General features: G+C 68.6%; 49 protein-coding genes (1 of these 49 only partly in view). 27 read left to right on the plus strand and 22 right to left on the minus strand.

Annotated elements, in window-relative coordinates; all coding sequences use genetic code 11:
* Both WS69_RS29355 and WS69_RS29365 read left to right on the plus strand, forming a co-directional pair.
* Positions 1-63, plus strand: the 3' portion of a protein-coding gene (locus WS69_RS29355) for a YbfB/YjiJ family MFS transporter (protein ID WP_059474146.1). Its footprint begins 1389 nt before the window's first position; only the last 63 of its 1452 coding nucleotides appear in the window; its start codon lies off the left edge, out of view; its stop codon occupies positions 61-63.
* Between the two features lie 530 nt (positions 64-593).
* Entirely contained in the window at positions 594-2132 is a 1539-nt protein-coding gene (locus tag WS69_RS29365) for a trypsin-like peptidase domain-containing protein (protein ID WP_059474148.1), read from the plus strand.
* Between the two features lie 106 nt (positions 2133-2238).
* Here the strand turns inward: WS69_RS29365 and WS69_RS29370 are convergent, their stop codons facing one another.
* Entirely contained in the window at positions 2239-2652 is a 414-nt protein-coding gene (locus WS69_RS29370; protein WP_059474149.1) for a hypothetical protein, read from the minus strand.
* Positions 2653-2661: 9 nt separating this feature from the next.
* Entirely contained in the window at positions 2662-3186 is a 525-nt protein-coding gene (locus WS69_RS29375; protein ID WP_059474150.1) for an RNA polymerase sigma factor, read from the minus strand.
* Positions 3187-3532: 346 nt separating this feature from the next.
* Between WS69_RS29375 and WS69_RS29380 the strand changes: the two genes are divergently transcribed.
* Positions 3533-4069, plus strand: a complete 537-nt coding sequence (locus WS69_RS29380; RefSeq protein ID WP_059474151.1) for an NUDIX domain-containing protein — start codon at positions 3533-3535, stop codon at positions 4067-4069.
* Between the two features lie 46 nt (positions 4070-4115).
* Here the strand turns inward: WS69_RS29380 and WS69_RS29385 are convergent, their stop codons facing one another.
* Entirely contained in the window at positions 4116-4451 is a 336-nt protein-coding gene (locus tag WS69_RS29385; protein WP_059474152.1) for a YbjQ family protein, read from the minus strand.
* Positions 4452-4664: 213 nt separating this feature from the next.
* On the opposite strand from WS69_RS29385, the gene WS69_RS29390 reads away from it, so the two are divergent.
* From WS69_RS29390 to WS69_RS29410, 5 genes are all read left to right on the plus strand, one after another.
* Positions 4665-5813: an iron-containing alcohol dehydrogenase gene (locus WS69_RS29390; RefSeq protein ID WP_059474153.1), complete on the plus strand. Its 1149-nt coding sequence runs from the start codon at positions 4665-4667 to the stop codon at positions 5811-5813.
* A gap of 110 nt (positions 5814-5923) precedes the next feature.
* The gene (locus WS69_RS29395; RefSeq protein ID WP_059474154.1) at positions 5924-6373 is read left to right on the plus strand and encodes an acyl-CoA thioesterase; all 450 of its coding nucleotides are present in this window, start codon (positions 5924-5926) and stop codon (positions 6371-6373) included.
* A gap of 4 nt (positions 6374-6377) precedes the next feature.
* Positions 6378-7313 (plus strand): branched-chain amino acid ABC transporter permease, encoded by a 936-nt coding sequence (locus tag WS69_RS29400; RefSeq protein ID WP_059474155.1) that lies wholly within the window; start codon positions 6378-6380, stop codon positions 7311-7313.
* Entirely contained in the window at positions 7306-9456 is a 2151-nt protein-coding gene (locus WS69_RS29405) for a branched-chain amino acid ABC transporter ATP-binding protein/permease (protein ID WP_059474156.1), read from the plus strand. Before WS69_RS29400 ends, WS69_RS29405 begins: the two co-directional genes overlap by 8 nt.
* Complete coding sequence (locus tag WS69_RS29410; protein WP_059474157.1) at positions 9453-10157, plus strand: ABC transporter ATP-binding protein; 705 nt, start codon at positions 9453-9455, stop codon at positions 10155-10157. Before WS69_RS29405 ends, WS69_RS29410 begins: the two co-directional genes overlap by 4 nt.
* A gap of 458 nt (positions 10158-10615) precedes the next feature.
* Here the strand turns inward: WS69_RS29410 and iolB are convergent, their stop codons facing one another.
* The 7 genes from iolB to WS69_RS29445 all read right to left on the minus strand — a co-directional run bounded on the left by iolB (position 10616) and on the right by WS69_RS29445 (position 19486).
* Positions 10616-11419, minus strand: a complete 804-nt coding sequence (iolB, locus tag WS69_RS29415) for a 5-deoxy-glucuronate isomerase (RefSeq protein WP_059474158.1) — start codon at positions 11417-11419, stop codon at positions 10616-10618.
* On the minus strand, positions 11420-12340 hold the full coding sequence (iolE, locus tag WS69_RS29420) for a myo-inosose-2 dehydratase (protein ID WP_059474159.1): 921 nt from the start codon (positions 12338-12340) through the stop codon (positions 11420-11422).
* Positions 12337-14355, minus strand: a complete 2019-nt coding sequence (iolD, locus tag WS69_RS29425; protein WP_059474207.1) for a 3D-(3,5/4)-trihydroxycyclohexane-1,2-dione acylhydrolase (decyclizing) — start codon at positions 14353-14355, stop codon at positions 12337-12339. Before iolD ends, iolE begins: the two co-directional genes overlap by 4 nt.
* A 10-nt stretch (positions 14356-14365) precedes the next feature.
* Positions 14366-16363, minus strand: coding sequence for a bifunctional 5-dehydro-2-deoxygluconokinase/5-dehydro-2-deoxyphosphogluconate aldolase (locus WS69_RS29430; protein WP_059474160.1), 1998 nt, complete (start codon positions 16361-16363; stop codon positions 14366-14368).
* Positions 16364-16376: 13 nt separating this feature from the next.
* Complete coding sequence (locus WS69_RS29435) at positions 16377-17177, minus strand: ATP-binding cassette domain-containing protein (protein ID WP_059474161.1); 801 nt, start codon at positions 17175-17177, stop codon at positions 16377-16379.
* Between the two features lie 12 nt (positions 17178-17189).
* Entirely contained in the window at positions 17190-18335 is a 1146-nt protein-coding gene (locus tag WS69_RS29440; RefSeq protein ID WP_059474162.1) for an ABC transporter permease, read from the minus strand.
* Between the two features lie 101 nt (positions 18336-18436).
* Complete coding sequence (locus tag WS69_RS29445) at positions 18437-19486, minus strand: sugar ABC transporter substrate-binding protein (RefSeq protein WP_059474163.1); 1050 nt, start codon at positions 19484-19486, stop codon at positions 18437-18439.
* Positions 19487-19722: 236 nt separating this feature from the next.
* Between WS69_RS29445 and WS69_RS29450 the strand changes: the two genes are divergently transcribed.
* From WS69_RS29450 to WS69_RS29490, 9 genes are all read left to right on the plus strand, one after another.
* Positions 19723-20604 carry a MurR/RpiR family transcriptional regulator gene (locus tag WS69_RS29450; protein ID WP_059474164.1) on the plus strand — a complete coding sequence of 294 codons (882 nt, stop codon included), beginning with the start codon at positions 19723-19725 and terminating at the stop codon, positions 20602-20604.
* A complete protein-coding gene (gene iolG, locus WS69_RS29455; RefSeq protein WP_059474165.1) occupies positions 20597-21616 on the plus strand; it encodes an inositol 2-dehydrogenase in 1020 nt (339 codons plus the stop codon). Before WS69_RS29450 ends, iolG begins: the two co-directional genes overlap by 8 nt.
* 12 nt (positions 21617-21628) lie before the next feature.
* Positions 21629-22666, plus strand: a complete 1038-nt coding sequence (locus tag WS69_RS29460) for a Gfo/Idh/MocA family oxidoreductase (RefSeq protein WP_059474166.1) — start codon at positions 21629-21631, stop codon at positions 22664-22666.
* A 138-nt stretch (positions 22667-22804) separates the two neighbouring features.
* Positions 22805-23035 (plus strand): sulfurtransferase TusA family protein, encoded by a 231-nt coding sequence (locus tag WS69_RS29465; protein ID WP_059474167.1) that lies wholly within the window; start codon positions 22805-22807, stop codon positions 23033-23035.
* A gap of 308 nt (positions 23036-23343) precedes the next feature.
* Positions 23344-23730 carry a hypothetical protein gene (locus tag WS69_RS29470; protein ID WP_059474168.1) on the plus strand — a complete coding sequence of 129 codons (387 nt, stop codon included), beginning with the start codon at positions 23344-23346 and terminating at the stop codon, positions 23728-23730.
* Between the two features lie 321 nt (positions 23731-24051).
* Complete coding sequence (locus WS69_RS29475) at positions 24052-24756, plus strand: response regulator transcription factor (protein WP_059474169.1); 705 nt, start codon at positions 24052-24054, stop codon at positions 24754-24756.
* Entirely contained in the window at positions 24753-26117 is a 1365-nt protein-coding gene (locus WS69_RS29480) for a FecR family protein (protein WP_059474170.1), read from the plus strand. Before WS69_RS29475 ends, WS69_RS29480 begins: the two co-directional genes overlap by 4 nt.
* 10 nt (positions 26118-26127) lie before the next feature.
* On the plus strand, positions 26128-28521 hold the full coding sequence (locus tag WS69_RS29485) for a CHASE2 domain-containing protein (RefSeq protein ID WP_059474171.1): 2394 nt from the start codon (positions 26128-26130) through the stop codon (positions 28519-28521).
* Positions 28522-28603: 82 nt separating this feature from the next.
* Positions 28604-29218 carry a DUF4136 domain-containing protein gene (locus tag WS69_RS29490; RefSeq protein ID WP_059474172.1) on the plus strand — a complete coding sequence of 205 codons (615 nt, stop codon included), beginning with the start codon at positions 28604-28606 and terminating at the stop codon, positions 29216-29218.
* 58 nt (positions 29219-29276) lie between these two features.
* On the opposite strand, the gene galU is transcribed toward WS69_RS29490, so the two are convergent.
* Positions 29277-30158, minus strand: coding sequence for a UTP--glucose-1-phosphate uridylyltransferase GalU (gene galU / locus WS69_RS29495; RefSeq protein ID WP_059474173.1), 882 nt, complete (start codon positions 30156-30158; stop codon positions 29277-29279).
* A gap of 86 nt (positions 30159-30244) precedes the next feature.
* A complete protein-coding gene (locus WS69_RS29500; RefSeq protein WP_059474174.1) occupies positions 30245-33112 on the minus strand; it encodes a valine--tRNA ligase in 2868 nt (955 codons plus the stop codon).
* A 139-nt stretch (positions 33113-33251) separates the two neighbouring features.
* On the opposite strand from WS69_RS29500, the gene WS69_RS29505 reads away from it, so the two are divergent.
* Genes WS69_RS29505 through WS69_RS35395 form a run of 3 tightly spaced genes read left to right on the plus strand, consistent with a single transcriptional unit; the run spans position 33252 to position 36529 of the window.
* The gene (locus tag WS69_RS29505; RefSeq protein WP_059474175.1) at positions 33252-35612 is read left to right on the plus strand and encodes a UvrD-helicase domain-containing protein; all 2361 of its coding nucleotides are present in this window, start codon (positions 33252-33254) and stop codon (positions 35610-35612) included.
* Positions 35609-36391: a 5'-methylthioadenosine/adenosylhomocysteine nucleosidase gene (locus WS69_RS29510; protein WP_059474176.1), complete on the plus strand. Its 783-nt coding sequence runs from the start codon at positions 35609-35611 to the stop codon at positions 36389-36391. Before WS69_RS29505 ends, WS69_RS29510 begins: the two co-directional genes overlap by 4 nt.
* A gap of 12 nt (positions 36392-36403) precedes the next feature.
* On the plus strand, positions 36404-36529 hold the full coding sequence (locus WS69_RS35395) for a hypothetical protein (RefSeq protein ID WP_257791883.1): 126 nt from the start codon (positions 36404-36406) through the stop codon (positions 36527-36529).
* A gap of 224 nt (positions 36530-36753) precedes the next feature.
* On the opposite strand, the gene WS69_RS29515 is transcribed toward WS69_RS35395, so the two are convergent.
* Positions 36754-38007: an MFS transporter gene (locus tag WS69_RS29515; RefSeq protein ID WP_059474177.1), complete on the minus strand. Its 1254-nt coding sequence runs from the start codon at positions 38005-38007 to the stop codon at positions 36754-36756.
* Positions 38008-38362: 355 nt separating this feature from the next.
* On the opposite strand from WS69_RS29515, the gene WS69_RS29520 reads away from it, so the two are divergent.
* Positions 38363-40039 (plus strand): methyl-accepting chemotaxis protein, encoded by a 1677-nt coding sequence (locus tag WS69_RS29520; RefSeq protein ID WP_059474178.1) that lies wholly within the window; start codon positions 38363-38365, stop codon positions 40037-40039.
* Positions 40040-40381: 342 nt separating this feature from the next.
* Here the strand turns inward: WS69_RS29520 and WS69_RS29530 are convergent, their stop codons facing one another.
* The 4 genes from WS69_RS29530 to WS69_RS29545 are packed head-to-tail and all read right to left on the minus strand — an operon-like array spanning position 40382 to position 45480.
* Entirely contained in the window at positions 40382-41263 is an 882-nt protein-coding gene (locus tag WS69_RS29530; protein ID WP_059474208.1) for an efflux RND transporter periplasmic adaptor subunit, read from the minus strand.
* Positions 41264-41276: 13 nt separating this feature from the next.
* Positions 41277-41480 carry a DUF1656 domain-containing protein gene (locus WS69_RS29535; RefSeq protein WP_004191885.1) on the minus strand — a complete coding sequence of 68 codons (204 nt, stop codon included), beginning with the start codon at positions 41478-41480 and terminating at the stop codon, positions 41277-41279.
* Positions 41477-43678: an FUSC family protein gene (locus tag WS69_RS29540; RefSeq protein ID WP_059474180.1), complete on the minus strand. Its 2202-nt coding sequence runs from the start codon at positions 43676-43678 to the stop codon at positions 41477-41479. The genes WS69_RS29535 and WS69_RS29540 overlap by 4 nt, the downstream gene beginning before the upstream one ends.
* A gap of 14 nt (positions 43679-43692) precedes the next feature.
* On the minus strand, positions 43693-45480 hold the full coding sequence (locus tag WS69_RS29545) for an efflux transporter outer membrane subunit (RefSeq protein ID WP_082716602.1): 1788 nt from the start codon (positions 45478-45480) through the stop codon (positions 43693-43695).
* A 158-nt stretch (positions 45481-45638) separates the two neighbouring features.
* Here WS69_RS29545 and WS69_RS29550 point away from each other — a divergent pair, with 158 nt between their 5' ends.
* A complete protein-coding gene (locus WS69_RS29550) occupies positions 45639-46580 on the plus strand; it encodes a LysR family transcriptional regulator (RefSeq protein WP_059474182.1) in 942 nt (313 codons plus the stop codon).
* Positions 46581-46708: 128 nt separating this feature from the next.
* Positions 46709-46882, plus strand: coding sequence for a hypothetical protein (locus WS69_RS34375; protein ID WP_197419332.1), 174 nt, complete (start codon positions 46709-46711; stop codon positions 46880-46882).
* Between the two features lie 42 nt (positions 46883-46924).
* Here the strand turns inward: WS69_RS34375 and WS69_RS29555 are convergent, their stop codons facing one another.
* Genes WS69_RS29555 through wrbA form a run of 4 tightly spaced genes read right to left on the minus strand, consistent with a single transcriptional unit; the run spans position 46925 to position 50341 of the window.
* Entirely contained in the window at positions 46925-47803 is an 879-nt protein-coding gene (locus WS69_RS29555; RefSeq protein WP_059474183.1) for a metallophosphoesterase, read from the minus strand.
* Between the two features lie 31 nt (positions 47804-47834).
* Positions 47835-49256, minus strand: a complete 1422-nt coding sequence (locus WS69_RS29560; RefSeq protein WP_059474184.1) for an FAD-binding oxidoreductase — start codon at positions 49254-49256, stop codon at positions 47835-47837.
* A gap of 33 nt (positions 49257-49289) precedes the next feature.
* Complete coding sequence (locus WS69_RS29565) at positions 49290-49736, minus strand: DUF2069 domain-containing protein (protein ID WP_059474185.1); 447 nt, start codon at positions 49734-49736, stop codon at positions 49290-49292.
* The gene (wrbA, locus tag WS69_RS29570) at positions 49733-50341 is read right to left on the minus strand and encodes an NAD(P)H:quinone oxidoreductase (RefSeq protein ID WP_059474186.1); all 609 of its coding nucleotides are present in this window, start codon (positions 50339-50341) and stop codon (positions 49733-49735) included. Before wrbA ends, WS69_RS29565 begins: the two co-directional genes overlap by 4 nt.
* Before the next feature lie 106 nt (positions 50342-50447).
* Here wrbA and WS69_RS29575 point away from each other — a divergent pair, with 106 nt between their 5' ends.
* On the plus strand, positions 50448-51761 hold the full coding sequence (locus WS69_RS29575; protein ID WP_059474187.1) for a YihY family inner membrane protein: 1314 nt from the start codon (positions 50448-50450) through the stop codon (positions 51759-51761).
* Positions 51762-52091: 330 nt separating this feature from the next.
* Here the strand turns inward: WS69_RS29575 and WS69_RS29580 are convergent, their stop codons facing one another.
* Positions 52092-52412 carry a DUF962 domain-containing protein gene (locus WS69_RS29580; protein ID WP_059474188.1) on the minus strand — a complete coding sequence of 107 codons (321 nt, stop codon included), beginning with the start codon at positions 52410-52412 and terminating at the stop codon, positions 52092-52094.
* 173 nt (positions 52413-52585) lie between these two features.
* On the opposite strand from WS69_RS29580, the gene WS69_RS29585 reads away from it, so the two are divergent.
* The 3 genes from WS69_RS29585 (at position 52586) to aroC (ending at position 56527) form a co-directional block, all read left to right on the plus strand.
* Positions 52586-53050, plus strand: coding sequence for a CBS domain-containing protein (locus WS69_RS29585; RefSeq protein WP_059474189.1), 465 nt, complete (start codon positions 52586-52588; stop codon positions 53048-53050).
* Positions 53051-53170: 120 nt separating this feature from the next.
* On the plus strand, positions 53171-55105 hold the full coding sequence (locus WS69_RS29590; RefSeq protein WP_059474190.1) for an MFS transporter: 1935 nt from the start codon (positions 53171-53173) through the stop codon (positions 55103-55105).
* A gap of 312 nt (positions 55106-55417) precedes the next feature.
* Positions 55418-56527 (plus strand): chorismate synthase, encoded by a 1110-nt coding sequence (gene aroC / locus WS69_RS29595; RefSeq protein ID WP_059474191.1) that lies wholly within the window; start codon positions 55418-55420, stop codon positions 56525-56527.
* The last annotated feature ends 102 nt before the right edge of the window (positions 56528-56629 follow it).

The following is a 56629-nucleotide window of genomic DNA, read 5'->3' on the forward strand; positions in this document are numbered from 1 at the left end:
GGGTTTGCGGCCGTCGCGTTGCACGCCACACGTGCGGCGAAACACGGCAGCGGCGTTGCTTGAGCGCTCGACCGGTAGCCGCCGGGCGAAGCGGTTGCGTGCGTTTCGAGCGTGTATGTCGAACCGATGCCGCCGGCACGCGTCGTGCTCCGCGCCCGGCGCGACGATGCTTCGTTCGCGCTGCTGTCGATTTTCTTTTTCGCATCGGGTGCGAGGTCGCCGACTCTCGCCGCCGCTTTCCCCCTTTCTTGTTCGGATCCAATTCACGGCGAATCCACGTTGCCGTTCGGCGCGCGTTCCGCATCGATCGGGCGAGCGCCGACCGAGCCGAATCGCCGCCGCGATTCACGTCATCCGGCGTGCACAGACTCGCGGCTCCTTTCGAATGTTCGCACGGCGCTCGCCGAGCATCCACGCATGCTCGGCGAGCGTCTGACGAGCGTTCGCCGCGAGTAGCGGCCCGTTGCAGATTTTATGGAAGCACGGACTCACGGCCGTCGGCTGCTATGCAATAATCGATCTATCAGTGCTTGCTAGTCCTTTGCGCGCCGCGCAACGGGCCCCTGGCGTAACGATTGCCTTGGAGGTGCACTGTGTATCGTCAAACGCTTGGCCGCACCTTGGTTCACGCTGCAGCGATCGGGGTGGTGCTTGCTGGCTATGCTTGCCTGCAGCCGACGGCGACCGCAGCAGGCACCCTGCCGCAGCCTGTGAAGGCGAAGCGAATCGCACAGACCGGTCCGGTAGGGCCGGTCGATTTCCCCACGCTCGTCGAGCGATACGGGCCCGCCGTCGTGAACGTCAGCGTGGCCGCGCCGGAGCCGCAAATGTCGGCATCCGGTCTCGAGGCCCTTGATCCCGACGATCCGTTCTCCGCGTACTTCAAGCTGGGCGTGCCGCAGCCGCCGACGTCGCAGGACAACCCGCCGCGCGCGATGGCGGGCGCCGGATCCGGTTTCATCGTCAGCGCCGACGGTCTCATCCTGACGACCGCCTACGTGGTCGGCCAGGCTTCCGAGGTGACGGTCCGGCTGATCGATCGACGCGAGTTCAAGGCGCGGGTGTTGGCGGTCGACGATCAGAGCGACGTCGCCGTCCTTCAGGTCGATGCGACGAGGCTGCCGACGGTGAGGCTCGGCGACTCGTCGCGGGTGCGCGTCGGCGAGCCGGTGCTGACGATCGGCACGCCCGACGGCTCGGCGAACACGGTGACGACGGGCATCGTCAGCGCGATGTCGCGCACGCTGCCGGACGGCGGCAGCTTCCCGTTCTTCCAGACCGACGTGACCGGCAATCTCGACAACTCGGGCGGCCCGGTATTCAACCGCGCGGGCGAGGTGATCGGCATCGACGTGCAGATCTATGCGGGCGGCGACCGTTATCCGAGCGTGACTTTTGCAATCCCGATCAATCTGGCGGCGAAGGTGCGCACGCAGGTGCTGGAGGCGCAACAGCAAACGCGGCAGCAAGCGCAGCAACAGGCGCAGCAGGTGCAGCGCACGGCGCCGCCGGGCGGGCTGGGCGTCGACGTGCAGGACGTCGGACCGGGGCTTGCGGCCGCGTTCGGTTTGCCGCGGTCGGCGGGCGCGCTCGTCAACGCGGTCGAGCCGGGATCGCCCGCCGCCGCGATCGGCCTGAAGCCGGGCGACGTGATCGTGCGGATCGGCGACAAGCCGATCGGCCGCTCGGCCGAGCTCGCCAGCGATGTAGCTGCGCTGCCGCCCGGGACGAACACGGCGCTCACGCTGCTTCGCAACCGGGCGCCGATGACGCTGATGCTCGGGCCGGGCGCGGCCGCAGCCGCAGGAACGTCGGCCGGGATGTCGTCGGGGAGTGCGAGCGTCGGTCGGAGCGGAGTCGGCGGCGCGGACCGCCTGGGTCTGACGATGCATCCGCTGACGGACGACGAGCGTCGTTCGACCGGGCTGCCGGTCGGCATGGTGGTCGACGCGGTGCGCGGGCCGGCGGCGAACGCAGGCATCCAGCCGGGCGATGTCGTGCTGGAGTTCAACGACACGCTGATCGAGACGCCGGACATGGTGCCGGCGTTGGAGGCGAAGGCCGGGAAGGTGGTGGCGGTGCTGATTCAGCGGGGCGGAGAGCGCAAGTTCGTGTCGGTCAAGCTGAGATGAGCCGCCGTGCGCGGACGGCTCGAGGTGCGGGGACCCGCGGAGGCGCGGCGAAGCGTTTCCAGGCCCCGGTGCCGTGCAACGGCCCCATGGCTCGCGATTTTCGTCGTTACGCCGGATGAGCTTGCGTCGCGGGCGCTTCGCGCATTGGCGCGTCCTGACCGTCGGCCCGGGAGACGGCTGCCACGATGCGGCTCATCAAATCGTGCAAATCCCCGATGTCGGCGAAGTCGGCGGCCGCCAGCAGCACCTCGAATCGGCCGTTCTCCAACAGAAGCGCGAGCGGGTAGGCCGAGAAAGCTTGCGCATAGGTCTTGAAGAACGTATCGCGATGATGGTATTCGACTGCCATGCCGAGTCGTTCCGCGAAATCCTTCCAGTCTTCGTTCAGTTTCATCCCGTCGTAGATCAGCGCGCACAAGCGGCATTCATAGGTGCCGGGCGAAAACGTTTTATGCATCAGATGCATGACGCTGTTGATGAAGCCGCTGTCGCCGTTGTAGACAAAAACGAGTTTTCGCATGAATCGCTCCTAGTGGGTGGAAAGATATTCGCGCATCAAGGCTCGCGCCCGATGCAAACGACTCTTGATCGAAGAAGGGCGTTCTCCTAGATCGTCGGCTATTTCCTTGATGCTCTTCTCCTCGAAATCGCGCAGGAGAATGATTTCGAGGTAATGCGGCGGGAGCGATTCGAATGCCCCGAGCAGATCCACTCGCATGGCGGCGCTGTCGACGTCGGTGCCGCGTTCCTCGAGGCCGCCGTCCGATTCGCCGACGAACCGGGACTGCGCATGATGCAGTCGATGGCATTCCCGCTTGACCGTCGTCGACAGCCACGCGGGCAGGGCATCCGGGGATCTGATCAGGCGAAGGTGCTGGACGAATGCGAGCAGCGCCGCCTGGACCGCGTCCTCCAGGTCACTGAAGCGGCAATGGGCCCTGGCGTAGCGTTTGACGTCCGTTCGGCAGACGGCCAGCAGCTGCGCCAATGCGCTGGCGTCGCCGGATCTGGCGGCTTCCATGAGGGTAGGGCGATCGGATATCGGCGTTTTCATCTGGGGATCATCGGAGCGACAAGATTATCGATTCTCAAAAGAGAAGAGCACCCGGCCGGCCATTTGGATTCGCGGCGCCGGCGTTTTTTTCGAAACCGAATCGGGCGCTTCGCGTGGTTGCTTGGGAAGATGCCGAAATGCACGCTGCCCCGTCGAAATAGCGCCCGACGGCCTTTGGTAATCAGGCGAAAGTATTTTGAATGGTAGCGCCGACGCGAACGGTGAGAACCCCGCCGGCCACGTCCCTCTCGGCCAAATTCGCTAGAATGAAACCTTCCAGACCCGAGCGGCTTGCCAGGCTCGGTCGCTCCAAGAATCGAGCCAGTTCCCGCATCTCTCCCCGACGATGACCATCGCAGACTACCAATTCTGTCCACGCTGCGCGCGCGCGCTCGCCGAGCGCGCCGATTCCGCCGAGGAGGGCGGCCGCGTGCGCCGCGCGTGTCCCGACGCAACCTGCGGCTATGTCCATTGGAACAACCCGATCCCCGTCGTCGCCGCGATCGTCGAGTACGAAGGCAAGATCCTCCTCGCGCGCAACGCCGCGTGGCCCGAAGGCGTGTTCGCGCTCATCACCGGCTTTCTCGAGCATGGCGAAACGCCCGAGGCGGGGATCGCCCGCGAAGTGCGCGAGGAGACGGCGCTCGACGCCGAATCGGTGAAGCTCGTCGGCGTCTACGAATTCATCCGCAAGAACGAATTGATCATCGCGTATCACGTCCGCGCGAACGGGACCATTCGCCTCTCGCCGGAACTGCTCGAATACCGGCTCGTCGAACCGCCGAAGCTGCGCCCGTGGCGCGCCGGCACGGGCCAGGCGCTCGCCGACTGGATGCGCGCGCGCAGCCTCGACTTCGAATTCGTCGACTTCCCCGGTCAGTAGGGAACGAAGCAGCGGGCCGCGCGGGCGCGGCCCGCCGGCGGCGGCGTTAGCCGGCGCGCGCCGCCTGCACCGCGGTGCCGTAGCACAGCACTTCGGTCACGCCCGATGCGATCTCGGTCGCGTCGTAGCGCATGCCGATGATCGCATTGCCGCCCATCTGCCTCGCCTGTTCGACCATCCGCTCGTAAGCATCCTGCCGCGCCCGCTCGCACAGCGACGTGTAGAGCGAGATGTTGCCGCCGAACAGCGTTTGAATCGATGCGCCGAACGTGCCGACGATCGACCGCGAACGCACGACGACGCCGCGCGCGACGCCGAGCGAGCGTTCGATCCGGTAGCCCGGAATGTCGAACGCGGTCGTGATGAGCTGCGGATCTGCCATGATGTTTCCTCGTCAATGTGAAAATACCCGTGCGCCGCGCCGCTTGGAATTTGCCGCAATCTGTGCTTTTCTGTGCGGCACGCCCGCTGCGCCGCGCCCGGCGTCGCATGTTCGCCCGGACGGCGGCCGCTTGTCCAGCGTCGGGCGGCGTGTCGGCCCCGCGTTCGCGCGCCGCCTGACGATTCGAACGAGCACGATCGGAGGAGACTTCCCGTGGCCTACATCTATTACCTGACGCACATCCATCTCGGCGACGACGCGCTCGCGATGCTCTCGGCCGAATGCGCACGGAGCGGCATCACGCGCCCGCTCGTCGTGACCGACAAGGGCGTCGCGGCGGCGGGGCTCGTCGATCGCACGCTCGACGCGCTCGGGTTCGGCGCGCTGCCGGTATTCGACGACACGCCGTCGAATCCGACCGAGGCGGCCGTGCTCGCCGCCGCGCAGCGCTATCGCGACGACGGTTGCGACGGGCTCGTCGCGATCGGCGGCGGCTCGGCGATCGATCTCGCGAAGGGCGTCGCGATCGCGGCGACGCATCCGCTGCCGCTCACGCAATACGCGACGATCGAAGGCGGCAGCGACAGGATCACCGCGGCCGTCGCGCCGCTCGTCGCGGTGCCGACGACGTCGGGCACGGGCAGCGAGGTCGCGCGCGGCGCGATCCTGATCCTGAACGACGGCCGCAAGCTCGGCTTTCACTCGTGGCATCTGTTGCCGAAGGCGGCGATCTGCGATCCGTCGCTGACACTCGGCCTGCCGCCCGGGCTCACGGCCGCGACCGGCATGGACGCGATCGCGCACTGCATCGAGACGTTCCTCGCGCCGGCGTTCAATCCGCCCGCCGACGGCATCGCGCTCGACGGCCTCGAACGCGCATGGGCGCACATCGCGCGCGCGACGCACGACGGCGGCGACCGCGCCGCGCGTCTCGCGATGATGAGCGCGTCGATGCAAGGCGCGCTGGCGTTCCAGAAGGGGCTCGGCTGCGTGCATTCGCTGTCGCATCCGCTGGGCGGCGTGAAGGTGAACGGCAGGACGTCGCTGCATCACGGTACGCTGAACGCGGTCGTGCTGCCCGCCGTGCTGCGCTTCAACGAGCGCGCGCCGACCGTCGTCGCCGAGCGCCGCTATGCGCGGATGCGCCGCGTGATGAACCTGCCCGACGGCGCGGACCTGCCGCAGGCGCTGCACGACATGACCGCGCGCCTCGGCCTGCCGACGGGGCTGAGGCAGATGGGCGTCGACGAAAGCGCGTTCGATCACGTGATCGAGGGCGCGCTCGTCGATCACTGCCACAAGACGAATCCGCGCGTCGCGTCGGCCGACGATTACCGGCGCATGCTCGTCGAATCGCTCTGACGGCGCGGCGCGGTTCGTCGCGCAACGCATCGCCGGCATTCGACCATGCAGCCCACATCCAGAAAGCATCCAACAAGCATCCAGCAACCGCCTTTTCGCCTCGCGCCGACATGTCCGCCGCCAAACCCGTTCCGCTGCCGCGCAGCGCCTATCGCCACTTCCTGCCGATCACGACGCGCTGGATGGACAACGATGTCTATGGGCACGTCAACAACGTCGTCTACTACAGCTACTTCGACACGGTCGTCAACGAATACCTGATCCGCCGCGGCGTGCTCGACGTCGAGCACGGCGAGACGATCGGCCTCGTCGTCGAGACGCAGTGCAACTACTTCGCGCCGCTCGTGTTTCCGCAGCGCGTCGAAGCGGGGCTGCGGGTCGCGCGGCTCGGCGCGTCGAGCGTGCGCTACGGGATCGGCCTCTTCGCGGACGGCGGGACGTCGGCCGCCGCGCAAGGCCATTTCGTGCACGTGTACGTCGATCGCGCGACGCGCCGTCCGGTGCCGCTGCCCGAACCGCTGCGCGCCGCGCTCGAGTCGCTCGCCGTGGAGGCGGCCTGACGCGGTGCAGTCGATCGTCATCAATCTGCTGAACGGCCTGAGCTACGGGCTGTTGCTGTTCATGCTGTGCGCGGGGCTCACGCTGATCTTCAGCATGCTGGGCGTGCTGAATTTCGCGCATGCGAGCTTTTACATGCTGGGCGCCTACGTCGGCTTGGCGATCGCCGCGCACACGAATTTCTGGTTCGCGCTCGCCGTCGCGCCGCTCGTCGTCGGCGCGTTCGGCGCGCTGTGCGAGCGCACGCTGCTGCGGCGCGTGAGGGCGAGCGGCCATCTCGACGAATTGCTGCTGACGTTCGGGCTCGCGTATCTGATCGCCGAAGGCGTGAAGCTCGCGTGGGGGCTCGCGCCGCTCGCCGCGCCCGTGCCGGCCGCGCTCGACGGCGCCGCGTTCACCGTCTACGGCGCCGCGTTTTCGCGGTATCGCGTGTTCATGATGGCCGTGTCGGTCGCGATGCTCGGCGTGTCGTGGGCGGGGCTGCGCGTGTCGCAAACGGGGCTCGTCGTGCGCGCGGCGCTCACGCATCGCGCGGCCGTCGAGGCGCTCGGCCACGACGTGCCGCGCGTGATGACGCTCGTGTTCGCCGCGGGCACTGCGCTCGCCGCGCTGGCTGGCGTGATCGGCGCGCCGCTCACGGTGATCGAGCCTGCGATGGCGGAGACGCTCGGCTCGGTCGTGTTCGCGGTGATCGTGATCGGCGGGCTCGGCTCGCTCGCGGGCGCGCTCGCCGCATCGCTCGTCGTCGGCTGCGCGCAGACGTTCGCGACGGCGAGCAGCGCGTCGCTCGGCGCGGCCGCCGAGTGGGCCGGCATCGCGCTGCCCGACGCGTGGCGCGCGCTGACGGTCGCGCAGCTCGCGCCGCTGATTCCGTATCTGCTGCTCGTCGCGGTGCTCGCTTGCCGCGCGCGCGGCCTGTTCGGCGAGCGCGCCGATGTCTAGCGCGACCGTGCGAAGCCGCCTGTCGCATGCGTGGCCGTGGTTCGCGCTGATCGCGCTCCTCGCCGTGCCCGCGCTCGCGTGGCCGTGCGGCTGGATGCTCGGCTATCTCGCGCAGACGGCCGCGCTGATCGTGCTCGCGCTGTCGTACAACCTGCTGCTCGGCACGACCGGGCTGCTGTCGTTCGGGCACGCAGCGTTCGCGGGGCTCGGCGCGTTCGCCGCCGCGCACGTGTTCAACCGCTATGGCTTGCCGCTGCCGCTCGTGCCGCTCGCGGGCGGCGTCGCGGGCGCGGGCTTCGGCGCGCTGTTCGGCTTCATCGCGACGCGGCGCGCGGGCACCGCGTTCGCGATGATCACGCTCGGGCTTGGCGAACTCGTCGCCGCGGCCGCGTGGAGCGTGCCCGACTGGTTCGGCGGCGCGGGAGGCGTGTCGATCGACCGGGCGAGCGGCCCCGCGCTCGGCGCGTGGCATTTCGCGCGGCCGATGCACGCGTATGCGCTGATCGCGCTCTGGTGCATCGGCGCGGCGGCCACGATGCGCGCGCTCGCGCGCACGCCGTTCGCGCGGCTCGCGAACGCGGTCCGCGACAACCCGGCGCGCGTCGCCACGCTCGGCACCGATCCGCGTCGCGTGCGCTACGCGATGGCGGTCGCGGCGGCGTTTTTTGCAGGCGTATCGGGTGCGCTCACGCTGATCGATGTCGAGGTCGCAACGTCGGAGAGCGTCGGGATGCTGCGCTCGGGCGCCGTGCTGTTCGCGACCGTGATCGGCGGCGCGACGGGGTTCTTCGGGCCCGTCGTCGGCGCGGCGCTGCTGACGTTCTTCAGCGTGTTCGTCGCGAGCGTGTCGCGGGCGTGGCTGCTGTATCTGGGCGTGTTGTTCGTCGCCGTCGTGCTGGCGGCGCCGGGCGGCGTGAGCGGCGGGTGGCGCGCGCGGCGCGATGCGCGGCGGCAGGGCGGCGCGCGCGTCGACTGGCGGCGCGAACTGCTCGGCGCGGGCGCGGCGATCGCGCTGGGCGTCGCGATCGTGTTCGTCGTCGAGCTCGCGTATGCGCTGCGGTTCGCGCAGGACGAAGGGCGGCGCGCGGTCATCGGACTTTGGCGGTTCGATGCCGGCGCGCCGTTCGGTTGGGGCATCGCGGCGGCCGCCGCGGCAATCGGCGCGGGACTCGCGCAGGCGGCGCGGCGGCGGGGCGGCGTGCATCGATCGAATGAGGCGGATGTCGATGTCGCCGACGCATCCGATGTGCGTGACGCGAGCGACGTGGTTGGCCCGGCGAGCGCGCGTGATCGCGCGAGCGTGTCCGACGACGCCACGTCGTTCGCTACGCCGATGGAGCCTGGCGCCACCGCGGGAAGCCTCGACCGCGCGAGCGTGCGGGCCGCGACCTCGCCGCCCGCGCTGCGCGTGACGAACGTCGGCAAATCGTTCGGCGCGACGCCGGTGCTCGCCGGCGTCGATCTGACGATCCGGCACGGCGAGCGCCACGCGCTGATCGGCCCGAACGGCGCGGGCAAATCGACGCTCTTCGACCTGATCGCGGGCGCGCGCGCGCCGACGCGCGGACGCATCGCGCTGAACGGCGTCGAGCTCGGGCGGCGCGGCCCGCATGCGGTCGCGCGTCTCGGGCTCGCGCGCAGCTTCCAGCAGACGAGCGTGTTCGCGCGGATGACCGTCCATGACAACCTGCGTTGCGCGGCGCTTCACGCGCCTGGGCAGCGTCGCCGCTGGCGCAACTGGCTCGCCGGCGCCGCCGCGATCGATCGCGCGGCCGACGCCGCGCTCGCGTCGATCGGCCTCGCCGCGCGCCGCGACGTGCTTGCGGGCAGCCTCAGCTATGCGGAGCAGCGCGCGCTCGACGTCGGCCTCGCGCTCGCGAGCGGCGCGTCGGTGTTTCTGTTCGACGAGCCGACGGCGGGCATGAGCCGCGACCAGGCGCGGCGGACGATCGAACTGATTCGGCGCGCGACGGCGGGCAAGACGGTGCTGATGATCGAGCACGACATGGACGCGGTGTTCGGTTTCGCCGATCGCGTGTCGGTCCTCGTGCGCGGCGAACTCGTCGCGACCGGCACGCCCGCGGCGATCCGCGCGAACGCGGCGGTGCGCGCCGCGTATCTCGGCGAGGCGTCCGAGCGATGAGCGCGCTGCTCGAACTGCGCGGCGTGCGCGCCGGATACGGCGCGCTGCCGGTGCTCGACGGCGTCGACCTGCGGATCGCGGCGGGCGAAGCCGTCGCGCTGATCGGCCGTAACGGCTCGGGCCGCTCGACGCTCGCGAAGGCGATCATGGGCATGGTGCGGGTCGCCGGTGCGGTGCGCATCGACGGCGTCGACGTCGCGGGCGAGCCGCCGTTCGCGATCGCGCGGCATCGCGTCGGCTACGTCGCCGAGAGCCGCGACGTGTTCGCGCTGCTGAGCGTCGAGGACAATTTGCGGCTCGGACTGCGCGGCGCGCGTCGCTCGGCCGCGCGCGCGGCGCTCGCCGACGCGCGCGAGCGCTATCCGATGCTCGCCGAGCGCTGGCGGACGAAGGCGGGTGTGCTGTCGGGCGGCGAGCAGCAGATGCTCGCGCTCGCGCGCGCGTTGATCGGCGCGCCGCGCGTGCTGATCGTCGACGAGCCGGCCGAAGGGCTCGCGCCGCTCGCGGTCGAGCAGGTTCGCGCGTGTCTTGCCGACGCAAAGGCGCAAGGCGTCGCGCTGCTCGTGATCGAGCAGCGGATGCAGCTTGCGCCGGCGCTCGCGTCGCGCGTCGCGGTGATGGGGCGGGGAAGAATCGTCCATGAAGGCGCGCCCGATGCGCTCGATGCGGAAACGGTCGCGCGTTGGCTCAGCGTTGGTTGAGCGTCGGCCGGGCGAGCGGGTTCCGCCGCCGTCGCTTGGATGGTCCGCCGATTTTCTGATCGGAGCGGCGGCGGGTCGTCGGCCGGGCGACTCGGCGGTGCTTCGTGCGAGCGTCGGGCGGCCGATGCCGGGAACGGGCCGGCGCATCGGCTGCGAGGGCAATCGCCGATGTAGGCCGAGGCCATGAGGGCAACGCGGACCGCGCGCAGCGTCGAGCGCCGCAATCGAAAAGCGCGACCTGCGTGGTGGGCGAAAAAGCTCGCCGAACACTTACCGTGCGACGATCCGCTCGCGGCCGGGCCAGCGCTGAGCAAGCGGTGTTTCCGACGAACCGGCAGCCGGGCGCCGGGCGTTCGACGCCCGCACCCCGACACGAGGGAAACGCGGGCGATCGACCCGAACGTCGATCGCCCGCGCGCGGCCCGGCTTCGCATACGCCGGCCCGCACCGCCCCGTCGTCACCGTCCGCCGCTCAGCATCCACTCGTGCGCGGGATCGTTCTTGAAGTGCCACGCACGAGTCGGCCCGGCCATCACGTTCAGGTAGTACGACTCGTACCCGTAGGGCACGACGACCGGGTGATAGCCGCGCGGCACGAGCACGACGTCGTGGTCGCACACGGCCATCGATTCGTCGATGTCGCGCGAATCGGTGTACACGCGCTGGAACACGAAGCCCTGCGGCGGATGCACGCGGTGGTAGTACGTCTCCTCGAGCGCGCTTTCGACGGGCGCGTTGTCGGTATCGTGCTTGTGCGGCGGATAGCTCGACGAGTGCCCGGACGGCGTGCGCACCTCGACGACGAGCAGCGATTCGGCCGGCTCCGTTTGCGGCAGGATGTCGCAGACGTAGCGCGTGTTCGCGCCGCTGCCGCGCACCGAGCGCTGCATCTGCGACGGCTGGATGAGCCGCGCCGGATAGCGCCCGGCCGCAGGCGCGCTCGCGACGCCGAGCTCCGCGTCGCGCGACGCGCGCACGGTGACGGAGCGCTTCGGCGGCAGGTACAGCGCATACGGCGCGACGCCGTCGAACACGCTGTCGCGCGAGCCGAGCTCGGTCCAGCGCGCGCCGTCGCCCGCTTCGACGTCGACGGTGCCCGTCAGCACGACGATGCACATCTCTCGCGCCGCCTCGGCGAGCTCGAGCGCCTCGCCCGCCTTCAGCCGATACGCGGCGAAGCCGACGTGCTTCCAATGCGCCGATTCCGGCGTGACGCGCGCGATCGACGCGCCGTCGCCCGCGCCCTTGACGAGCAAACTCATTTAAGCCGCCTCCTGGTGATCGGCGGGCGAGAGCGGCGCGTCGACGAGCGCGCGCAGCGTCCGGTAGCCCTGTTGCGCATACGCGTAGCTCGGCGCGACGGCCGGATCCTGCTCGGCCTCGACGACGAGCCAGCCGTGATAGCCGTGGCGCTTGAGCATGTCGATGATCGTCGGGAAATCGATCGAGCCGTCGCCCGGCACCGTGAACGCGCCGGCGATCACGGCGTCGAGAAAGCTCCAGTTGCGGTTGCGCGCGAGCCGGATCACGGCCGGGCGCACGTCCTTGCAATGGACGTGGCACACGCGGCCGATGTGCTTCGCGAGCTCGGCCGCCGGATCGCCGCCGCCGAACGTCATGTGCCCGGCGTCGAACAGCAGGCCCACCGCGTCGCTGGTGCTCGCCATCAGGCGGTCGACGTCGGCGGGGGATTCGACGTACGCGCCCATGTGATGGTGATAGCCGAGCCGCACGCCCTGCGAGAGCGTGTAGCGCGCGAATGCGTCGATGCGCTCGGCGTACGCGTCCCATTGCGCGTCGTCGACGAAGCGCGGGCGCTGGTAGAGCGGCGCGGGCGAGCCCTGGATCGTGCCGGCCACTTCGCCGTACACCATCACGGTCGCGCCGTTCTTCGCGAGCAGCTCGAGATGCGGGCCGACCGCGTCGATCTCTTTCTGCACGCCGCGCTCGGCGAGCCGCCCCGAGTACCAGCCGGACACGAGCGACAGGTTGTACTGCGCGAGGAGGGCCTTCAGCGCCTGCGGTTCGCGCGGAAACTTGTTGCCGAGCTCGAAGCCTTCATAGCCGATCTCGCGGCCTTCGGCCAGCGCGACGGACAGCGGCGTCTCGCCGCCGAGCGACGGCAGGTCGTCGTTCATCCACGACAGCGGATTGACGCCGATACGGATGTCGGATGCGCTCATGTCGATGATTCCGGGGTAGAGGTTGCGGAAGATGAGGCGGAGCCGGCGCTCGTGCGGGCGGCGACCTGCCGCTCGTAGTTCGCGCGTGCGTCGCGCACCGCGTCGCGCGGCGACACTTCGGGCACCGCGACTTCCCACCACCAGCCGCCGTCGGCCGTCGTGCGGGCGGGATCGGTGTCGATGCAGATCACGTACGTGCGATCGGATGCGCGGGCGCGCGCCATCGCCGCTTCGAGCGCCGCGACGTCGGCGACGTGCTCCGCGTGCGCGCCGAGCGCGCGCGCGTGCGCGGCGAAGTCGATCGGCGGCGCGCCGGGCGGGCCTTGCACGCAGTCGTCGAACAGGTTGTTGAACGGCGCGCCGCCGCATGCCTGCTGCAGCCGGTTGATGCAGCCGTAGCCGCGGTTGTCGAGCACGACGACGATGAGCTTCGCGCCGAGCATCACCGACGTCGCGATCTCGCTGTTCATCATCAGATAGCTGCCGTCGCCGACCATCACGATCACTTCGCGATCGGGCTTCGCGAGCTTCGCGCCCAGGCCGCCCGCGATCTCGTAGCCCATGCACGAATAGCCGTATTCGACGTGATAGCCGCCCGGCGCCGCCGAGCGCCACAGCTTGTGCAGCTCGGCGGGCAGCGTGCCCGCCGCGCAGACCGCGATGTCGCGCGCGGCCGAGCCGGGCGCCGAGCGCTGGACGGCGCCGATCACGTCGGCGTCGTACGGCAGCACGCCCGCGCGCTGCGGCGCGTGCGTGACGGCCGTCACGGCGTCGCGCCAATCGCCCGCGAGCGCGTGCGCGCGCGCGGTCCACGCGGTGTGAGCGCGCCAGCCTTCGAGGCGCGCGCCGAGCGCGTCGAGCGCGAGCCGCGCATCGGCCTCGACGATCGACGCGCGGTGCTTCAGCGCATCGAATGCGTTCGCGTTGATGCCGACGACGCGCGCCTGCGCGAACAGCGTGTTCGAGCCCGTCGTGAAGTCCTGCAGCCGCGTGCCGACCGCGATCACGCAGTCGGCGTCGTTCGCGAGCGCGTTCGCGGCGGGCGAGCCCGTGACGCCGACGGCGCCCGCGTTGAGCGGATGATCCCACGGCAGCGCGCTCTTGCCCGCTTGCGTCTCGCCGACCGGAATCCCGTGTCGCTCGGCGAACGCGGCGAGCGCGGCCGCGCCGCCTTCGCTGTAGAGCGCGCCGCCGCCCGCGACGATGAACGGCCGCTTCGCCGCGCGCAGTTGCGCGAGCGCCGCTTCGAGTTCGGCCTCGACGGGGGCGGGCGCATGGAACGTGACGACGCGCGGCGCGAAGAATTCGGCCGGGTAGTCGTACGCCATCGCCTGCACGTCCTGCGGCAGCGCGAGCGTGACGGGGCCGCAGAGGGCCGCGTCGGTCAGCACGCGCAGCGCGCGCGGCAGCGCGGTGAGGAGCTGCGCCGGATGCACGATCCGGTCGAAGTAGCGCGACACGGCCTTGAACGCGTCGTTCGCCGAAATCCCGCCGTCGTGGAAATCCTCGATCTGCTGCAGCACCGGGTCCGGCGCGCGCGACACGAAGACGTCGCCCGGCAGGAGCAGCACCGGCAGCCGGTTTACGTGCGCGAGCGCGGCTGCGGTGACGAGGTTCGTCGCGCCGGGGCCGATCGACGTCGTCACGGCCATCATCCGGCGGCGGAAGTGCGCCTTCGCGTACGCGATCGCGGCGTGCGCCATCGCCTGCTCGTTGTGCGCGCGATAGGTCGGCAGCGTGTCGCGGTGCTGATAGAGCGCTTCGCCGAGGCCCGCGACGTTGCCGTGTCCGAAGATCGCGAACACGCCGCCGAAGAGGAGCTCGGCGCCGCCGGCATGGCCGTTGCCGCCATTGCCACCGTCGCCGGCCGCGACGCGCTGCGCGGCCAGATAGCGCACGAGCGCCTGCGCGGCGGTCAGCCGGATCGTGCCGGAGGCGTTCGCGGCCGGATCGTCGATGATGTCGTTCACGCTCGGGTCTCGTAGGGTTTCATTGTCCATTGCGCTGCGATTCATGCATGGGCTCCTAGGCGGCCACGCGCCGCGCGGCCGCGTGCCGGCCGTGCGCGCCATCGCTTGCGCGGGCCGCGCGCCATGCGCCGATCAGCGTCTCGAACGTTTGCCGCACGCGGGCGATCACCTCGGCGTCGCCGATCTCGCCCGCGAGCCACGCGCGGCTCGGCTCGTGGAAGATCGTGCGGCCGACCGTGAAGCCGCGGCACGTCGCGGACGCGGCCGCCGCCTTGAAGCCGTCGACGAGCTCGTCGACGGGCGCCGAGAGGCCGAGCAGCACGACGCCGCGGCAGTACGGATCGCGCTCGGCGATCAGTGCGTCAATCGCCTTCCATTGCGCGGCGTCGAGCGGCGCGAGCTTCCACCATTCCGGATGGATGCCGATGTTGTACAGGCGCTTGAGCGCGCGGTACACAGTGTCGGCGGCCTGCGGCAGGTCCGCGCGGCGCGGCGGGATCACTTCGAGCAACAGCGCGTGGCCGCTCGCCTGCACGGCGTCGTACAGCGCGCGCAACTGCGTCTCCTGTTCGATCCGCTGCTCGGCGGGCTCGTCCGGATGGTATTGGACGAGGCACTTCGCGATGTGCTCTTGCGGCCACGACACGAGCGTCGTGCCGATCGAGCGGCCGTGATCGAATTCGAGCGGCAGCGAGCCGGGCAGCTCGACCGGCCGGCCGATCCACCAGCCGCGACCGGTCGCGTCGTTGAGCGCGTCCTGCCCGTAACGGTCGTCGATCAGCACGCCGATCCGGCCGGCGAGCCCGAGCTGCGCCTCCGTCTGCGCGACCGCCTCGACGAACAGGCGCTTGAGCTGCTCGACGCGCGCAACGCTCGCGCCCGTCAGCCGCGCGAGCTCGAAGAACGGGTTGCGATGATCGAACGCGAAGCCGAGCACTTCGTCGCGCGGCGCGCGCGCGGGCGTCACGCGGTGCAGCCGCGCGAGCGTCGGATCGAGATCGGGGCGGCGCATCCGCATGGGGTCGCGTTTCGCCTCGCCGAGGAAATACGCGAGCTCGGCGGGCGTCGGCATCGCGGGCGAGCAGCCGTGCCGCGACACGACGAGCGCGCCGCACGCGTTCGCCGCGCGCGCCGCTTCGTCGAACGGGCGGCCGCGCAGCCATTGCGACAGGAAGCCCGACGCGAACGCGTCGCCCGCGCCGAGCACATTCATCACGTCGACTTCGACGCCGCCGATGAGCGGCAGCGCGTCGAGCGTCGCGGGCACGTCGCCGTCGACGATCGAGCAGCCGAGCGGCCCGCGCTTGACGACGAGCGCAGCGCTCGTCACCGCGCGCACCATCGCGAGCGCGTCGAGGAGCGCGTCCTTGCCGCCCGCGATGCGGAATTCCTCCTCGGTGCCGATCACGACGTCGAAGCGCGGCAGGATGCGCTGCAGGTGCGCGGTCACGCCTTCGTTCGCGATGAAGCGCGTCTCGCCGTCGGCCTTGCCGGTCAGGCCCCACAGCACCGGGCGATAGTCGATGTCGAGCACCGTGCGCACCTGGTTGCGGCGCGCGTAGTCGAGCGCGCGCCGGCTCGCGCGCATCACCTGCTCGGTCGAGAAGTGCGTGCCGGTGATGAGGAGCGCCTTCGACGACGCGATGAACGCCTCATCGAAGTCGTTCTCGTCGAGCGCCATGTCCGCGCAGTTCTCGCGATGGAAGACGAGCGGGAACGTGTCGCGGTCTTTCAGGCCGAGCAGCACGAGCGCGGTCAGGCGCTCGGGATCGGTGCGCAGGCGGCTCGTGTCGCAGCCTTCGCGCGCGAGCGTCTCGGACACGAAGCGGCCCATGTGGTCGTGGCCGACGCGCGAGAGCATCGCCGATTTGAGGCCGAGCCGCGCGCAGCCGAACGCGATGTTGCCCGACGAGCCGCCGAGATACTTCGCGAAGCTCGACGCGTCCTCGAGCCGCGCGCCGATCTGCTGCGCGTAGAGATCGACCGCGACGCGGCCGATGCAGATCACGTCGAGCGGGCGATGCTGCGCAAAGGAGAGAGTAGGGGAAGTCATCGCGAGTCCTGGATCAAATGGTCGCGCCGTCGAGTTCGGCGATCATCTTCTGCATCTCGGCGCCGCCCGCCATCATGTCGAGCACTTCGTTCTTGCCGATCGTCTCCTTCGTGAAGGTGCCGAGCGAGCGGCCGCGGTTGAGCAGCGTGAACGAATCGCCGATCGGGTACGCGTGATGCACGTTGTGCGTGATGAAGATCACCGAGATCCCCTTCGCGCGAGCGGCGTGGATCAGCTTCAGCACGTTGAAGCTCTGCTTGACGCCGAGCGCGGCGGTCGGTTCGTCGAGGATCAGCACGCGCGCGCCGAAGTGGATCGCGCGCGCGATCGCGAGGCACTGCCGCTCGCCGCCCGACATCGTGCCGATCGGCTGGTGCGCATCGCGCACGTTGATGCCCATCTCGGCGAGCTTCGCGCGGGCGATCCGAGCGCTCGAATCGAGATCCATCACGTTGACGAAGCCGAACAGCTTCTTCTGCGGCTCGCGGCCCATGAAGAAGTTGCGCGCGACGGAGAGGAGCGGCACGAGCGCGAGGTCCTGGTAGACGGTCGCGATGCCGAGGTCGAGCGCATCCTTCGGCGATTCGAACAGGACGGGCTTGCCGTCGACCAGGTACTGCCCGTCGGACGGCGGGTGAACGCCCGCGAGCGTCTTGATGAGCGTCGACTTGCCGGCGCCGTTGTCGCCGAGGAGGCAGTGCACTTCGCCGCGCTTCAGGCGCAGCGTGACGCCCGACAGCGCGATCACCTTGCCGAAATACTTGCTGACGTTCTCGAGTGAGAGAATCGTCTCGTTGGATGCTGGCGTGGACATGCTTGAACTCCGTTACGATTGCGACACGCGGCGGCGGACATAGTGGTTGAACAGCACGGCGACGAGCAGCATCACGCCGAGGAACACGCGGAACCAATCCGAGCTGATGTTCGTGTAGGTGATGCCGATCTGCACGACGCCGAAGATGAGCGCGCCGAACGCCGCGCCGATCACCGATCCGTAGCCGCCCGTGAGCAGCGTGCCGCCGATCACCGCGGCGATGATCGCCTCGAATTCTTTCTGCAGCCCGCGGTCGGCCGCGGCCGAGCCGATGTCGGCCACTTGCAGCACCGCGAACAGGCATGCGCAGAACGCGGTCAGCACGAAGAGCGAGATCTTCACGCGGCGCACCGGGACGCCGACGTTCTTCGCCGCGTGCGCGTCGCCGCCCGACGCGAGGATCCAGTTGCCGTAGCGCGTCTTCGCGAGCACGAACGCGCCGATCGCGGTGACGGCGAACCACCACAGCAGCACCTTCGGCACGCCGGGCACGAGCGGCTCGCCGTTGTCGAGCACCTGGCCGACGCCGACGTGCGCGAGCCAGCGGAACAGGTCATGGAACGCGACGCCCTGGAACAGGACATGCGTGATCGGATCGGCGTGCGCGTAGTCGCCGAGGCCCGACACGATCGTGCGGTCGGCGAACATGATCGACAGCGCGAGCGTGAGCCCGCGCAGGATGAACAGGAAGGCGAGCGTGACGATGAACGACGGCAGCTTCGTGCGCATCACGAGATAGCCGTTCAGCGCGCCGAGCGCCATCGAGCCGGCGAACGCGAACAGGATAGCGAGCCAGATCGGCCAGTGGAAGTAGACGGTCGGGATCGCGACCATCATCCCGGCGAAGCCGATCATCGAGCCGATCGACAGGTCGAACTCGCCCGCGACCATCAAGAGGCACGCGCCGACCGCGAGGATGCCGAGATAGGCCGCGACCTGCGACCAGTTCATGATCCCGTCGAGATTGAACATGCCGGAGCCGCCCGCGCCGAACGCGAACACCGCGAACACGAGCACGGCGCCGGAAATCGCGGCGAACTCGGGACGATTGAGAAAGCGCTGGAACCACGCTTCGCCGCGCAGCCGTTCGTCGGACGCGGCGCCCGGCTGCGGCTTCTCGTGCGCATGCGCTGACATGTGCTTGCCGACTACACCCATGATGTCTCCTTGATGCCCGGCGCTCGGCGCGTTCGGCTCCGCGTCGCCGGTAAAGCGCGCGGGCGAGCGCCCGCGCGTCGTGCGAATCGATGCGATGGACGTTAGCGGTACTGTCCCGCGTACTTGAGCACTTTGTCGATGTTCTCTTTCGTGATGAAGCCAGGGCCGGACCGGATATTCTTCGGCCCGTACGACGGTTGCAGCCCGTAAGTCGAAAGCCGCGCCTGGAACTTCGGATTCGCCTCGAGGATCTGGCGGATCTTTGCGGGATCGGCGGTCTTGTTCTGCTTCGCGATCGCGAGCACGGCGACCGGGATGTAGCCCTGCAGGTACGGCTGCTGGTCGATCGCGAACTTGATCGCGCCGCTCTGGATCGCCTTCGCGATGTCGTCCGAGAAATCGAACGTCGCGAAGAACAGCTTGTTCGCGAGGCCCATCTGCTGGACCGCCTTCAGCGTCGCCGCGGCGGGCACCGGGCCGAGCGTCAGGATCGCCTGCGTGTCCGGATGGTTGCGCAGGTACGCGCTGACCTTCGACTGGATCTCGGTCGGGTCCTGGCCGGAGTCGATCGTCGAGCGCTTGTAGTCGGCGCCGATCGCGTCGGCGAAGCCGCGGCAGCGGTCGAACGACACGCTGTTGGTCGCGATGTGGTTCACGCAGACGAAGGTCTTCACGCCCGCCGCCTTCGCCTTCTCACCCGCCGCGTGGCCCGCGACGTACTCAGGCTGGCCGACGTGCATGATCGCGCCGAGCTGCGCGCTCTGTTCCTCGGTGCCGGAGTTGATCGTCACGAGCGGGATCTTCTTTGCGGTGACTTTCTTGAGCGCGTTCTTCAGTACGTCGTAGTCGGCGATCGTCGTGATCACGCCGTCGTAGTCGCGGGCGGCCGATTGCTCGATCAAGCGCGCCATGTCGGCAATGTCGCCGTTCGGCGGGTTGCGATAGTCGGTCGTGACGTTGAAATCCTCGTCCGCCTGCTTGATCGCGTTCTTGATCGTGTTCCACCACGAATCGGAATCGGGCGCGTGGCTGATCAGCGCGAACCGGGCGTCCGCCGCCTGGGCCGCCGGGACCGCGGCGCCCACGCCCGTCGCGACGGCGATCGCGGCGACGCACGCGCGCAGGACGGCCTTGCCAGTGCAAAGTCTCATGTCTCCACCTTTCTCTGTCTGTCGTTTTCGGGCGAACGCAGGCCGGGCCGCGTTCACGAGCAAGGTTAGGTCAATCCGCCTTGGATTGCAAAGAAAATTTTATTTAATCATGCAATGGAAAATTTATTCCATTTTGAATCCGGAATGCCTATACTCGGTGCACGACAAGACAACGAGCCGGATGCTGTCCGCGGCGCGCGCGATGCGCGACGCGGCGCCCGCCGGCCGCAACGGACATGGACGACACGACACCACCGGAGACGCCCGCCGTCGACGACCTGCTGCAACGGATCGCCGACGCCTACGACGCGCTGCCGCGCCAACTGAAGCACATCGCGTCGTACATCGACGCGCACCGCTCGAGCGTGATGATGGACCGCACGAGCGACATCGCCGAGCGCTGCGGCGTGCATCCGTCCGCCGTCGTGCGTTTTGCGCAGCGTTTCGGCTTTTCCGGGTTTTCCGATCTGCAGGCGGTGTTCAAGGACGCGTACACGGGCCAGAACCCGACCGTGCAGAGCTACCAGCAGCGGATTCGCAACCTGATCGACGGCAAATCGGGCCCGATGACGGGCGGCGCGGTGGCGCGGCAGTTCATCGACGCGTCGCGCGCGGGCCTCGACGAGCTCGCGGCGGGCCTCGACGACGACCAGTTCGACGCGGCCGTCACGATGCTCGAGAAGGCCGAGAACATTTATGTGGTCGGCGTGCGCCGCTCGTTTCCGGTCGCGAGCTACATCGTGTACGCGCTGCAGCATACGGCGAAGCGCGTGCACCTCGTGTCGGGGCTCGGCGGCATGTACCGCGAGCAGATCCGCAGCGTGAAGAAGGGCGACGTCGTGATCGCGATCAGCTTCGCGCCGTACGGCAAGGAGACGCAGTACTGCCTGCGCGCCGCGCGCCACAACCATGCGCAGACGCTCGTCATCACCGACGGCCGCCTGTCGCCGCTCGCGCGCGACGCGAGCGCCCATTTGCTCGTGAAGGAGGGGAGCGCGTTCGCGTTCCGTTCGCTGACGAGCACGATCTGCCTGTGCCAGGCGCTCTTCATCGCGCTCGCGTACCGGCTGGAATTGAACGTCGAAGAAGTCAAGGACACGGGAGGATACGATGACTGACGCAGTACCGACGATCAACGTCGCCGTGTTCGGCGCCGGGCGGATCGGCCGCATCCATGCGGGCAATCTCGCGCGCCGGCCCGGCGTGCGGCTCAAGTACGTGGTCGACGTGAACCGCGATGCGGCGGCCGCGCTCGCCGCGCAGCACGGCGCGCAGGTCGCCGACGTCGACGGTGCGCTCGGCGACGCGTCGATCGGCGCATCGGTGATCTGCTCGAGCACCGACACGCACGCCGACCTGATCGCCGGCGCCGCGCGCACGGGCAAGCACGTGTTCTGCGAGAAGCCCGTCGACCTGACGGTCGCGCGGGCGCGCGCGTGCGAGGCGGCCGTCGCGCAAGCGGGCGTCGTCTGCATGATCGGCTTCCAGCGCCGTTTCGATCCGACCTTCGAGGCGGTGAAGCGCCGCATCGACGCGGGCGAGATCGGCGCGCCGGAGATGCTCGTCGTGACGAGCCGCGATCCGGGCGCGCCGCCCGTCGACTACATCAGGCACTCGGGCGGGATCTTCAAGGACATGCTGATCCACGACTTCGACATCTTCCGCTGGATCCTGGACGACGATGCCGACACGCTGCACGCGACGGGCAGTTGCCTCACCGATCCGGCGATCGCGGACGCGGGCGACGTCGATTCGACCGCGGTCACGATCCGCACGAAGCGCGGCCGGCTCTGCCAGATCAACACGACGCGCCGCGCCGCGTATGGCTACGACCAGCGCTTCGAAGTGCTCGGCAGCGCCGGGATGCTGCAGGCGGGCAACGTGCGGCCGACCGAGGTGACGGGCTATTCGGCGCACGCGGTGTCGACCGACCTGCCCGAAGCGTTCTTCCTCGAGCGCTACCGCGCCGCGTACGCGCGCGAGATCGAGCATTTCTTTGCCGCGGTGACGCACGGCGAGCCGGTGCGCACGACGGTCGCGGACGGCGTGAAGGCGCTCGAGCTCGCCGAGGCCGCGACGCGGTCGTGGCGCGAAGGGCGCGCGGTGAAGCTCGGCGAAGCGCCGGCCTGAAGGAGCGATGCGATGACAGTCAGCCATAGCGCAGCCCCCGTGCGGATCGGCATCGCGGGGCTCGGCCGGCTCGGCCGGCGACATGCGGAAAACCTCGCGCGCCGCGTCGCGGGCGCGGCGCTTGCCGCCGCGTGCAGCCCGGTCGCGGACGAATGCGCGTGGGCGCGCGACGCGCTGAAGGTGCCGCGTGTCTACGAGGATTTCGACGCGCTCGTCGCCGATCCCGAGCTCGATGCGTTGTGGCTCGTCACGCCGTCGGCGCTGCACGCGGACCAGATCGTCGCGGCGCTCGCCGCCGGCAAGCACGTGTTCTGCGAGAAGCCGCTGTCGCTCGATCTCGCCGAGTGCGAGCGGGTGCTGGCCGAGGCGCGCGCGCGGCCGCATCTCGTCGCGACGATCGGCTTCATGCGCCGCTTCGATCCGAGCTACCGCGACGCATACGAGCGCGTCGCGGCGGGCGCGATCGGCCGGCCGTTCCTCGTGCGCTCGCAGACCTGCGACCGGAACGATCCGGAGGGCTTCTTCGTGCGCTTCGCGCCGAGCTCGGGCGGCATCTTCCTCGACTGCACGGTGCACGACATCGACGTCGCGCGGTGGCTGCTCGGCGCGCCGCGCGCGAAGCGCGTGTACGCGGCGGGCGCGATCGCGCTGCACGAGGGCCTGCGCGCGTGCGGCGACGTCGACAATGGCGTCGCGATCTGCGAGTTCGAGGGCGGCCGGCTCGCGATGTTCTACGCGTCGCGCACGATGGCGCACGGCAACGACACGCACTCGGAGGTGATCGGCGCCGCCGGGGCGCTCACGATCGGCCGCAACCCGCGCGCGAACCGCGTCGAGATCCACGACGCGACAGGCATCCGCAACGCCTGCACGCCGACGTTCTTCGATCGCTTCGAGGAGGCGTTCCTGATCGAGGCGCAGGCGTTCGTCGCGGCGGTGCGGGGCGAGAGCGGCTTGGGCGGCGCGACGCTCGCGGACGCGCTCGAGGCGACGCGGATCGGCCATGCGCTGCGCGAGTCGCTGCGGACCGGGCGCGCGGTGGAACTGTAGCCCTCTGACGCGCGCCGGGCAGCCGGCTGCGCGCGCGTCGGCGCTTGCTCGCGCGCGGGTGCGGTTGGGGGCGCATGCGGTAGAATCGTGCGTTCCGACAAGCGCCGCGACGGCGCGCCATTCGAAGGTCGAAAGCCGATGCTCATTCACAAGGAAGTGGACGCGCGCGGGCTCAATTGCCCGCTGCCGATCCTGCGCGCGAAGAAAGCGCTGGCCGACATGGTAAGCGGCCAGATTCTCAAGGTGCTCGCCACCGATCCCGGCTCGCAGCGCGATTTCGCCGCGTTCGCGAAGCAGACGGGCAACGAGATCGTCGAGTCGTCGACGACGCAGGACAAGACGTTCGTTTTCCTGATGCGCCGCCGCTGACGCGCAAGGCGGCGGCGCCGCATCGTTCCGATGCCGCGCGGGCGCGCCCGACGCGGCATTTTTCATTGCGCGCTCCCCGCGCGAACGCCGCAGCGAATGCCGCGAGCGAACGCCGCAAGCCGCCGTCGCCGGGCCGAAGGCGGCTCGTCGCATCTGACAATCCTTAAACCACCTGTCGCCGCGCACTGCCTATACTGCGCTGTCGGATCTCGTCTGCAGAAACACACCGCGCGGTGCCGCGGCTGCGGACGGGACGTATCGCGAAGGACATGCCCCGTGCGTGTCGTTGCGGCAAACAGGGGAGTGTCATGCTGTTCAAATCGGGAACGATTCGGATACCGTTCGAGCCGAACGGCAAGGCGCGCGAGCGGATGCGGCCGATGCAGCGCGTCGAGCTCGATCCCGAGCATGATCGCCATGCGCGTGCCGCGTTGGAGGCATATGCGGATGCGAGCGCAGTCGAGATGCCTTGGCTCGCCGAATGGATGCGCGAAGCGCTCGGCAGTCCGCAGCCGGACTTGACGCGCTGCGCGGCGACCGTCGAGCGCGTGTTCGATCTCGCGCACGCATGGGCGGCCGATCAGCCGGACTATGCGCGCGCCGCTTGGGAACACGTGCGCGGCCGTCTGCATGACGCATTGCAACACGCGTCGCGCCCGATCTCACGCGACGTATTCGAAACCGATCCGGCCTAGCGGAGCGCTCCCGGTGCGCTCGTCGGGCAATCAGCCGGCAGCGCGGCGAGCGACTCGATCACCGTTGACATAATTACGCGGCGATACGCACATTTCTCAGGACGTTTTCATACTACCATCATGAAAACGCGCGCTCAGGCGTGCCCCGTTTTTGAGATATGGGGGCATCGATCACTTAGAATACCGGTTCGCGCGTAGCGCGCCGGACAATCATCACCATTCAGCCGATAATGGCGGGTTATTACGAATCGGGGCTCGTGCGGGCTTGCCCATGGCCGCTCGGCGAACGCGGCCCGAATGGATTTCGTTTTGCGGGGTGCTATGAGAATTGCTGTACTGGATGACGATCAGGCCCAAACGGATTTTGTCAGTCAGACGCTGACGGCCGCAGGCCATACGTGCTATGCGTTCAAGGAAGGCAAGGCGCTGAAGAAGCGCCTGCAGCGCGAGACGTTCGATCTGCTGGTGCTCGACTGGAACGTGCCGGACATGTCCGGCGAGGAAGTCCTGAAGTGGGTGCGGGCGAACCAGGTCGAACATCGTTTGCCGATCATCTTCATGACGAGCCGCGACGACGAAGCGGGCATCACGCAGATCCTGAACGCGGGCGCCGACGACTACGTCGTGAAGCCCGTGTCCGGTCCGATCCTGCGCGCGAGGATCGGCTCGCTGCTGCGCCGCGCGTATCCCGTCAACGCGGAGTCGTCGATCCGCGAGTTCGACAACTACAAGTTCGACGCGAACCTGAAGCAGGCGTACGTCGGCGACAAGCCGGTGAGCCTCACGCAGAAGGAGTTCGAGCTCGCGCTGCTGCTGTTCCAGCACCTCGACCGGCCGCTGTCGCGCGCGCACATCCTCGATCTCGTCTGGAAGCAGGCCACCGACATTCCGTCGCGGACGATGGACACGCACATCTCGATGCTGCGCACGAAGCTCGGCCTGCGTCCGGAGAACGGTTACCGTCTCGCGCCGATCTACGGCTACGGCTACCGGCTCGAGCGCGTGACGCAGGGAGACGCCGAGTGAGCGCAAGCGGCATCGTGACGAAGTACGTGCTGACGGCGTGCTGCGCCGCGGCAGTGGCTCTGGCGGCGCAGCACGCCGCCGCGCAGCAGGCGAAGCGCCCGGCCGCGCAGACCGTCGACTACACGACGCGCAGCGGCGACACCCTGTACGACGTCGCGGCCCGCTACCTGCAAGGATCGGACGACTGGTCGCTCGTTGCGCAGCTGAACGACGTGCCGGTGCCGAAGCACCTGCAGCCGGGCGCCGTGCTGAAGCTGCCCGCGGCGCGGCTGCGCAAGGAGCGGCTGTCGGCGCGCGTGATCGCCGCGCACGGCGCGGTCGAGAGCGCGGGGCGCGGCTCCGCGCGGTTCACGCCCGTGGCCGTCGATGCGACGCTGACGGAAGGCGACCGCCTGCGCACGGGCGCGAACGCGTTCGTCACGCTCGAGCTCACGGACGGCACGCACCTGAGCATGCCGCCCGACAGCCAGATCGATCTCGCGACGCTGCGCCGTACGGTGCTGACGGGCACGCTCGAGCGCGTGATCGACCTGCGGCGCGGCTCCGTCGACAGCGAAGTCACCCACCTGAAGAAGAAAGACGATCGCTTCCAGATCCGTTCGCCGTCGGTCGTCGCCGGCGTGCGCGGCACGCGCTTTCGCGTGAATTACGACAAGGACGGTCGCGCGTCGACGACGGTCGAAGTGCTGGACGGCACGGTCGGCGTTGCGCCGAGCGCGAAGCGCACGACCGACACGCTCGTTCATGCGAACTTCGGCAACGTGTCGAGCGCGAACGGCGTGGTCGGCAACCCGATCGCGCTCCTTGGCGCGCCGCAGCTCACCGATCCGGCGAAGGTGCAGGACGAGCCGCAGGTGGCGTTCGATCTCGTGCCGCTGGGCGGCGCGCAGAACTACCACGTGCAGATCGCGCGCGACGCGGGCCTGTACGATCTCTTCCAGGAAGTACGCGTGAATGCGCCGCACGCCGCGTTTACGGACGTGCCGGACGGCACCTATTTCGTCCGTCTCTCTGCTGTCGATTCGCACGGCCTCGAAGGCCAGCCGCGCATCTACGCGTTCGAGCGCCGACGCTTCGGAATCAACGCGTCCGCGGCGCCCGCCGACGGCGGGTACACGTTCCGCTGGTCGACGACGGACGGCGGCTCCGCGGGCGGCGCGACGCGCTTTCGCTTCGTGCTGTCGGGGGCGAAGGATCTGAGCAACCCGATCGTAGACCAGGTCGACGCGCAGGGCGGGCGCATCGCCGTATCGAACCTGAAGCCCGGCGACTACTACTGGTCCGTGATCGCGGAGCGCTTCGAAGGCGGCCGTTTCTACGAGAAGGCCAGCGCGGTCAACGCGTTCACGATCGCGCGTTGATGGGCGGCGGATGAGATTCGACCGCACGCAACGGCGGCGGCTGCTCGGCCGCCGCTTTCTCGTCGAATGGATCGCGATCGGCTGTCTCGGGATCGCGGTGATCCTCGGGGGCGTCGCGGGCCGGATGACGGCGAGCGTCGATCGGATCATCTACGACCGCTTGCTGACGCTGCGCAAGCTGCCGATCGAGCCGAACATCGTGATCGTCGAGATCGACAACCGCAGTCTCGACACGCTCGGCCGCTGGCCGTGGCAGCGCAGCGTCCATGCGGAATTCCTCGACGCGCTCGCGAAGACGCAGCCGGCCGCCGTCGTCTATGACGTGCTGTTCACCGAGCCGTCCGCCGACGACAAGGCGTTGGCGAAGTCGCTCGATCTCGTGCCGACGTTCCTGCCCGTGCTGCTGAGCCCCGAGGAGGGCGATGGCACGCGCACCGTCAATCCGCCCGTGCCGGTGCTCGCGCAGCACGTCGCGGGCGCGGGCCACATCAATCTGGAAGTCGACCCGGACGGAATCGTGCGCAGCGTCGCGCTCTTCGAGAGCGACGGCCGGCACCGCTGGCCGCAACTGATGGTGCCCGTGTTCCACGCGCTCGAGAACGGCCAGCTGAAGCTCGCGCAGCCGGCGCCCGTCGCGCGGCGCGCGCACGACATCGCGCGGGACGACAACGGCGAATCCCGCTATTTCATTCCGTTCAGCCGCGCGTCGCAGAACTACCCGGCGATCTCGTTCGTCGACGTGCTCGCGGGCCGCGTGGATCCCGGGCAACTCCGCGGGAAGATCGTGATCGTCGGCGCGACCGCGTCGGGACTCTACGATCGCTTCGCGACGCCGATCTCGGGCGAGTTCGGCCCGCTGCCGGGCGTCTATATCCATGCGAGCGTGCTCGATACGCTGATGACGGGGCGCGCGATCTCGCCCGTGTCCGGCTGGCTCGTGTTCAGCGCGTCGCTGCTGCCGCTCGTCGTGCTGCTCGCCGGCTTCCTGATGCTGTCGCCGTGGCGCTCGCTGCTCCTCACGCTGAGCCTCGCGGCGCTCGCGGTCGCGTCGAGCACGGCGCTCCTCTACGAGGCGAGGCTGTGGCTGTCGCCCGCGCCGGCGATCTTCGGGCTGATCGCGGTCTACCCGATCTGGAACTGGCGGCGCCTCGAGATGACGATGTCGTACCTGCGCCACGAGCTGCAGCGTCTTGCCGACGAGCCGCATCTGCTGCCCGAGGCGCCGCGCGAGCGCAGCGAATTCGGCGGCGACGTGCTCGAGCGGCAGATGGCGCTGATGGCGCAGGCCGCGCAGCGCGTGCAGGACATGAAGCGCTTCGTTTGGGACAGCCTCGACAGCATGCCGGAACCCGTCGTCGTCACCGATCTCGCGGGTACCGTGCTGATCGCGAACCACGCGGCGAAGCGCTATTGCGCGCGGCTCAACGCGCCGGCGCCGGAAGGGCGGCCGCTGCGCGTCGCGTTCGGCGAGCTGTCGTTTACGAAGACGGTCGACGGCAACGCCGAGCATGACCTCGAGATCCGCACGCACTGGCCCGCCGCGCTCGACCCGACACGCGACTACGAGAACGACGTGATGGAGCGCGGCATCGAAGTTCGCGACCTGAGCGGGCTCGATCATCTGCTACGCTACGCGCCGTGCACGAACGCGCAGGGCAACGTGACGGGCTGGATCGCGAGCCTCGTCGACGTGACCGCGCTGCACGCGGCCGAGCGGCAGCGCGAGGAGGCGCTGCATCTGTTGTCGCACGACATGCGCTCGCCGCAGTCATCGATCCTCGCGCTCGTCGAGATCGAGCGGCAGCGGGCCGAATCCGATCACGCGCGCGGGCTGCTCGCGCGGATCGAGCGCTATGCGCAGCGCGCGCTGATGCTCGCCGACGAGTTCGTGCAGCTCGCGCGCGCCGAGTCGCAGACGTACCAGCTCGAAGCGGTGAGCTTCACCGACCTGCTGATCGACGCGAGCGACGAGGTCTGGCCGCAAGCGCAGGCGAAGCGGATTCGCATCGACACGTCGCTCGGCGACGAGCCGTGCTGGGTCGGCGCCGACCGCTCGCTGATGACCCGCGCGCTCGTGAACCTGTTGAACAACGCGGTCAAATACAGTCCGACGGATACGGTGATCACGTGTACGCTATCGGTCGAGCCGGACACGAGGCGCCTGCACTGCACGATCCGTGACCAGGGCTACGGCATTTCGCTCGAGGATCAGCGGCACCTGTTCGAGCGCTTCAAGCGGTTTCACACGAGCGAGCGGCCGGAAGTCGCCGGGTCCGGGCTCGGGATGGCGTTCGTCAAGACCGTGGTCGTGCGGCATGGCGGCGGCATCGGCGTCGACAGCACGCCGGGCGTCGGCACGGCGATTACCGTGTCGCTGCCGACGTTCGACGAGCCGCCGGCGTGACGTCGGCAGGATTCGACGCTCGGCGCGGGTGGGGCCCGTGCATGGGCGAATGAGTACGGGGCGAAGCGATATGGGAGAAGCTATGAAGATCTTGTGGGCGGGGGCGGCGCTGGCGGTCGCATGGTTGTCAGGATGCGCGTCGGTGACGACAGGCGTCAGCGCTTCGGCGGCGCCGGGCGCGCTCGCGGGCACGCGGACCTACGATTTCGCGCGGACGGCCGTGCAGGCCGACAACGCGGACTACCGGCAAGTAGAAACGCTCGTGCGCCGCGAGCTTGCGCAGCGCGGCTTCGACGAAGCGGCCGACGCGCAGGCCCGCTATCGCGTGACGATCGCCTATGCGACGCAGCCGGCATCCGTCGTGCTGACGATGCCGGGTTGCGGCGGCGCGCAGCAACCGGCGTGCGTCGCGGTCGACGGACCAGCGCCGTTCGGACTGCCGTTCGCGGGCACGATCTACCGGCACGTGCTGACGTTGCGTTTCGTCGAGCGCAGCAGCGGCGCCGAGGCGTATCGTGTCTCGGCGGCCGTGCAGGACCGGCGTCCCGACGCGCTGCGGGCGGCGCCCGCGCTCGTGCGCAGCGCGCTTGCGCGCGTGCCGTATACGGACGGGAATGGCTGGCTGGTCGAAACGAAGAAGCGCGACGCGGATGCGATGCCGGGCATCATATCGGTGAAGCCCGCCCGCTCGAACTAAGCGGGGGCGGGCGGTGGCGCGGCAGGCGGGCATGGCCGCCCGCCGCGCTTGACCGGGGTTACGGTTGCTGCGTTTCGCTGCGCGAGCGCAGATACGCTTCGAACTCGGTCTTCACTTCGGGATGGCGCAGCGCGAACTCGACCGTCGCCTTCAGATAGCCGAGCTTGCTGCCGCAGTCGAAGCGGGTGCCGCGGTACTTGTACGCGAGCACCTGCTCGTCGGCGAGGAGCGCCTCGATCGCGTCCGTCAATTGCAGCTCGCCGCCCGCGCCGGGTTTCAACGCGCGCAGGTGATCGAAGATCCGCGGCTTCAGCACGTAGCGGCCGACGACGCCGAGGTTCGACGGCGCGACTTCGGGCGCGGGCTTCTCGACGATCGCCGACATCTTGATGATCGAGTCTTCCCACTCCTTGCCGTCGACGATCCCGTAGGACTTCGTGTCCTCAGGCGGAATCTCTTCGACGCCGATCACCGAGCTGTGATAGTGGTCGAACACGTCGACCATCTGCTTCATCACGGGCGGGTCGCCGTCGAGCAGGTCGTCCGCGAGGATCACGGCGAACGGGTTGTCGGCGACGAGCTTCTCCGCGCACAGCACCGCGTGACCGAGGCCGAGTGCTTCCGGCTGACGCACGTAGAAGCAATCGACATGGCTCGGCTTGATGCTGCGCACGAGCTCGAGCAGCTTTTCCTTGCCGCGCGCTTCGAGCTCCGCCTCGACTTCATACGACTTGTCGAAGTGGTCCTCGATTGCGCGCTTGCTGCGGCCCGTCACGAAGATCATTTCGGTGATGCCCGCTGCAATCGCTTCTTCCACCGCATACTGGATCAACGGTTTGTCGACGACCGGCAGCATTTCCTTCGGGCTCGCCTTCGTGGCGGGCAGGAACCGCGTGCCCAAGCCCGCGACCGGGAAAACCGCCTTGGTGACTTTCAGCATGATTGAACCCTTGTTCCTCGTATTGATTCGGTCGAATCAAATGGTGATTGCAGCATTATAGTGAACGCAAGATTCCTTACGGACTGTTACGACGGCAGGCGGGCAAGCTGCGCGCTCAGTTTCGTCAACGTATTCCGAAACTCCGCGAGCCGCTTTTGCTCTTGTTCAACCACGGCGGGCGGCGCTTTTGCGACGAACGCCTCGTTGCCGAGCTTCGCGTTGCACTTCACGACCTCGCCTTCGAGACGCGCGATCTCCTTCGACAGACGCTCGCGCTCCGCCGCGACGTCGATCTCGACCTTCAGCACCAGCTTGTTGTCGCCGACGATCGCGATCGGCGCGCCGTGCGCTTCTGCGTCGAGCGCCGCTTCGTTCGCGAGGACGCGCACTTCGGACAGGCGCGCGAGCGCCTGGACGTACGGCGCGAACGCCTGCAGCTTCGCGGCGTCGCCGGCTGCGAGGAGCGGCACCTTGGTCGCGGGAGACAGATTCATCTCGCCACGAAGATTACGACATGCATCGACTACGGTCTTCAGTTCGGCCGCCCACTGTTCGGAGGCCTCGTCGAGCTTCTTCGGATCGGCGATCGGATACGCCTGCGTCATCAGCGACGCTTCGCCTTCCGCCGTGCACGCCGGATAGCGGCCGGCGAGCGGCGCGACTTTCTGCCACAGCGCCTCGGTGATGAACGGGACGATCGGATGCGCGAGACGCAACACCGTCTCGAGCACGCGCAGCAGCGTGCGGCGCGTCGCGCGCTGCTGCGCGGGCGCGCCGTTCTGGATCTGCACCTTCGCGAGCTCGAGGTACCAGTCGCAGTACTCGTCCCAGACGAACTTGTAGATCGCGTTCGCGATGTTGTCGAAGCGGTAGTCGGTGAAGCCCTTCGCGATGTCCGCCTCGACGCGCTGCAGGAGCGACACGATCCAGCGGTCCGCCGCCGAGAAGTCGAGATACCCGCCCGGGCCGCAGTCGCCCGCGCCGCACACTTCCGGCTTGTCGAAGCCGCAGTCGTGGCCTTCGCAGTTCATCAGCACGAAGCGGGTTGCGTTCCACAGCTTGTTGCAGAAGTTGCGGTAGCCTTCGCAGCGCGCGAGGTCGAAGTTCACGTTGCGGCCGAGCGTCGCCATCGACGCCATCGTGAAGCGCAGCGCGTCGGTGCCGAACGCCGGGATGCCGTCGGGGAACTCCTTGCGCGTCTTCTTCTCGATCGTCGCGGCCTGCTTCGGATTCATCAGGCCCGTCGTGCGCTTCGCGACGAGCGCGTCGAGACCGATGCCGTCGACGATGTCGATCGGGTCGAGCGTGTTGCCCTTGCTCTTCGACATCTTCTGGCCTTCGGCGTCGCGCACGAGGCCGTGCACGTAGACCGTCTCGAACGGCACCTTGTTCGTGAAGTGCGTCGTCATCATCACCATCCGGGCGACCCAGAAGAAGATGATGTCGAAGCCCGTCACGAGCACCGACGACGGCAGGAAGTGCTTTAGTTCCGGCGTGTCGTTCGGCCAGCCGAGCGACGAGAACGGCACGAGCGCCGACGAGAACCACGTGTCGAGCACGTCGTCGTCGCGCTTGAGCGGGCCCGCGTAGCCCTTCGCGGCGGCCTGCGCGCGCGCGTCGTCCTCGCTGCGCGCGACGAAGATCTCGCCGTTCTCGCCGTACCACGCGGGAATTTGATGGCCCCACCACAGCTGGCGCGAGATGCACCAGTCCTGAATGTTCTCGAGCCACTGGTAGTAGGTGCTCGTCCAGTTTTCCGGCACGAACTTGATCCGGCCGCCGCGCACGACGTCGAGCGACACTTCCGTGATCGACTTGCCCGGATGGAACGTGCCTTCCGGCGCGGGCTTCGTCATCGCGACGAACCACTGATCGGTGAGCATCGGCTCGATCACGACGCCCGTGCGGTCGCCGCGCGGCACCATCAGCTTGTGCGGCTTCACGGATTCGAGGAAGCCTTGCGCGTCGAGTTCGTCGACGATCGCGCGGCGCGCGTCGAAGCGGTCGAGGCCCCGGTATTGCCCGGGCGCGTTGTCGTTGATCTTCGCGTCGAGCGTCAGGATCTCGATCGGCTCGAGCTTGTGGCGCAGGCCGACCTGGTAGTCGTTGAAGTCGTGCGCGGGCGTGACCTTCACGACGCCCGTGCCGAATTCGCGGTCGACGTAGTCGTCGGCGATCACCGGAATCTCGCGATCGCAAAGCGGCAGCTTCACGTGCCGGCCGATCAGTTGCCTGTAGCGCTCGTCTTCCGGATGGACCATCACCGCGACGTCGCCGAGCATCGTCTCGGGGCGCGTCGTCGCGACGGTCAGGTGGCCCGAGCCGTCGGCGAGCGGATACCTGATGTGCCACAGATGGCCGTTTTCCTCTTCGCTCGCGACTTCGAGGTCGGACACGGCGGTAAGCAGCACGGGGTCCCAGTTGACGAGGCGCTTGCCGCGATAGATGAGGCCCTGTTCATAGAGGCGCACGAACACTTCGCGCACGACGTCCGACATCTTGTCGTTCATCGTGAAGTACTCGCGCGACCAGTCGGGCGATGCGCCGAGCCGGCGGATCTGGCCGGTGATCGTCGAGCCGGATTTTTCCTTCCATTCCCATACGCGCTCGACGAATTTCTCGCGGCCGAGGTCGTGCCGCGACACGCCTTGCGCATCGAGCTGGCGCTCGACGACGATCTGCGTCGCGATGCCCGCGTGGTCGGTGCCGGGCAGCCACAGCGTGTTGTGGCCGAGCATCCGGTGGTAGCGCACGAGCCCGTCCATGATCGTCTGATTGAACGCGTGGCCCATGTGCAGCGTGCCCGTCACGTTCGGGGGCGGCAACTGGATCGAGAAGTCCGGCCGGCTCGGGTCGAGCGCGGGAGTGGCATAGCCGCGCTTTTCCCATTCCGGCCCCCATTGGGATTCGATGGTCTGGGGCTCGAAACTCTTCGCAAGCGTGGTGTCGCTCATGGTAGGAAATTCGCCGAAAGATGGGGTGATTGTTGCGGAAACCCTCGATTATAAATGGATGCGCATCGGCCGGGCGGCGCAGGCCGCGCGCGATTTATAATGTCCGGCCTGCGTCCATCCGTTCGACCGCCTTCTCTCCATGCCCGATCTGCTCGCAAACCTGAACCCCGAACAACTCGCCGCCGTCACGTTGCCGAACGAGCCGGCGCTGATCCTCGCCGGGGCGGGCAGCGGCAAGACCCGCGTGCTCATCACGCGGATCGCGTGGCTGATCCGGCATGGCTACGCGTCGCCCGCGACTGTGCTCGCCGTCACGTTCACGAACAAGGCCGCGCGCGAAATGATGGCGCGCCTGTCCGCGATGATGCCGATCGACACGCGCGGCATGTGGATCGGCACGTTCCACGGCCTCTGCAACCGGATGCTGCGCGCGCACTACCGCGACGCGGGCCTGCCGCAGACGTTCCAGATCCTCGACACGGCCGACCAGCTCTCCGCGATCAAGCGGCTGATGAAGGCGGCGAACGTCGACGACGAGAAATATCCGCCGAAGAACGTCCAGTACTTCATCAACAACGCGAAGGAGCAGGGGCTGCGTCCCGACCGGGTCGACGCGACCGACAGCTTCAACCGCAAGTTCGTCGAGCTGTACCAGGCGTACGAGCAGCAGTGCCAGCGCGAGGGCGTCGTCGATTTCCCCGAGCTGCTGCTGCGCTGCCACGAGCTGCTCGCGCACAACCCGCCGCTGCGCGCGCACTACCAGGCGCGCTTCAAGCACATCCTCGTCGATGAGTTCCAGGATACGAACAAGCTGCAGTACGCGTGGCTGAAGCTCCTCGCGGGCGGCCACAACGCGATCTTCGCGGTCGGCGACGACGACCAGTCGATCTATGCGTTTCGCGGCGCGAACGTCGGCAACATGCGCGATTTCGAGAACGAATTCCGCGTGCGCAACCTGATCAAGCTCGAGCAGAACTACCGGTCGCACGGCAACATTCTCGACGCGGCGAATCATCTGATCGCGAACAACGCGCACCGGCTCGGCAAGAACCTGCGCACCGACGCGGGCCACGGCGAGCCGGTGCGCGTCTACGAGGCGGCGACCGACGCGCAGGAAGCGGCGTGGATCGTCGAGGAGATCCGCTCGCTCGTGAATACGGGCCTCGCGCGCAGCGAGGTCGCGGTGCTGTACCGGAGCAACGCACAGTCGCGCTCGATCGAGCACACGCTGATGACGGCGGGCATCCCGTATCGCGTGTACGGCGGCCTGCGCTTCTTCGAGCGGCAGGAAGTGAAGCACGCGCTCGCGTACCTGCGCCTCATCGACAATCCGAGCGACGACACCGCGTTCGCGCGCGTCGTCAACTTCCCGACGCGCGGGATCGGTGCGCGCTCGATCGAGCAGCTGGCCGACGCCGCGCGCCTATACGACTGCTCGATGGCGGCCGCGATTCCGTACGTGACGGGCAAGGCGGGCACGAGCCTCGGCGCGTTCGCGAACCTGATCGCGAAGATGCGCGCGGAAACGGCGCAGATGAGCTTGCCCGAGACGGTCGAGTACGTCGTGCGCGCGAGCGGCCTCGCGGACTTCTATCAGGGCGAGCGCGAAGGGCAGGATCGCCTCGAGAACTTGCAGGAACTGGTGAACGCGGCCACCGCGTTCGTCTCCGAGGAAGGCTACGGGCTCGACACGCCCGCGCGGTCGATTCCGCTGCATGCGCGCGCGAGCGCGGCGCCCGAGCTCGCCGCGGGCGACGCCGATCCGGCCGATGCGGTGCTCGCGCCCGCGAACCTCGCCGATCCCGCGCAGAACCCCGATGCGATGACGCCGCTCGCGGGCTTTTTGTCGCATGCGTCGCTCGAGGCGGGCGACAACCAGGCGCAGGCGGGCCAGGATGCGGTGCAACTGATGACCGTCCACGCAGCGAAGGGGCTCGAGTTCACCGCGGTGTTCATCACCGGGCTCGAGGAAGGCCTGTTCCCGCACGAGAACAGCGCGGTCGAATCCGACGGCCTGGAGGAAGAGCGCCGGCTGATGTACGTCGCGATCACGCGGGCGAAGGAGCGGCTCTACCTGTCGTTCGCGCAGAGCCGGATGCTGCACGGCCAGACCCGCTACAACATCCGCTCGCGCTTCTTCGACGAGCTGCCGCAGCACGTGCTCAAGTGGCTGACGCCGAAGGTCGAAGCGGGCGCCCGCTGGGGCGGTCGATCGGACAACGCAGGCTGGGGCCGCGACTGGTTCGCGCGGCCGGGCGGCGCGCGCGACAGCGTCGTCGACGCGGCGGTGTCCGCGCCGCTGCCCGCGTTTGCGAACCAGCAGCGCGAGGCCGAAAACGGCTTCCGGATCGGCCAGCAGGTGTTCCACACGAAGTTCGGCGAAGGCACGGTGACCGCGCTCGAAGGCAGCGGCGCCGACGCGAAGGCGCAAGTCAAATTCAAGCGGCACGGCGAGAAGTGGCTCGCGCTCGCGGTCGCGAAACTGCAGGCGGTCGAATGATTCAGCAGACGTTTTCGAACCGGCCGCTCGGCATCCTCGCCGCGCTGCCGGAGGAGTTGGGCGACCTCGTCGCCGCGATGCGCGACGACGGCCCGGTCGACACAGTCACGCTCGGCCAGCGCGATTACCACGCCGGCGTTGCGTACGGCGTGCCGTGCGTCGTCACGCTCGCGCGAATCGGCAAGGTCGCGGCCGCCGCGACGGCGAGCGCGCTCATCCATCGCTTCGACGTGCGCGCGGTCGTGTTCACGGGCGTCGCGGGCGGCGTCGCGAGCGACGTGAGCGTCGGCGACGTCGTCGTCGCCGACACGCTGCTGCAGCACGATCTCGACGCGTCGCCGCTCTTTCCGCGCTTCGAGGTGCCGCTCCTCGGCGTCACGCGCTTCGCCGCCGACGCCGCGCTCGCCGCGCAGTTGAAGGCCGCCTGCGCGCGCTTCGTCGAGGACGAGGGCGATGCGCTGAACCTGCGCTTCCGGCTGCGCGGCGCGCGCGTGCGCGCAGGGCTCATCGTCAGCGGCGATCGCTTCGTGTCGAGCGAGCGCGAAGTGACCGCGCTGCGCGACGCGCTGCCGGATGCGCTCGCGGTCGAGATGGAAGGCGCGGCGCTCGCGCAGGTGTGCCACGAGTACGACGTGCCGTGCGCGATCGTCCGGACGATTTCCGATACCGCCGACGATCACGCGAGCGCGTCGTTCACGACCTTCCTGACCGACATCGCCGGCACGTATTCGTCGGGCATTCTGAAGCGCTTTCTCGCCGCGCATGCGAAGGCGGCTTGATTCGATGGCGGGTTGAGCGGCGCGCTGCTGCGGACCGCGCCGGGTAACGGCGGTTCGACGCGCGGCGTGGGCTGGGCGATCGGTTCGGCAGCGGAGCCGCTCGTCGAGGCCGCCGCCACCGCGCGCCATTTCTTTTGACCGGAATCAGGCGGTATCTGCTACCGCCGCGACGCGGTGTTTGCGGCGATTGCGGCCTGCGGCGCTCGCACCGTACGCAGCGCGCAGCGCTACGCGCAGATCCACATCGATTTATCGACAGTCGACGCGGGCGACGCGCAGGCAGCGGCCCCGAATCCGGCTCCGCCTTTCCATCCGTCGCCGATCGCGTCTGTCTCAGGCGGCCCCCGGATTGCGCCGCTCCCTCAAGCAGCCCGCTTGCCGGGCGTCTTCTTGCTCTCGACGTTCGGCAGAAACACCGTCAGCACGCCGATCAGCGGCAGGAACGAACAGACCTTGTAGACGAACGCGATGCTCGTCGCGTCGGCGAGCTGGCCGAGCACCGCCGCGCCGACGCCGCCGAGGCCGAACGAGAGGCCGAAAAAGAGGCCCGCTACCGTCCCGACCTTGCCCGGAATCAGCTCCTGTCCATAGACGATGATCGCCGCGAACGCCGACGCGAGCACGACGCCGATCACGACGGTCAGCACCGTGGTCCAGAACAGGTTGGCGTACGGCAGCATCAGCGTGAACGGCGCGACGCCCAGGATCGACGTCCAGATCACGTACTTGCGCCCGATCCGGTCGCCGACCGGCCCGCCGATGATCGTGCCCGCCGCGACGGCCGCGAGGAACACGAACAGGTGGATCTGCGCGGCCTGTACCGACAGATGGAATTTGTCGATCAGATAGAACGTGAAATAGCTGTTGATGCTGGCGAGATAAAAGTACTTCGAGAACACGAGCATCACGAGCACGCCGACGGCGAGCATGACCTGGCGCCGCGACAGCGTCGGGTGCGCCGTATGCACGGCCTTCTTCTTCGCGGCCGGATGGCGCTGGTACCAGCGGCCGATCTGCACGAGCACGAAGATCGCGACGAGCGCCGCGACCGAGAACCACGCGATGCTGCGCTGGCCGTGCGGGATCACGATGAGCGCGGCGAGCAGCGGCCCGAGCGACGAGCCGGCGTTGCCGCCGACCTGGAACAGCGACTGTGCGAGTCCGTGCTGGCCGCCCGACGCCATCCGCGCGACACGCGACGATTCCGGATGGAACACCGATGAGCCGCAGCCGACGAGCGCCGCCGCGACGAGCAGGAGCGGGAATGTCGGCGCGAACGACATCAGCAGCAGGCCCGCGAGCGTGAAGCCCATGCCGATGGGCAGCGAGTACGGCTGCGGACGCTTGTCCGTGTAGAGGCCGATCACGGGCTGCAGCAGCGACGCGGTGATCTGGTAGGTCAGCGTGATGAGGCCGATCTGCGCGAACGACAGCGCGAACGCCGATTTCAGCATCGGATAGATCGCGAGAATCAACGACTGGATCATGTCGTTGAGCAGATGCGAGAAGCTGATCGCGCCGAGCACTGGATAGACGGTGCGCGAGACGGCGGCAGCCGGCGCGGACGGCGCGGCGGAGCGGGCAACGGACGGACGGTTGTCGAGGCTGGTTTCCATAGGAATGCGAGTGTCTCGGAAGGGGCGCTGCGTGCTCGAAAGGGCACGGCGCGTGTTTTTCTTTGATGCGTCAACGAAGTGTAGTGTGGCTCATCGGCAATGTCCGGCCAATTTTTATCGCAAATCGGACAACTCTGCACGCGACTGTTGCACGCTTTTGTGTGCCGGCCCGCGTGCCCGACGTGTTTAGCGTTTGCGCCGTTGCCGGCCGGGCGCCGCGTGCGGCAAAACGGGTTTCACCCCACTCAAGAAAAAAAAGCGTCTGCCGTAGAGTCAGGCGAGACGTCTCGCGCGAGCGCCGACGGTCACGCCGAAACCGCCTTTTTGGCCGCAGCACAAGAACGGGGATCTATCGATGAAAGGAGTATCGCTGCACGGCAAGCACTTCCTGCCCGACGACTCGACGGGGAGCCAGGGGCGCGCGCCCAAGCCCGGCAAGTCGCGCCGAAGACGCCGCGCATGGTCGGTGAAGACGACGCTGCGCGCCGCGTTCGCCGTGCTGCTCGTGGGCACGCTCGCCGTCGGCCTGTTCTCGCTCGTGCAGATCAGCCGGCTCAACAGCTCGATCAAGTCGGTCTACGATCAGGGGCACGTCGCGAGCCGCGCGGCCGAGGAAGTGCGCGCGTCGGTGCTGCGCGCGAGCCGGGCGCAGAAGATGTTGATCACCGCGACGACCGCGAAGGAGCGCGACGACCTCGGCGCGGACATCGACAAAGGGCTCGCGGCGATCGGCGCCGAGCTCGCGACGCTGCAGCGGCATGCGGACGGCGCGGCCGACGACGCCGCGCGGCTCAAGGCGTTCAGCGCGGCCGTCGCCGCGTGGAGCGGGCATCTGCGCGATTTCGTGAAGCTCGTGCGCGAACAGCCGCTCGATCTGTCTCAGATGAGCTGGCAGGTCGGCTCGCAGGACGTGTCGCTGCTCGTCGAGACGGGCAAGCTCGAGAAGCGCGTCGACGGGCTCGTCGACGCGCGCGGCGACGCGTCGAAGGCGACGCTCGACGCATCGGGCGCGATCTACCGCGAATCGTTCGCGATGCTCGCCGCAATGACGGCCGCGCTCGTCGTGCTCGCGTTCGTGATCGCCGCGTGGGTCGTGCGGCGGCTCGGCGCGCAGCTGGGCGGCGAGCCCGCGTATGCGAAGGAGATCGCGGTCAGCATCTCGCGCGGCGATCTGTCGAACGCGATCCGGCTCGACCGCCGCGACCACGGCAGCATGCTGCACGCGCTGCGCGACATGCAGGAGGGCCTGGCCGGCACCGTGCGCGAGATTTCGGCGAGCGCGGAGGCGATCGCGTCCGCCGCGGGCCAGATCGCGATGGGCAATCTCGATCTGTCGCAGCGCACCGAGCAGCAGGCGGTCGCACTCGAACGGACCGCGACGAGCGTAGGGGAGCTGACGTCGACCGTCCACCAGAATGCGGAAAACGCTCGCCAGGCGAGCGCGCTCGCGGCGAATGCGTCGTCGGTCGCCGAGGCGGGCGGCGCGGTCGTCGGCCGCGTGGTCACGACGATGAACGAGATCGACGAGAGCGCGAAGAGCATCCGCGACATCATCGGCGTGATCGAGAGCATCGCGTTCCAGACCAACATCCTCGCGCTGAACGCGGCCGTCGAGGCGGCGCGCGCGGGCGAGGAAGGGCGGGGTTTCTCGGTCGTCGCGAGCGAGGTGCGCTCGCTCGCGCAGCGCTCGGCGACGGCCGCGAAGGAGATCAAGGCGCTGATCGGCGCGTCGGTCGAGCGGGTCGCGAACGGCGCGGTGCTCGCGCAGGACGCGGGGCGCACGATGGACGAAGTCGTGCGCGCGGTGAAGCGCGTGACCGACATCATGGGCGAGATCTCGGCTGCGTCGAACGAGCAGAGCTCGGGTATCGACGCGATCGAGCGCGCGGTCACGCAGATGGATGCGGGGACGCAGCAGAACGCGGCGCTCGTCGAGGAGGCGGCCGCGGCCGCGCGCGCGCTCGACGAGCAGGCGCAGATGCTGAAGGCGATGGTCGGGCGCTTTCATTTGCCCGCGCACGCGGCGGGTTGAGCGGGTGCGTCTCGGCTCGCTCGCTGTCGCGCGTGCATCGCATCGCGCGGCGGCGGACAGGCCGAGATGCCCTGACGGCTCCGGCGCGAACGCGGCGCTCGACGTCGCGGCGCGCTGCGAAGCGGCGGCGCCGGAGCAAGTCGCCGCCTCCGCTCGCTCGATTGCGCCGTGTCGTGCTCTCCAGTGACGAGGCATGTTGCTGCTCGCCGTCGAATCTTTCCGCCGTGGCTTGCTAGCAAGCGCTCCTGACGCAAGACGGCCGGCGCGCAATCCCGCCTGGCCGTTTTCTCATGCCGCGCGCCGTTTCGCGGACATGCCCGCATTCGAATCGCGACCCACGACCTACGACTTGCGCTTGCCGCCGTCGTCCGGCTCGACGATCACCGTGCACGTCGTGCCGGCCGACAGCACGAGATCCTTCGGCACTTCGTCGATATGGATGCGCACCGGCACGCGCTGCGCGAGCCGCACCCAGTTGAACGTCGGGTTCACGTCGGCGACGAGATCGCGGCTCTGCGGATTGTCGCGGTCGTAGATGCCGCGCGAGATGCTCTCGACGTGGCCTTTCAGCACGCCGCCGCTCATGAGCCGCATCTGCGCCTTCGCGCCGATCTTCACGCGCGGCAGCTTGGTTTCCTCGAAGTAGCCGTAGACCCAGAACGAGTGGCTGTCGACGATCGCGAGCTTCGCCTGGCCGGCCGTCGCGTAGTCGCCCTTGAACACGCTCAGGTTCGTGACGTAGCCGTCGACCGGCGCGACGACGCGCGTGCGCTCGAGATTGAGCTTCGCGGCGTCGAGCGCGGCGATCGCCTGCTGATACTGCGCCTCGGCGCTCGACGCGGTCTGCACCGAGTTCTCGCGGTTTTCCTTCGACACGACGAGCGCGTCGAGGTCCGCGCGGCGCGCGGCGTCGGCGCGGCGCATCTGCAGCTCGGCGCGGCGGGCGGCGACGGCCGCCTGCGCCTGCTCGACCGCGATCTGGTAGTGCGACGGGTCGATCTGCATCACGAGGTCGCCTTTCTTCACGGGCTGGTTGTCGCGCACCGGCAGCTCGACGACCGCGCCCGACACGTCCGGCGCGACGTTGACGATCTCCGCGCGCACGCGGCCGTCGCGGGTCCAGGGCTCGTCCATGTAATGGATCCACAGCGTGCGCCCGATCAGGATCGCGACGATCAGGATGGCGGCTGTCGCGACGAAGCCGAAGAGTTTTCGCAAGAGCATGATTCGATTCATATCAACGGTAGACGGCGAGACTGAGTCCGCCGCAAATGCAGACGAGGAGACTCGCCCGGAACAGCGACGGGTGCCAGACGACGCGGTAGAGGCCCGTATAAGCGAGCAGGCGGTCGATCAGCCAGGTCGCGAACGCGCCGATGACGAACATCAGCACGACGGTCGGCACGTACGCGTCGAGGATGGCGAGGTCGCGCGGCATCATGATGGAGCTCCTTGTTGGGCGGGCGGCACACGCCCGCCGTTGAGCGCGGCGAACGGCGATTCGGGATCGAGCAGCGCGGTGCGCACGAAATGCAGTTGCGATAGGATCCGCTGCATCTGATGACGCTCTTCGCGCGGCGGCGCGAACGTGACGAGCGCCTGCTGGGTCGCGGCGATCGCTTCGACGGCGGCCGCGAGCGCCGCGTCGAAGCGCGCGGGCGTCGGCTTGCCGAACAGCGCGGCGAGCGCGTCGCGCGCCGACTCGATCGCGCGCCGCCACGGCATCGTCGCCGCGTAGCGCGGATCGCGCGGCAGCGTCGCGAGCTCGTGGCGCAAATCGATCACCGCGTTGCCGGTCTCGAGCACCGCGAACATCCAGCGCAACGCGTCGCGCTGCGCGTCGGGCTGGTCGGCCGACAGTCCGTGCGCCTGGAACATCAGATCGCGCGCGCCGCTCTCGAAGCGCGTGCGCAGCCCCGCGAGGCGAGCATGGCACGCAGCGATCGCCTGATGGCGCAGATCGGCGAACAGGCGCTTCTTGAGCCACGGCGCGCTCGGCGGGAACAGCACCGCGAACGCGATCGCCGCAACGATCATCGACAGCACGAGCGCGAGCGCGTCGTTCATGAAGCCGACCGGATCGTAATGCGTGACGTTCTCCGGGCCGGCGAGCGTGCAGAAGAAGATCAGGTAGCCCGCGCCGCAGCCCGCGTACTTCGGCTTGAGCGACAGAAACACGCCGGGCGCGAGGAACGGCGCGAGCGCCGCGCACAGCAGCACGAAGCCGTCGATGTGCGGATAGACGCCGAACATCAGCACGAAGCCCATGACGACCCCGAACGCGGTGCCGATCGCCATCTGCGCGGCCATCTTGGTCGGCTGCGGCGACGACGACGCGAGCGCGCACACGGCCGCCGCGTTCAGCACGAGCATCACGCCGCTCGGCCACGCGCTCTCGATCCAGAACACGCTCAGGAGCAGCATCACGCTCGCGGTGCGGATGCCCGCGATCAGCGCGGCCGTCGCGTTCGTGCGCGGCTCGTAGCGCTCGATCCAGCGCTCGCGCTCGTGCGTGCTCGCGGCGAGCGACGCATAGGTCGCCGCGTACGCGTGCAGATCGGTGATGAAGCGGTACAGCAGCTCGGACGCGGTGTCGAAGTCGAGGAGCGGAAAGCCGGGCTGCGTCTCGTGCTCGGCGCGCGTCGCGCGGACGCGGCGCGGCAGCGCGTCGCGATACGCGAGCAGTTGCTCGGCCGCGCCCGCGGCGTCGGCGGACGTGCGCACGTGCTCGCCGTCCTTCGACAGGAGCGGCGCGATCTCGCGGAAGTACGGCTCGAGCGCGTCGACCGCCTGCGCGCTCGTCGCGTGCAGCCGGTTCATCAGCTGATGCAGCGCGTGGAAGCGGCTCGACGCGGTCATGAACTCGCTGTTGAGGCGCGACAGCCGGCCGCTGCGCATCCGCGTGTCCGGGTTCTCGAACACGGCCATGCTGCGCGCGGACTCGAAGCCGACGACGTCCGCGACGAAGCGCGTATGGACGCTCTCGATCTTCGAACGGTCGAGCGCGCCCGCGAGCGCGGCCGCGACGTAATCGACGAACGCGCCGAAGCGCTGGCGCACCGTCGTGCGCATCTGTTCGCCCGTGTACTGCGGGAAGATCAGCGCGCTCACGATGCCCGCCGACAGGATGCCGACCGAGATCTCGGACACCCGCGTCATCGCGGTCATGAACGCGCCGTCGGGATGCTGCGACGCGGGCAGGCCGATCAGCGCGGCCGTGTAGCCGGCGAGCAGGAATCCGTAGCTGCGGAAGTTGCGATTGCGCGCGGCGCCCGCCGTGCACACGGCGACCCACAGCGCGACCGCGAGGAGGAACAGCACCGGCTGCTGCGGGAACAGGCCGATGAGCGTGAGCGTCGCGGTCAGGCCGACGAACGTGCCGATGAGCCGGTAGAAGCTCTTCGCGAACACCGCACCGCTTTGCGGCTGCATCACGATGAACACGGTCGTCATCGCGGTCTTCGGCGCGGGCAGGTCGAGGACCATCGACACGCCGAGCGCGAGGAACGCGGCGACGAGCGCCTTCGCGAGATAGAGCCATGCGGCGCCGTCGGTGTGCGCCCAGTCGCTCATCGACGCGACGAACGCGGCGCCGGCCGATTGCGGCGGCGGGGTGGAAGCGGGGGAGGCGGCTGGCATGATCGGCTCCTCGGTTAGCGGGCGGCGCGCGTGGCGGACGACGTTGCGGCGTTCGCCGCGGCGGACGTCGGCAAGGATGCGTCCGCGGCGGTCGCAACGATGTCGGTCGCGGTCGCGACGGGGGGCTTCGCCGACGCGCGCGCCGCGATGGCGGCGCGGTTGCCGGCGGACGCAGTCGATGCAGCCGCGCCCGCCGGAGCACGGGCGCCGGTCGAAGTACCCGAAGTACCCGAAGTACCCGAAGTACCCGAAGTACCCGAAGTACCCGAAGCAGCCGAAGCAGCCGAAGCAGCCGAAGCAGCCGAAGCAGCCGCGCCCGCGCGCCGCGCGTTGCCTGCCGGCGCGTCATGCGGCGCGGCGCTCTCGGTTTCGAGCCCGCCGCCGAGCGCGACCATCAGCGATGCCTGCGCGGCGAGCCGAGCGGCTTCGATGCGCGTCTGGTTCTCCTGCGCAGTCAGCAACTGACTCTGCGCGAGCAGCACGTTCACGTAGTCGGTCAGCCCGCGGCTGAAGCCCGCATGCGACAGATCGTACGAGCGCTGCGTGAGCGCGACTGCGCGCGCGGCGTCCTTTTGCTGAGAGTCGAGCGAGTGCAGCCGCACGACGTTGTCGGCGATGTCCTTCAGCGCGCCGACGATCGTCTGGTTGTATTGCTCGACCGCCTCGTCGTAGCCGGCCGACGCGACGCCCAACTGCGCGCGCAGCCGGCCGCCTTCGAAGATCGGCAGCGTGAGCGCGGGGCCTGCGGACCAGCCGCCGTTCATCGCGCGCAGGAACGTCGCGAACGGGGCGCTGACCGCGAAACCGCCGAGCGACGCGATCAGGTCGACGTTCGGATAGAACGCGGCCTTCGCGACGTCGATCCCGCGCGCTTGCGCGCCGACCGTCCAGCGCGCGGCGACGACGTCCGGCCGGCGGCCGATCAGCTCGGCGGGCAGCGCGGACGGCAGGCCGGCGTTCGCGTCGAGCGCGAGCATGGGCCGCGCGAGCGACGCACCCGCGCCCGGTCCCTTGCCCGCGAGCGCTGCGAGCTGGTGGCGGCCGAGCTGAATGGCTTCTTCGTACGAATCGATCTGGCGCGAATAGTCGGGGAGCGGCGCCTCGGCCTGACTCACTTCGAGCTGCGTGCCGATGCCCGCGCGAAGGCGCTTGTGCGCGAGTCCGGCGAGCGCGCGCTGACGCTCGTAGGTCGTGTGCGCGATGTCGAGGAGCGCGTAGTTCTTCGCGAAGTCGATATACGCGCGCACGACGTTCGCTTCGAGCTCGAGCTGCGCGGCACGGGCGTCGGCCGCGCGGGCGCGCGCCGTGTCGAGCGCGCGCTCCGCGTTGTTCTTGTCCTTGCCCCACAGATCGAGGCGGTACGACAGGCTCAGCGTGCCCGTGTTGTTCCAGGTGTCGGCGTCGGCGAGCGGGCCGGGGCCGTAATAGACGTTGTCCGGCCAGTGCTGCCGCATCAGCGACAGGTTGCCGTTGATCTGCGGCAGTTCGTCGGCGTGCGCGATGCGCGCGAGCGACTGCGCCTCGCGCACGCGCGCCTGAGCGGCCGCGAGCGACGGATTGCCGGCAAGCGACGCGGCAATCCATGCGTCGAGTTGCGGATCGCGATATGCGCGCCACCAGTCGGACGCGGGCCAGCCCGCGTCGCGGTCGGCCGCCGCGATCGCTGCGCCCGCGTCGAGCGACGCCGGATCGATCTGCTTTGCTTGCGGCGCAACATCGCCCATGCTCGCGCATCCGGCCATTATTAATGAGATTGCAAGAACCGCGAGTGCAAACGTCCCTTTTGTTGCCGGAGATTGCACGATTTTCTCCCTTTCGGATAAAGATGAGTCGGATGCGATTATATTTTTTTGCGGATTGCCAAATAAACCGACAATGGTGCAACGCATTCTTACGGAAATTGAGACAATATTGTTGAATATTTATGCAACAATCCTTCCGGATTCAATAGGGAAATAGCATGGATACGCTCCAAAACATGCGTGTGTTCGTCCGCGTGGTCGATGCGGGCAGCTTCACGGCGGCGGCGCAGCAGCTCAATTCGACGACGGCATACGCTTCGAGAGCGGTTTCCGATCTCGAAGCGCACCTGCGCACGCGTCTCCTGAACCGGACGACGCGCCGCATCGCGCTCACCGAGGCGGGCGAGCGCTACCTGCAGCGCTGCGAGCAGATCCTCGCGTACGTCGAGCAGGCCGAGGCGGAGGCGAGCGATGCGCACGCGCGCCCGTCCGGCAAGCTGAAGGTGCACTGCATGACGAGCCTCGGCCAGCACTACACGGTGCCCGCGGTATCACGCTATCAGCAGCGCTATCCGGAGGTCCACATCGATCTGACGCTCGCGCAGCGGCTGCCGGACCTGCTCGACGAAGGATTCGACGTGTCGCTCGTCGTCGGGCGCGAGCTGCCCGATTCGGGGCTCGTGTCGCAGCGGCTCGGCGTAACGTTCAGCGTCGTCTGCGCGTCGCGCGGCTACATCGAGAGTCACGGCGCGCCGCAGCGGCCGCAGGATCTCGCGAGTCACGTGTGCCTCGGGATGGTCGCGCCGGGCCTCTACTGGGACGAATGGAAGCTGATGGGGCCGCACGGCGAAGAGAGCGTGACGCTCGCGCCGCCGCCGTTTCGCGTGAACGTCGCGGAGGCGCTCGCGGCCGGCATTCGCGAAGGGATGGGGATCGGCGTGCTGCCGCTCTATTCGGCGATCGCCGGGCTGCGCAACGGCGACTTCGTCCGCGTGATGCCCGAGTACCGGTCGCACGTGATGAACATCTATGCGCTTTACGCGTCGCGCCAATATCTCGACGCAAAGATCCGCACGTGGGTCGACTTCCTGCGCGACGAGCTGCCTTCGATTCTCGAGGCCGACGAAGCGGCGCTCGAGCGCTTCACCGTGCAGACCTGAGGCGGCGCTCTGCGGAATTGACGCATTTTGACGCTGTCGCAACATTTTTTTACGCTCCCGCCGCGCCGGGTTTGTTACTGTCGTTCCATGTATTCGTTTAACGCAATCGACGGATCGGGGAGAAATCGATGAATACGCCTTTGCTGCTGGGTTGCGGCGCGCTCGCGCTGTTCGGCGCAATCGGGATCGCGGCGTCGCGCGAGATGCTGCGCGCGCTCGAAGCGCAACAGCGCCGCGTGCCGGTGCCGGTGCGTGCGCGTACGCGCCGTCCGCATCGGGACGGCCGCCGCACCGTGCTCTGAACGCCTGCGCGGCGTGGCGTTCCGTTTCGCCGCGCGCTCGCGTCACGCGAGCGTGACGATCTTGCCCCATTCGAATGACGGATTTTCCCGCTCGCCGGTGCGCCGGCGGATGTAGCCGCGCGGATTGCAGACGACCCGCGTGCCTTCCGCGGTCGTGTAGTCGAACGACGTATGCGTGTGGCCGTGAATCCATAGCGCGACGGGCGGCCGCACGAGCGCGCTCAGATCGCTGATGAAGCCGGCCGACGCGAGATCGCCGGCGTAGCGCGCGGCGAGGCTCGCGCGGTGCGGCGCGTGGTGCGTGACGACGATCGTCGCGCCCGCCCACGGCTTTTCGAGCTCGCGCTCGAGCCACGCGCGGGCGGTGCAATGCAACGCGAGCGCGTCGCGCGGCGCGAAGCTGCGCGGACCCGGCTCGGCCTCGATGGCTCGGGCCGACGCCTTCCCCGCGGCGCGATGCGCGCGAGCCTTCTCTTCGTCGCCGGCGTCGCTCGGCCAATCCACCTGAATCAAGCCCTTGAAATCGAGCATCACGCGCTCGCACGCGGCGATCGACTGCGCGCGCGCGTCCGCGTCGCTGCCGAACAGCTCGAAATCGCTCCAGAGCGTCGTGCCGAGTACGCGAAAGCGTCCGGCCGGATCGACGTAAGCGGCGTTGTTCAGGTAGTGGACGTGATCGAGCGTCGCGGCGGCATCGCGCATCGCCGCTTCGAGTGCGCCGAACTCGCCGTCGTAGTACTCGTGGTTGCCGGGCACATAGACGACGGGCATGTCCGGATCGAACGTCTCCGCCGCCCAGCGCAAGCCTTCCGCGTGATTGTGGATATCGCCCGCGAGCACGACGAGATCCGCGTGCGCGTATGGGATCGCGTCGGGCTCGTTGCATTCGAGATGCAGGTCGGACAGCACGCGGATCTTCACGGACGGCTCCTTCGTATCACGGCTGGCGGCGTCAGTGCAGCACTTTGCCGGGGTTCATCAGGTTGAGCGGATCGAGCGCCGTCTTCAGCGCGCGCATCAGCCCGATCTCGACGGCCGGCTTGTAGCGCTGCGCGTCGTCGATCTTCAGTTGGCCGATGCCGTGCTCGGCGCTGATCGTCCCGCGATGCTTGTGGACGTTGTCGTAGACGATCCGGTTGATGGGCGCCTGGTGCGCGGCGAGGAACGCCTTCGGATCGCCGCCCTCGGGCATCTGCACGTTGTAGTGCAGGTTGCCGTCGCCGAGGTGGCCGAACGTGACCATCCGCGCGCCGGGCGCGGCCGCCTGGATCGCCGCGTCGGTCTCGTCGATGAAACGCGCGATCGACGAGATCGGCACCGCGATGTCGTGCTTGATGTTGAGCCCTTCGTCCGCCTGCGCGAGCGGGATGTGCTCGCGCAGATCCCAGAACGCGCGCGACTGCGCGAGGTTCTCGGCGACGACCGCGTCCACGACGAGCCCCGCCTCGAATGCCGCTTCCATCATCGTCTCGAAAAGCGCGCGCGCGTGCGTCTCGCTTTCGTTGTCGGACAATTCGAGGAGCACGGTCTGCGGATGCGTCGCGTCGAACGGGTAGCGCAACTGCGGATAGTACTTGCCGACGAGCTTCATGCAGAAGTCGGACATCAGCTCGAAGCCCGTCAGCAACGGGCCGGCGGCGCGTTGCGCGAGCGCGAGGAAATCGAGCGCCGCGTGCGGCGATTCGAGCGCGGCGAGCGCGGTGACCTTCGCGGCGGGGCGCGGATGCAGCTTCATCACCGCGGCCGTGATGATGCCGAGCGTGCCTTCGGCGCCAATGAAGAGATCGCGCAGATCGTAGCCGGTGTTGTCCTTGCGCAGCCCGCGCAGGCCGTCCCAGATCTCGCCTTGCGGTGTGACGACCTCGAGACCGAGGCACAGCTCGCGCGCGTTGCCGTAGCGCAGCACTGCGGTGCCGCCCGCGTTCGTCGCGAGATTGCCGCCGATCGTGCAACTGCCTTCGGCGGCGAGGCTCAGCGCAAAGAGCCGGTCCGCCTCCTGCGCGCGCGCCTGCACGTCGGCGAGGATCACGCCCGCCTCGACGGTGATCGTGTTGTTGTGCGGGTCGAGCGCGCGCACGCGGTTCAGGCGCGAGAGGCTCAGCACCGCCTGTGCGCCGCTCGCATCGGGCGTCGCGCCGCCCGCGAGGCCCGTGTTGCCGCCTTGCGGCACGAGCGCGACGCGGTGCTTGACCGCGAGCTTCACGAGCGCCGCGACCTCTTCGGTGTTCGCGGGCTTGAGCACCGCGCACGCGGCGCCCTGATAGCGGCGGCGCCAGTCGGTCAGGAACGAGGCGGTGTCGTGAGGATCGGTCAGCACGTAGTCGGCGCCGATCGCCTGGCGGCACGCGTCGACGAAAGCGGAAGAGGAAGTCATGGCGTTCGTTCGGAGGTCTGGCAATCGAAAAAATCAGGAACGGGGGCGGCCTGGCACGGACGGACGGTCTTGCGCGTGCTTCACCGCCCGCTTTGTGGCCCGCTGTGTGGCTTGTTTCGCGGCGCGTTTGTACGGCGCGACGTAGGCGAGCGCCGCGCCGAAGCAGCCGAGCGCGAGCGCGGCCTCGAGCCAGCCGAGCCGCGCGGACAGGCCGCCGTCCGTCATGCCGCGCACGATGCCTTCTGCAAGATAAATCAAAATCAGCATCGACGCCCACTGCAGCGTGTAGACGCTGCGCCGCCACACGCCGGGCAGCGCGAGCGCGAGCGGCACGGCCTTCAGGATCAGCGCGGAGCCGCCCGGCCGCAGCGGCGCGAGCCAGGTTTCCCACGCGACGCAAAGCGCGATCAGCGCGACGAGGCAAAGCACGGCCGCGCGCGCGGCGAGCGGCTTCGCCGAGCCGGGCGCGGGCGCGTTCATGCGGACGCGGCGCCGAGCAGCGACGCGGTGCGTGCGAGCCGCGCGCCGAGCGCGTGCGCGAGCGCCTTTTCGTCGGCGGAAATGCGCTCGTGCGCGGCGTCGGCCGCGCGCGCGAAATGAGACGCGCCGTACGGCGTGCCGCCCGTCTGCGTGACGGACAGCGCGGATTCGGTGTAAGGAATTCCGACGATCATCATGCCGTGGTGCAGGAGCGGCAGCATCATCGACAGCAGCGTCGATTCCTGGCCGCCGTGCAGGCTGCCCGTCGACGTGAACACGCAGGCCGGCTTGCCCGCGAGCGTGCCCGACAGCCATTGCGGCGTCGTGCCGTCGAGGAAGTACTTGAGCGGCGCGGCCATGTTGCCGAAGCGAGTGGGCGAGCCGAGCGCGAGACCCGCGCATTCGTCGAGGTCGCGCGGCTCCGCGTACGGCGGGCCGTCGTCGGGGATGTCGGGCTGCGTCGCCTCGCAGACGGCCGACACGGGCGGCACGGTACGGATGCGCGCCTGCATGCCCGGAACGCTGTCGATGCCCGCCGCGATCGCGAGCGCGAGTTCGCGTGTCGCGCCGTGGCGGCTGTAATAGAGGACGAGGATGTCTTTCATAGGCCCCTTGAACGAGCGGCTATTATAGGGGCTGAAGCCGCTGCGAAGGGGCGCGGCTCGACCTCCGCGCAACGCGCGCGGCACGTGCAGCAAAAGGAGAAAGCCGTTGCCGAAGTTGAGCGTCGACCTCGACACCATCAAGCGTCTCGCGCGCTTCGCTGCGAAGCGCAGCGCGGAAGACCGCATCCCGCAGGTCGCGGGCAGTCTCACGTTCACGACGATGCTCGCGCTCGTGCCGCTCGTGACGGTCGCCTTCGCGCTCTTTACCGCGTTTCCGATGTTCGCGTCGTTCCAGAACTCGCTGCAGGGGTTCCTCGCCGATCACCTGATGCCCGCGCAGTTCAACAGCCAGATCTTCAAGTACCTGAACCAGTTCGCGTCGAAGGCGAAGGGGTTGACGACGGCGGGCCTCATCGTGCTCGTCGTCACGGCCGTGATGACGATGATGACGGTCGAATCCGCGTTCAACCTGATCTGGCGCGTGCGCAAGCCGCGGCCATTCGCGCAGCGCGTGCTCGCGTACTGGGCGCTCATCACGCTCGGGCCGCTCCTGTTCGGCGTGAGCCTGTCGATGTCGTCGTATCTGTTCACGAAATCGCTCGCGTTCGCCGGGTCGACGAGCACGCCGCCCATCTTCGAATGGCTGCTGACGGCCGCGTCGCTGCCGCTCACGGTGCTCGCGTTCACGCTGCTCTACGTGTATCTGCCGAACTGCACGGTCGCGTGGCGCGACGCGGCGGTGGGCGGCGTCTGCGCGGCGGTTGCGTTCGAGCTCGCGAAGCGCGGCTTCGGCTACTACGTGCGGCGCATCCCGACCTATACCGCGGTGTATGGCGCGTTCGCGACCGTGCCGATGTTCCTGTTGTGGATGTATCTGAGCTGGTTCGTCACGCTCGCGGGCGCGATGATCGCGTCGGCGCTGCCGGCGATCCGGGTCGGCCAGTTTCACAGAATCCACTATCCGGGCAGCGACCTGCTCGATTCGCTGGAATTACTCGCGCGGCTCGCCGAGGCGCAGGAGGCGGGCAGGCCAGGCTATACGGCCGTGCGGCTCGCGCTGATGGCGCGCTGCGACATGGAAACCGCGCAGCGGCTCCTGTCGACGCTCGAGGAGCGCGAGTGGGTCGCGCGGCTGCAAAGCGGCAGCGACGCCGCGCCGCACTACGTGATGCTCGCGAACCCGGAGCGCCTGACGGTCGCGAATCTGTTCGACGTGCTCGTGATCGACCGGTCGGAACTCGTCTACCAGGCGCAGCGCGGCAAGACGGAGGTCGACTGCGCGGCGCTTCTCGATGCGTTCGCGAGCGAGAAGCTCGATCTGTCGCTCGCGGAGCTGATCGCGCGCCGCAAGACGGGGGCGACGCGGGGCGCGCAGGAGGCGGCGCGGCCGACGTCGGCACGGCCGCCGCGCACCGCCTGACGCGCGGACGAAGCGGACGAAGCGGACGAAGCGGACGAAGCGGACGAAGCGGACGAAGCGGACGAAGCGGACGAAGCGGACGAAGCGGACGAAGCGGACGAAGCGGACGAAGCGGACGAAGCGGACGAAGCGGACGAAGCGGACGAAGCGGACGAAGCGGACGAAGCGGACGAAGCCATTGTCATCACGGCGTCACTTTTGGAAGGGGCGTCGACGAGACGCTCGTGCGACAGCGCACAGAGCGCGGGCCCGCTCGGACGGCGGCCGCGCGACGCCGGGGCGCCGCATCGGCGTGCGGCGCATCATTCGCCCGCCGCCCGCCCAAGCGGGTCAGATCGAAAGCTTGCCGGTGCAGATGTCCTTGAACATCACCCAGTCGCCCATCAGGCTGTAGATCGGGTGCCGGAACGTCGCGGGGCGGTTCTTCTCGAAGAAGAAGTGCCCGATCCACGCGAATCCGTAGCCGCAAACGACGGCGGCGGGCAGCCACCGCCAGAGGCCCGTCGCGAGCGCCATCGCGACGCAGCCGATCACGCCGAGCGAGCCGATGAAGTGCAGCCGCCGCGAGACGATATTGCGGTGCTCGTCAAGATAGAACGGATAGAACTCGGTGAAACTCGAGAAATGCTCGGTATGCGCGGAATGTGCCATGACAGTCTCCTCGGGCGCCGGCGGCAGCCGCGCGGCGCGTCACGGGTTTCATTGTGCGGCGGGGCGTCGCCCGCCGCAACCGGTGCGCTGCCCACCGCCGCGCGCTTTCCTTTTGCGGGGCTTTCCGTTAGGATCGAAAGCCGATTATGCACAAGTTGCAATAGGGGACAACGATGCGCGTCAGCGATATTCTGAAAGTCAAGGGCAATACGCTGTTTACCGTGACGCCCGATATGCCGCTGCGCAATGCGGTCGACACGATGGCGGAACACGACATCGGCTCGCTCGTCGTGATGGAGTATGGCGATCTCGTCGGGATCCTGACGTTCCGCGAGATCATCCTGCGCCTGAAGGCGAACGGCGGCAGCATCGGCGAGGTGCTCGTGCGCACCGTGATGGACGAGCCGCTCACGTGCACGCCGGAGACCGACATCGACGAAGTGCGCCGAATGATGCTCGAGCGGCACGCCCGCTACATGCCGGTGCTCGACAAGCGTGTGCTGATGGGCGTGATCTCGTTCTACGACGTCGCGAAGACGGTCGTCGAGGCGCAGAGCTTCGAGAACCGCATGCTGAAGGCGTACATCCGCGACTGGCCGGAACCCGACAGCGAAGAGCGCAAGCCGCTTGCAAGCTGAGCCCGCGCGCGGCCGCGCGTGCAGGCCGCCGGGCGGCGCATCCGCCCCGGCGATCCCCCTCATTTCTTTGTCCGCCTGCGTGTGCGATCGTGCCGACGCGATGCGCGGGCGCACCCACGCATGAGTGATCCCTCCATTCTTTCGACCGCGCGGCGCGGGAAGCACCACGCCCACCCGTCGCAGTTCGATCTGCTGCGCGAGCGCCGCTTCGCGCCGTTTTTCGCGACGCAGTTCATGGGCGCGCTGAACGACAACGTCTTCAAGATCGGCTTCACGTCGCTCGTCACCTATCAAACGGCGAAATTCAGCGGCATCGATCCGAAAACGGCCGCATTCGTGATCTCGGCGATCTTCATTTTGCCGTTCGTGCTGTTTTCGGCGACGGCGGGGCAGATCGCCGACAAGTACGACAAGGCGCGTCTCACGCGCTTCGTGAAGACCTTCGAGATCGCGCTGATGGCGGTCGGCGCAGCCGGCTTCGTCACGCACAGCGCGCCGCTGCTCTATCTGTGCACGTTCATGATGGGCATGCACTCGACGCTGTTCGGGCCCGTCAAGTATTCGTACCTGCCGCAGCATTTGAACGATCACGAGCTCGTCGGCGGCAACGGACTCGTCGAGATGGGCACGTTCGTCGCGATCCTGATCGGCACAATCGCCGGCGGCGCAGCGGCGGGCATCTCGGGGCGCGGCGAGGTGCTGCTCGCCGTCTGCTGCGTCGGCGTCGCGCTCGTCGGGAGGCTCGCCGCGGCGGGCGTGCCGGTGACGCCCGCGCCGCAGCCGAACCTCTCGATCAACTGGAACCCTTTTTCGGAAACGTGGCGCAACCTGAAGCTCGCGCGCGAGAATCGCACGGTGTTCCTGAGCCTCCTCGGCATTTCGTGGCTGTGGTTCGTCGGCGCGACGTTCCTCACGTCGTTCTTCGGCTTCGCGAAGGACGTGCTGTCGGCGAACCCGGACGTCGTCACCGTGCTGCTCGCGACGTTCTCGTTCGGCATCGGCCTGGGCTCGCTGCTGTGCGAGCGGCTGTCGCGGCGGCGCGTCGAGATCGGGCTCGTGCCGCTCGGCTCGCTCGGCATCAGCGCGTTCGCGATCGAGCTTTATTTCGCGAGCCACGCGCTGCCCGCGCAGACGCATCTGCTGACGGTCGGCGAGTTCCTCGGCCATGCGGCGCACTGGCGGATTCTGGCGGACCTGTTCCTGCTCGCGATGTTCGGCGGCTTCTACAGCGTGCCGCTCTATGCGCTGATCCAGAGCCGCAGCGCGCCGACGCACCGCGCGCGGATCATCGCCGCGAACAACATCCTGAATGCGCTCTTCATGATCGTGTCGGCGCTGATGGCGATGCTGCTCACGAAGGCGGGCGTCAGCATTCCGGGGATCTTCCTCGTGACCGGGCTCCTGAACGTCGTCGTCGCGTCGTACATCTATTCGCTCGTGCCGGAGTTCCTGCTGCGCTTCATCGCGTGGGCGCTCGTGCACACGTTCTACCGGATCCGACTCGTGCACGCGGAGCGGATTCCGGACGACGGCGCCGCGCTCCTCGTCTGCAATCACGTGAGCTATGTCGATGCGCTCGTGCTCGCGGCGGCGAGCCCGCGACCGATCCGCTTCGTGATGGATCACCGGATCTTCAAGACGCGCTTCGCGAACTGGGCGTTCCGCCACGCGAAGGCAATCCCGATCGCGCCGCGCCACGAGGACCCCGCGATGCTCGCGCGCGCGTACGACGCATGCGAGGCCGCGCTGCGCGAAGGCGAGCTCGTCTGCATCTTTCCGGAAGGCAAGCTGACGAAGACGGGCGACATCAACGCGTTCCGCCACGGCGCCACAGAGATCCTGGCGCGTGTGAGCGTGCCTGTCGTGCCGGTGGCGTTGCGCGGGCTGTGGGGCAGCGTGTTCTCGAGGCACGAGGACGCGCGCTGGCCGCGTCCCGTGAAGCGCGGCGTGATGAGCCGTCTCACGCTCGCGGTCGGCGAGCCGATCCCGGCCGCGGCGGCGACGCCCGAGGCGCTGCAGTCCGCCGTGGCCGAGTTGCGCGGCGCGCGGAAGTAAGCGGCGCGCGCGGCGGGCGGCCTTGTCGTGGCGGCCGTCCGTGTTCGAACGCGGCTCGGGCCGGGCGGTGCGTTCCGGTGCTCGCGGTGCCCGCACGGTCGCCCCGCTGTCCGATCGAGAAAGCCCGTTGCATCGCGCGCCGGCCGCTTCCCCGTTTTGCTCCGAAGCGAACCGCTGCAATGGGCGCCATGGCCGATCGTGCGATGCGGCAAGGCGGCGCGCGACATCGGCCGGGCGCGCCATATCGCCGCATCGCCCGAAACGGGCTGGCATAATACCGGCTTCCCCGATTGACTCTTTTTGGACGGCCCTATGTCCGGCAACACCCTCGGCACGCTTTTCACTGTCACGACCTTCGGCGAGTCGCACGGCCCCGCGATCGGCTGCGTGATCGACGGTTGCCCGCCGGGCATGGCGCTCACGGAAGCCGACGTCCAGCTCGAGCTCGACCGCCGCAAGCCCGGCACGTCGCGCCACGTCACGCAGCGTCAGGAGCCCGATCAGGTCGAGATCCTGTCCGGCGTGTTCGAAGGCGTGACGACGGGCGCGCCGATCGCGCTCCTCATCCGCAACACCGACCAGCGCAGCAAGGACTACGGCAACATCGCCGACACATTCCGCCCCGGCCACGCCGACTACACGTACTGGCAGAAGTACGGCGTGCGCGACTATCGCGGCGGCGGCCGGTCGTCGGCGCGGCTGACGGCGCCCGTCGTCGGCGCGGGCGCGATCGCGAAGAAGTGGCTGCGCGAGCGTTTCGGCGTCGAGGTGCGCGGCTACATGAGCGCGCTGGGCGAGATCGAGATTCCGTTCGTCGACTGGTCGCACGTGCGCGAGAATCCGTTCTTCGCGCCGAACGCGGATGTCGTCCCGCAGCTTGAGGACTACATGGACGCGCTGCGCAAGGACGGCGATTCGATCGGCGCGCGGATCAGCGTCGTCGCGTCAGGCGTGCCGGCCGGCTGGGGCGAGCCGCTCTTCGACCGCCTCGATGCGGACATCGCTCACGCGATGATGGGGATCAACGCGGTGAAGGGCGTCGAGATCGGCGCGGGGTTCGCGAGCGTCGCGCAGCGCGGCTCGGTGCACGGCGACGAGCTGACGCCGGAGGGCTTCGTCGGCAATCACGCGGGCGGCGTGCTCGGCGGCATCTCGACGGGGCAGGACGTCACGGTGTCGATCGCGATCAAGCCGACGTCGAGCATCCGCACGCCGCGCCGCTCGATCACGAAAGCGGGCGAGCCGGCCGTCGTCGAGACGTTCGGCCGTCACGATCCGTGCGTCGGGATTCGCGCGACGCCGATCGCCGAATCGATGCTCGCGCTCGTCCTGATCGATCACGCGCTGCGGCATCGCGCACAGTGCGGCGACGTGTCGACCGCGACGCCGAAGATCGCGGCGCGCGCGCCGGGGGCGGAGTGAGCCCGATTTGAATGCGGGGCGTATCCCGCGCCGCTTGCGTGCGGCGCGTGGAAATCGCCGCGTATCGACGAAGTCGGCAAAAGACGAAGTCGAAAAAACGGG

Origin of the sequence: Burkholderia sp. BDU5 (assembly GCF_001522845.1) — a bacterium.
GTDB lineage: Bacteria > Pseudomonadota > Gammaproteobacteria > Burkholderiales > Burkholderiaceae > Burkholderia > Burkholderia mayonis.

What these genes read in the sequence shown, in the direction of transcription:
- WS69_RS29370 (WP_059474149.1), bottom strand. Translation starts at nt 2,652, where the DNA reads ATGCGAAAACTCGTTTTTGTCTACAACGGCGACAGCGGCTTCATCAAC.
- WS69_RS29590 (WP_059474190.1), top strand. Translation starts at nt 53,171, where the DNA reads ATGAGTGATCCCTCCATTCTTTCGACCGCGCGGCGCGGGAAGCACCAC.
- WS69_RS29470 (WP_059474168.1), top strand. Translation starts at nt 23,344, where the DNA reads ATGCTGTTCAAATCGGGAACGATTCGGATACCGTTCGAGCCGAACGGC.
- WS69_RS34375 (WP_197419332.1), top strand. Translation starts at nt 46,709, where the DNA reads ATGAATACGCCTTTGCTGCTGGGTTGCGGCGCGCTCGCGCTGTTCGGC.
- galU (WP_059474173.1), bottom strand. Translation starts at nt 30,158, where the DNA reads ATGCTGAAAGTCACCAAGGCGGTTTTCCCGGTCGCGGGCTTGGGCACG.
- WS69_RS29580 (WP_059474188.1), bottom strand. Translation starts at nt 52,412, where the DNA reads ATGGCACATTCCGCGCATACCGAGCATTTCTCGAGTTTCACCGAGTTC.
- WS69_RS29560 (WP_059474184.1), bottom strand. Translation starts at nt 49,256, where the DNA reads ATGACTTCCTCTTCCGCTTTCGTCGACGCGTGCCGCCAGGCGATCGGC.
- wrbA (WP_059474186.1), bottom strand. Translation starts at nt 50,341, where the DNA reads ATGAAAGACATCCTCGTCCTCTATTACAGCCGCCACGGCGCGACACGC.
- WS69_RS29380 (WP_059474151.1), top strand. Translation starts at nt 3,533, where the DNA reads ATGACCATCGCAGACTACCAATTCTGTCCACGCTGCGCGCGCGCGCTC.
- WS69_RS29565 (WP_059474185.1), bottom strand. Translation starts at nt 49,736, where the DNA reads ATGAACGCGCCCGCGCCCGGCTCGGCGAAGCCGCTCGCCGCGCGCGCG.
- WS69_RS29475 (WP_059474169.1), top strand. Translation starts at nt 24,052, where the DNA reads ATGAGAATTGCTGTACTGGATGACGATCAGGCCCAAACGGATTTTGTC.
- WS69_RS29510 (WP_059474176.1), top strand. Translation starts at nt 35,609, where the DNA reads ATGATTCAGCAGACGTTTTCGAACCGGCCGCTCGGCATCCTCGCCGCG.
- aroC (WP_059474191.1), top strand. Translation starts at nt 55,418, where the DNA reads ATGTCCGGCAACACCCTCGGCACGCTTTTCACTGTCACGACCTTCGGC.
- WS69_RS29395 (WP_059474154.1), top strand. Translation starts at nt 5,924, where the DNA reads ATGTCCGCCGCCAAACCCGTTCCGCTGCCGCGCAGCGCCTATCGCCAC.
- WS69_RS29405 (WP_059474156.1), top strand. Translation starts at nt 7,306, where the DNA reads ATGTCTAGCGCGACCGTGCGAAGCCGCCTGTCGCATGCGTGGCCGTGG.
- WS69_RS29435 (WP_059474161.1), bottom strand. Translation starts at nt 17,177, where the DNA reads ATGTCCACGCCAGCATCCAACGAGACGATTCTCTCACTCGAGAACGTC.
- WS69_RS29485 (WP_059474171.1), top strand. Translation starts at nt 26,128, where the DNA reads ATGAGATTCGACCGCACGCAACGGCGGCGGCTGCTCGGCCGCCGCTTT.
- WS69_RS29500 (WP_059474174.1), bottom strand. Translation starts at nt 33,112, where the DNA reads ATGAGCGACACCACGCTTGCGAAGAGTTTCGAGCCCCAGACCATCGAA.
- WS69_RS29410 (WP_059474157.1), top strand. Translation starts at nt 9,453, where the DNA reads ATGAGCGCGCTGCTCGAACTGCGCGGCGTGCGCGCCGGATACGGCGCG.
- iolG (WP_059474165.1), top strand. Translation starts at nt 20,597, where the DNA reads ATGACTGACGCAGTACCGACGATCAACGTCGCCGTGTTCGGCGCCGGG.
- WS69_RS29490 (WP_059474172.1), top strand. Translation starts at nt 28,604, where the DNA reads ATGAAGATCTTGTGGGCGGGGGCGGCGCTGGCGGTCGCATGGTTGTCA.
- WS69_RS29535 (WP_004191885.1), bottom strand. Translation starts at nt 41,480, where the DNA reads ATGATGCCGCGCGACCTCGCCATCCTCGACGCGTACGTGCCGACCGTC.
- WS69_RS29530 (WP_059474208.1), bottom strand. Translation starts at nt 41,263, where the DNA reads ATGCTCTTGCGAAAACTCTTCGGCTTCGTCGCGACAGCCGCCATCCTG.
- iolB (WP_059474158.1), bottom strand. Translation starts at nt 11,419, where the DNA reads ATGAGTTTGCTCGTCAAGGGCGCGGGCGACGGCGCGTCGATCGCGCGC.
- WS69_RS29520 (WP_059474178.1), top strand. Translation starts at nt 38,363, where the DNA reads ATGAAAGGAGTATCGCTGCACGGCAAGCACTTCCTGCCCGACGACTCG.
- WS69_RS29540 (WP_059474180.1), bottom strand. Translation starts at nt 43,678, where the DNA reads ATGCCAGCCGCCTCCCCCGCTTCCACCCCGCCGCCGCAATCGGCCGGC.
- iolD (WP_059474207.1), bottom strand. Translation starts at nt 14,355, where the DNA reads ATGAATCGCAGCGCAATGGACAATGAAACCCTACGAGACCCGAGCGTG.
- WS69_RS29585 (WP_059474189.1), top strand. Translation starts at nt 52,586, where the DNA reads ATGCGCGTCAGCGATATTCTGAAAGTCAAGGGCAATACGCTGTTTACC.
- WS69_RS29440 (WP_059474162.1), bottom strand. Translation starts at nt 18,335, where the DNA reads ATGGGTGTAGTCGGCAAGCACATGTCAGCGCATGCGCACGAGAAGCCG.
- iolE (WP_059474159.1), bottom strand. Translation starts at nt 12,340, where the DNA reads ATGAGCGCATCCGACATCCGTATCGGCGTCAATCCGCTGTCGTGGATG.
- WS69_RS29515 (WP_059474177.1), bottom strand. Translation starts at nt 38,007, where the DNA reads ATGGAAACCAGCCTCGACAACCGTCCGTCCGTTGCCCGCTCCGCCGCG.
- WS69_RS29450 (WP_059474164.1), top strand. Translation starts at nt 19,723, where the DNA reads ATGGACGACACGACACCACCGGAGACGCCCGCCGTCGACGACCTGCTG.
- WS69_RS29550 (WP_059474182.1), top strand. Translation starts at nt 45,639, where the DNA reads ATGGATACGCTCCAAAACATGCGTGTGTTCGTCCGCGTGGTCGATGCG.
- WS69_RS29460 (WP_059474166.1), top strand. Translation starts at nt 21,629, where the DNA reads ATGACAGTCAGCCATAGCGCAGCCCCCGTGCGGATCGGCATCGCGGGG.
- WS69_RS29430 (WP_059474160.1), bottom strand. Translation starts at nt 16,363, where the DNA reads ATGACTTCCCCTACTCTCTCCTTTGCGCAGCATCGCCCGCTCGACGTG.
- WS69_RS29445 (WP_059474163.1), bottom strand. Translation starts at nt 19,486, where the DNA reads ATGAGACTTTGCACTGGCAAGGCCGTCCTGCGCGCGTGCGTCGCCGCG.
- WS69_RS29385 (WP_059474152.1), bottom strand. Translation starts at nt 4,451, where the DNA reads ATGGCAGATCCGCAGCTCATCACGACCGCGTTCGACATTCCGGGCTAC.
- WS69_RS29505 (WP_059474175.1), top strand. Translation starts at nt 33,252, where the DNA reads ATGCCCGATCTGCTCGCAAACCTGAACCCCGAACAACTCGCCGCCGTC.
- WS69_RS29465 (WP_059474167.1), top strand. Translation starts at nt 22,805, where the DNA reads ATGCTCATTCACAAGGAAGTGGACGCGCGCGGGCTCAATTGCCCGCTG.
- WS69_RS29375 (WP_059474150.1), bottom strand. Translation starts at nt 3,186, where the DNA reads ATGAAAACGCCGATATCCGATCGCCCTACCCTCATGGAAGCCGCCAGA.